General features: G+C 70.2%; 42 protein-coding genes, 1 other RNA gene and 2 pseudogenes. 26 read left to right on the forward strand and 19 right to left on the reverse strand.

All coding sequences use genetic code 11. The features are described from left to right. Positions 1-191: 191 nt before the first annotated feature. The 8 genes and pseudogenes from ABZT93_RS36505 to ABZT93_RS36540 all read left to right on the forward strand — a co-directional run bounded on the left by ABZT93_RS36505 (position 192) and on the right by ABZT93_RS36540 (position 9,407). Complete coding sequence (locus ABZT93_RS36505) at positions 192-425, forward strand: hypothetical protein (RefSeq protein WP_356112776.1); 234 nt, start codon at positions 192-194, stop codon at positions 423-425. A 247-nt stretch (positions 426-672) separates the two neighbouring features. After that, positions 673-1,362: a two-component system response regulator MtrA gene (gene mtrA, locus ABZT93_RS36510; protein ID WP_187281934.1), complete on the forward strand. Its 690-nt coding sequence runs from the start codon at positions 673-675 to the stop codon at positions 1,360-1,362. A 1-nt stretch (position 1,363) separates the two neighbouring features. Next, complete coding sequence (gene mtrB, locus ABZT93_RS36515) at positions 1,364-3,433, forward strand: MtrAB system histidine kinase MtrB (RefSeq protein WP_356112778.1); 2,070 nt, start codon at positions 1,364-1,366, stop codon at positions 3,431-3,433. Continuing rightward, a complete protein-coding gene (locus ABZT93_RS36520; protein ID WP_356112780.1) occupies positions 3,423-5,267 on the forward strand; it encodes an LpqB family beta-propeller domain-containing protein in 1,845 nt (614 codons plus the stop codon). Before mtrB ends, ABZT93_RS36520 begins: the two co-directional genes overlap by 11 nt. A 305-nt stretch (positions 5,268-5,572) precedes the next feature. Continuing rightward, a pseudogene (locus ABZT93_RS36525) lies at positions 5,573-5,863 on the forward strand (ComF family protein); the annotation flags it as partial. Between the two features lie 741 nt (positions 5,864-6,604). Further along, a pseudogene (locus tag ABZT93_RS36530) lies at positions 6,605-6,931 on the forward strand (ComF family protein); the annotation flags it as partial. 834 nt (positions 6,932-7,765) lie between these two features. Then, positions 7,766-8,458, forward strand: a complete 693-nt coding sequence (gene raiA, locus ABZT93_RS36535; RefSeq protein WP_356112782.1) for a ribosome-associated translation inhibitor RaiA — start codon at positions 7,766-7,768, stop codon at positions 8,456-8,458. Between the two features lie 202 nt (positions 8,459-8,660). After that, entirely contained in the window at positions 8,661-9,407 is a 747-nt protein-coding gene (locus ABZT93_RS36540; RefSeq protein WP_356112784.1) for a response regulator transcription factor, read from the forward strand. Between the two features lie 12 nt (positions 9,408-9,419). On the opposite strand, the gene ABZT93_RS36545 is transcribed toward ABZT93_RS36540, so the two are convergent. Together ABZT93_RS36545 and ABZT93_RS36550 are read right to left on the reverse strand one after the other, a co-directional pair. Next, positions 9,420-10,604: a crosslink repair DNA glycosylase YcaQ family protein gene (locus ABZT93_RS36545; RefSeq protein WP_356112786.1), complete on the reverse strand. Its 1,185-nt coding sequence runs from the start codon at positions 10,602-10,604 to the stop codon at positions 9,420-9,422. Positions 10,605-10,654: 50 nt separating this feature from the next. Next, positions 10,655-11,227 (reverse strand): GNAT family N-acetyltransferase, encoded by a 573-nt coding sequence (locus ABZT93_RS36550; RefSeq protein ID WP_356112788.1) that lies wholly within the window; start codon positions 11,225-11,227, stop codon positions 10,655-10,657. 271 nt (positions 11,228-11,498) lie between these two features. On the opposite strand from ABZT93_RS36550, the gene secA reads away from it, so the two are divergent. Beyond that, positions 11,499-14,339: a preprotein translocase subunit SecA gene (gene secA, locus ABZT93_RS36555; protein WP_356112790.1), complete on the forward strand. Its 2,841-nt coding sequence runs from the start codon at positions 11,499-11,501 to the stop codon at positions 14,337-14,339. Between the two features lie 146 nt (positions 14,340-14,485). On the opposite strand, the gene ABZT93_RS36560 is transcribed toward secA, so the two are convergent. After that, positions 14,486-15,331, reverse strand: a complete 846-nt coding sequence (locus ABZT93_RS36560; protein ID WP_356112792.1) for an Rv3235 family protein — start codon at positions 15,329-15,331, stop codon at positions 14,486-14,488. Between the two features lie 318 nt (positions 15,332-15,649). On the opposite strand from ABZT93_RS36560, the gene ABZT93_RS36565 reads away from it, so the two are divergent. Continuing rightward, the gene (locus ABZT93_RS36565) at positions 15,650-16,165 is read left to right on the forward strand and encodes a hypothetical protein (RefSeq protein ID WP_356112794.1); all 516 of its coding nucleotides are present in this window, start codon (positions 15,650-15,652) and stop codon (positions 16,163-16,165) included. A gap of 88 nt (positions 16,166-16,253) precedes the next feature. Further along, positions 16,254-16,919 carry an HAD hydrolase-like protein gene (locus tag ABZT93_RS36570; protein WP_356021712.1) on the forward strand — a complete coding sequence of 222 codons (666 nt, stop codon included), beginning with the start codon at positions 16,254-16,256 and terminating at the stop codon, positions 16,917-16,919. A 52-nt stretch (positions 16,920-16,971) separates the two neighbouring features. Here ABZT93_RS36570 and ABZT93_RS36575 read toward each other — a convergent pair whose 3' ends face one another. Continuing rightward, a complete protein-coding gene (locus ABZT93_RS36575) occupies positions 16,972-17,538 on the reverse strand; it encodes a DJ-1/PfpI family protein (protein WP_356112796.1) in 567 nt (188 codons plus the stop codon). A gap of 513 nt (positions 17,539-18,051) precedes the next feature. Between ABZT93_RS36575 and ABZT93_RS36580 the strand changes: the two genes are divergently transcribed. Continuing rightward, positions 18,052-23,004, forward strand: coding sequence for an NAD-glutamate dehydrogenase (locus ABZT93_RS36580; protein ID WP_356112798.1), 4,953 nt, complete (start codon positions 18,052-18,054; stop codon positions 23,002-23,004). 80 nt (positions 23,005-23,084) lie between these two features. Here the strand turns inward: ABZT93_RS36580 and ABZT93_RS36585 are convergent, their stop codons facing one another. Both ABZT93_RS36585 and ABZT93_RS36590 read right to left on the reverse strand, forming a co-directional pair. Next, entirely contained in the window at positions 23,085-23,906 is an 822-nt protein-coding gene (locus ABZT93_RS36585; RefSeq protein ID WP_356112800.1) for an ABC transporter ATP-binding protein, read from the reverse strand. After that, entirely contained in the window at positions 23,899-24,816 is a 918-nt protein-coding gene (locus ABZT93_RS36590; RefSeq protein WP_356112801.1) for an ABC transporter permease, read from the reverse strand. Before ABZT93_RS36590 ends, ABZT93_RS36585 begins: the two co-directional genes overlap by 8 nt. A 313-nt stretch (positions 24,817-25,129) precedes the next feature. Here ABZT93_RS36590 and ABZT93_RS36595 point away from each other — a divergent pair, with 313 nt between their 5' ends. Both ABZT93_RS36595 and ABZT93_RS36600 read left to right on the forward strand, forming a co-directional pair. Beyond that, positions 25,130-25,768: a TetR/AcrR family transcriptional regulator gene (locus ABZT93_RS36595; protein WP_356112803.1), complete on the forward strand. Its 639-nt coding sequence runs from the start codon at positions 25,130-25,132 to the stop codon at positions 25,766-25,768. A gap of 94 nt (positions 25,769-25,862) precedes the next feature. Further along, entirely contained in the window at positions 25,863-26,045 is a 183-nt protein-coding gene (locus ABZT93_RS36600; RefSeq protein ID WP_356112805.1) for a hypothetical protein, read from the forward strand. Positions 26,046-26,140: 95 nt separating this feature from the next. Here the strand turns inward: ABZT93_RS36600 and ABZT93_RS36605 are convergent, their stop codons facing one another. Then, positions 26,141-27,073, reverse strand: coding sequence for an ADP-ribosylglycohydrolase family protein (locus tag ABZT93_RS36605; RefSeq protein WP_356112807.1), 933 nt, complete (start codon positions 27,071-27,073; stop codon positions 26,141-26,143). A 70-nt stretch (positions 27,074-27,143) separates the two neighbouring features. Further along, positions 27,144-27,557: an organic hydroperoxide resistance protein gene (locus tag ABZT93_RS36610; RefSeq protein WP_356112809.1), complete on the reverse strand. Its 414-nt coding sequence runs from the start codon at positions 27,555-27,557 to the stop codon at positions 27,144-27,146. Between the two features lie 120 nt (positions 27,558-27,677). Between ABZT93_RS36610 and ABZT93_RS36615 the strand changes: the two genes are divergently transcribed. Both ABZT93_RS36615 and galE read left to right on the forward strand, forming a co-directional pair. After that, positions 27,678-28,178, forward strand: a complete 501-nt coding sequence (locus ABZT93_RS36615) for a MarR family transcriptional regulator (protein ID WP_356112810.1) — start codon at positions 27,678-27,680, stop codon at positions 28,176-28,178. A 140-nt stretch (positions 28,179-28,318) separates the two neighbouring features. After that, positions 28,319-29,299, forward strand: coding sequence for a UDP-glucose 4-epimerase GalE (gene galE, locus ABZT93_RS36620; RefSeq protein ID WP_356112812.1), 981 nt, complete (start codon positions 28,319-28,321; stop codon positions 29,297-29,299). A 208-nt stretch (positions 29,300-29,507) separates the two neighbouring features. Here the strand turns inward: galE and ABZT93_RS36625 are convergent, their stop codons facing one another. The 5 genes from ABZT93_RS36625 to ABZT93_RS36645 all read right to left on the reverse strand — a co-directional run bounded on the left by ABZT93_RS36625 (position 29,508) and on the right by ABZT93_RS36645 (position 39,848). Then, the gene (locus tag ABZT93_RS36625) at positions 29,508-31,772 is read right to left on the reverse strand and encodes a bifunctional glycosyltransferase family 2 protein/CDP-glycerol:glycerophosphate glycerophosphotransferase (RefSeq protein WP_356112814.1); all 2,265 of its coding nucleotides are present in this window, start codon (positions 31,770-31,772) and stop codon (positions 29,508-29,510) included. A 140-nt stretch (positions 31,773-31,912) separates the two neighbouring features. Then, positions 31,913-32,821 (reverse strand): carbohydrate ABC transporter permease, encoded by a 909-nt coding sequence (locus ABZT93_RS36630; RefSeq protein WP_356112816.1) that lies wholly within the window; start codon positions 32,819-32,821, stop codon positions 31,913-31,915. Beyond that, positions 32,818-34,161 carry a sugar ABC transporter permease gene (locus ABZT93_RS36635; RefSeq protein WP_356112818.1) on the reverse strand — a complete coding sequence of 448 codons (1,344 nt, stop codon included), beginning with the start codon at positions 34,159-34,161 and terminating at the stop codon, positions 32,818-32,820. Before ABZT93_RS36635 ends, ABZT93_RS36630 begins: the two co-directional genes overlap by 4 nt. A 4-nt stretch (positions 34,162-34,165) precedes the next feature. Continuing rightward, positions 34,166-35,557 (reverse strand): ABC transporter substrate-binding protein, encoded by a 1,392-nt coding sequence (locus ABZT93_RS36640; protein ID WP_356112820.1) that lies wholly within the window; start codon positions 35,555-35,557, stop codon positions 34,166-34,168. Positions 35,558-35,747: 190 nt separating this feature from the next. Continuing rightward, positions 35,748-39,848, reverse strand: a complete 4,101-nt coding sequence (locus ABZT93_RS36645; RefSeq protein WP_356112822.1) for an FHA domain-containing protein — start codon at positions 39,846-39,848, stop codon at positions 35,748-35,750. A 293-nt stretch (positions 39,849-40,141) separates the two neighbouring features. On the opposite strand from ABZT93_RS36645, the gene ABZT93_RS36650 reads away from it, so the two are divergent. The 4 genes from ABZT93_RS36650 to ABZT93_RS36665 all read left to right on the forward strand — a co-directional run bounded on the left by ABZT93_RS36650 (position 40,142) and on the right by ABZT93_RS36665 (position 45,365). Continuing rightward, positions 40,142-41,863: a serine/threonine-protein kinase gene (locus tag ABZT93_RS36650; RefSeq protein ID WP_356112845.1), complete on the forward strand. Its 1,722-nt coding sequence runs from the start codon at positions 40,142-40,144 to the stop codon at positions 41,861-41,863. Between the two features lie 105 nt (positions 41,864-41,968). Beyond that, complete coding sequence (locus tag ABZT93_RS36655) at positions 41,969-43,225, forward strand: serine/threonine-protein kinase (RefSeq protein WP_356112824.1); 1,257 nt, start codon at positions 41,969-41,971, stop codon at positions 43,223-43,225. Positions 43,226-43,284: 59 nt separating this feature from the next. Continuing rightward, on the forward strand, positions 43,285-44,391 hold the full coding sequence (gene prfB / locus ABZT93_RS36660; RefSeq protein WP_355748469.1) for a peptide chain release factor 2: 1,107 nt from the start codon (positions 43,285-43,287) through the stop codon (positions 44,389-44,391). Positions 44,392-44,684: 293 nt separating this feature from the next. After that, positions 44,685-45,365, forward strand: a complete 681-nt coding sequence (locus ABZT93_RS36665; protein WP_356112826.1) for a hypothetical protein — start codon at positions 44,685-44,687, stop codon at positions 45,363-45,365. Positions 45,366-45,469: 104 nt separating this feature from the next. Here ABZT93_RS36665 and ABZT93_RS36670 read toward each other — a convergent pair whose 3' ends face one another. Beyond that, entirely contained in the window at positions 45,470-45,661 is a 192-nt protein-coding gene (locus ABZT93_RS36670; RefSeq protein WP_356112828.1) for a hypothetical protein, read from the reverse strand. A gap of 237 nt (positions 45,662-45,898) precedes the next feature. Here ABZT93_RS36670 and ftsE point away from each other — a divergent pair, with 237 nt between their 5' ends. The 6 genes from ftsE to ABZT93_RS36700 all read left to right on the forward strand — a co-directional run bounded on the left by ftsE (position 45,899) and on the right by ABZT93_RS36700 (position 50,667). Next, on the forward strand, positions 45,899-46,588 hold the full coding sequence (gene ftsE, locus ABZT93_RS36675) for a cell division ATP-binding protein FtsE (RefSeq protein ID WP_007382424.1): 690 nt from the start codon (positions 45,899-45,901) through the stop codon (positions 46,586-46,588). A 42-nt stretch (positions 46,589-46,630) separates the two neighbouring features. Further along, positions 46,631-47,548: a permease-like cell division protein FtsX gene (ftsX, locus tag ABZT93_RS36680; protein WP_356112830.1), complete on the forward strand. Its 918-nt coding sequence runs from the start codon at positions 46,631-46,633 to the stop codon at positions 47,546-47,548. Between the two features lie 68 nt (positions 47,549-47,616). After that, positions 47,617-48,789, forward strand: a complete 1,173-nt coding sequence (locus tag ABZT93_RS36685) for a S41 family peptidase (protein ID WP_356112832.1) — start codon at positions 47,617-47,619, stop codon at positions 48,787-48,789. A 91-nt stretch (positions 48,790-48,880) separates the two neighbouring features. Continuing rightward, positions 48,881-49,423: an SsrA-binding protein SmpB gene (gene smpB, locus ABZT93_RS36690; protein ID WP_007382420.1), complete on the forward strand. Its 543-nt coding sequence runs from the start codon at positions 48,881-48,883 to the stop codon at positions 49,421-49,423. Positions 49,424-49,521: 98 nt separating this feature from the next. Then, positions 49,522-49,908: a transfer-messenger RNA gene (ssrA, locus tag ABZT93_RS36695) on the forward strand. A gap of 132 nt (positions 49,909-50,040) precedes the next feature. Continuing rightward, positions 50,041-50,667, forward strand: a complete 627-nt coding sequence (locus tag ABZT93_RS36700) for a hypothetical protein (RefSeq protein ID WP_356112834.1) — start codon at positions 50,041-50,043, stop codon at positions 50,665-50,667. Positions 50,668-50,742: 75 nt separating this feature from the next. On the opposite strand, the gene ABZT93_RS36705 is transcribed toward ABZT93_RS36700, so the two are convergent. From ABZT93_RS36705 to ABZT93_RS36725, 5 genes are read right to left on the reverse strand one after another with little or no spacing between them, the layout of a single operon-like run. Further along, positions 50,743-51,747, reverse strand: coding sequence for a LacI family DNA-binding transcriptional regulator (locus ABZT93_RS36705; protein ID WP_356112836.1), 1,005 nt, complete (start codon positions 51,745-51,747; stop codon positions 50,743-50,745). Further along, positions 51,747-53,996, reverse strand: a complete 2,250-nt coding sequence (yicI, locus tag ABZT93_RS36710; protein ID WP_356112838.1) for an alpha-xylosidase — start codon at positions 53,994-53,996, stop codon at positions 51,747-51,749. The genes ABZT93_RS36705 and yicI overlap by 1 nt, the downstream gene beginning before the upstream one ends. Before the next feature lie 13 nt (positions 53,997-54,009). Next, the gene (locus tag ABZT93_RS36715; protein ID WP_356112839.1) at positions 54,010-54,834 is read right to left on the reverse strand and encodes a carbohydrate ABC transporter permease; all 825 of its coding nucleotides are present in this window, start codon (positions 54,832-54,834) and stop codon (positions 54,010-54,012) included. Further along, a complete protein-coding gene (locus ABZT93_RS36720; RefSeq protein WP_356112841.1) occupies positions 54,831-55,775 on the reverse strand; it encodes a sugar ABC transporter permease in 945 nt (314 codons plus the stop codon). The genes ABZT93_RS36715 and ABZT93_RS36720 overlap by 4 nt, the downstream gene beginning before the upstream one ends. Then, positions 55,772-57,064, reverse strand: a complete 1,293-nt coding sequence (locus ABZT93_RS36725) for an extracellular solute-binding protein (protein WP_356112843.1) — start codon at positions 57,062-57,064, stop codon at positions 55,772-55,774. The genes ABZT93_RS36720 and ABZT93_RS36725 overlap by 4 nt, the downstream gene beginning before the upstream one ends. Between the last annotated feature and the right edge of the window lie 76 nt (positions 57,065-57,140).

The following is a 57,140-nucleotide window of genomic DNA, read 5'->3' on the forward strand; positions in this document are numbered from 1 at the left end:
GTCGTGCTTTAACGGGCAGGTCCACAGACTGCCCGACGCGCCGGAAGCTTACGGGGCCATGATCACTCCCCCCAAAGCAGCTCCCGGCCAAAGTCGCTCCGCCGACCGTGCACCCAGGCGCCCCCTTTGTGCTCCTGCACCACGCCGTACAGGAACGGTAGTTCGGGTAAGACGCGCTCGGGAGGTGTCACATGTCAGGTGAGCTGTTTGGGGAGCTTGCGGGCGGCTTCGCGAAGCGTCTCGGGGAAGAGAGCGCATCCGCCCTCTTCGAATGGATCAAGCTTTCGGAGAATCGGGAAAAGGTAAAGAAGGTAGCCGTGATCACAGCGACATGCGCAGCAGTGCTGGCTGGCGGGTTTCTGGTCGTAAGCGCTCTCGCTGTCGCCCCGGTCGAGGTCGTGGGCATCGTGGTGTACGTCATCTAAGAGGGCGGGGTGACAATCGGGGCTCCGGCTACGGCCGGGGCCCTTTGTTACGCGTGTGGATCTTCGGCATCAGTTACCCAAGGTACCAACCTGTCACTGTGCGTCACCCCAAGAGGGTCGGTGAGCTGACATCCATGGCTGACATCAACAGCAGCGGACGCGGGCAGACAGTGACGCTCCAGTACGACTAAGGTCACTGGTCGGTGAGCTGTCTCACCTCTGCCTTCACCAATGTTACGAGAATGGGATGATGTCGTTTATGAAGGGACGAGTCCTTGTCGTCGACGACGACACCGCACTTGCCGAGATGCTGGGCATTGTGCTGCGTGGTGAAGGTTTTGAGCCGTCTTTCGTAGCCGACGGTGACAAGGCGCTGGCGGCGTTCCGGGAGGCCAAGCCGGATCTGGTGCTGCTGGACCTGATGCTGCCCGGGCGGGACGGTATCGAGGTGTGCCGTCTGATCAGGGCGGAGTCCGGGGTGCCGATCGTGATGCTGACGGCCAAGAGCGACACCGTCGACGTCGTCGTGGGCCTGGAGTCCGGCGCCGACGACTACATCGTGAAGCCGTTCAAGCCGAAGGAGCTCGTGGCCCGGATCCGGGCGCGGCTGCGGAGGTCGGAGGAGCCGGCTCCCGAGCAGCTCGCCATCGGTGACCTGGTCATCGACGTGGCCGGCCACTCCGTGAAGCGGGAAGGGCAGTCGATCGCGCTGACGCCTCTCGAGTTCGACCTGCTGGTCGCGCTCGCGCGCAAGCCGTGGCAGGTGTTCACGCGTGAGGTGCTGCTCGAGCAGGTGTGGGGTTACCGTCACGCCGCCGACACCCGGCTCGTCAATGTGCATGTGCAGCGGCTGCGCTCCAAGGTCGAGAAGGACCCGGAGCGCCCCGAGATCGTGGTGACCGTCCGTGGTGTGGGGTACAAGGCAGGACCCAGCTGACATGTCCGGAGACAGCGCCGCTTCGTCACCCGGGCGGACCGGGGCGGATGCGGGGCGGCCTGTCGGGCGGACGAAGGCCCGTTCCCGCTGGGGACGGTTCCTGGAGGGCGGGCTGCTCCAGGGCGGGGTCCAGGGCAGCCCGGTCCTGAGGCTCTTCATGCGCTGGGTGCGCCGGCCGCTGCTGCCCGTGATGCGGCTGTGGCGGCGCAACATCCAGCTCAAGGTCGTCGCCACGACCCTGCTGATGTCGCTCGGCGTGGTCCTCCTGTTGGGCTTCGTCGTCATCGGGCAGGTGCGCAACGGCCTCCTCGACGCCAAGGTGAAGGCCTCCCAGAGCCAGGCCACCGGCGGGTTCGCGGTGGCCAAGCAGAAGGCGGAGGAGGCCGACGCCGGGACCGACGACACGGCTCCGGCCGACGGTCAGTCCGACCAGTTCGTCATCGAGTGGATGAGCAACCTCGTCTACTCGCTCTCCAGTGGCGGTCAGGGCGCCTTCGACGTGGTGACGCTGCCCGTGGGCGGGGACAGCGGGAGCGGGCGCGGGCCGCGTGCCTCGGGCGACGTCGACCCGACGGCCAGCGTCCCGGAGGCTCTGCGCGAGAAGATCGACGAGAATACGACGGCAGCTCAGAGCTACACCCGTATCGTCTACGACCCCTACCAGGAGCCCCAGCCGGCCCTGGTCATCGGTAAGCAGGTCAACGACCCCAACGGCGACCCGTACCAGCTGTACTACCTCTTCCCGCTCACCCAGGAGGAGAAGTCGCTCAGCCTGGTCAAGGGCACCCTGGCGACCGCCGGGCTCTTCGTCGTCGTACTCCTCGGAGCCATCGCCTGGCTGGTGGTGCGGCAGGTCGTCACGCCGGTACGGATGGCGGCCGGGATCGCCGAGCGGCTGTCCGCCGGGCGGCTGCAGGAGCGGATGAAGGTCACCGGTGAGGACGACATCGCGCGACTCGGTGAGGCCTTCAACAAGATGGCGCAGAACCTCCAGTTGAAGATCCAGCAGCTGGAGGACCTGTCACGGATGCAGCGGCGGTTCGTGTCGGACGTGTCGCACGAGCTGCGGACGCCGTTGACGACCGTGCGGATGGCCGCCGACGTCATCCATGACGCGCGCGAGGACTTCGACCCGATGACCGCGCGGTCGGCCGAACTGCTCGCGGATCAGCTGGACCGCTTCGAGACACTGCTCGCGGACCTGCTGGAGATCAGCCGGTTCGATGCGGGTGCGGCGGCGCTGGAGGCCGAGCCGATAGACCTCAGGGAGGTCGTGCGGCGGGTCGTCAGCGGGGCCGAGCCACTGGCCGAGCGCAAGGGCACGACGGTCCGGATCGTGGGCGATCAGCAGCCCGTGGTCGCCGAGGCCGACGCCCGGCGGGTGGAGCGGGTGCTGCGCAATCTCGTCGTCAACGCCGTGGAGCACGGCGAGGGCAGGGATGTCGTGGTCAAGCTGGCGTCGGCGGGCGGGGCGGTCGCGATCGCGGTACGCGACTACGGGGTCGGGCTCAAGCCCGGCGAGGCCACGCGCGTGTTCAGCCGCTTCTGGCGGGCCGACCCGGCACGCGCGCGTACGACCGGCGGGACGGGCCTCGGGCTGTCCATCGCCCTGGAGGACGCGCGGCTGCACGGCGGCTGGCTCCAGGCATGGGGTGAGCCGGGCGGCGGTTCGCAGTTCCGGCTGACCCTGCCCAGGACGGCCGACGAGCCGCTGAGGGGCTCGCCGATACCGCTGGAGCCCAAGGATTCGCGGCGCAACCGTGGGCTCGATGACGCAGGCCTGCCGCGTGGAGGCGGTGACAAGGCGGCCACCGTGCCGGTCCAGCCGAAGGGCGACAAGGCGACCGCGCGGGACCCGATAGCGCCCCGGGAGGGTGCGGTGACCCCTACGGCCGATCCGACGGCGTTGCCCGGCAACGGCGCGCGCGTGGTGCCCCGGCCGACATCGAGTGCGCGACGGCCGGACGGCGCGTCCGGCGGTGACACGTCCGGCGGGGAGACCGCGAGCCGCCCGGACGCCGGGTCGCCGGAGTCGTACGAACAGCAGGGGGAGGCATCCCGTGGTCGCTGACCGCGAGAGGAGCGGCCGGCGCACGCCGGGACGCGCGGCGGCGTACGTCGCCTGTGGTGTCGTACTGCTGGCGGGGTGTGCCTCCATGCCGGACAGCGGGGATCTGCGCGGGGTGGACTCCACACCGCGGCAGGACACGCCGGTGCGGGTCTTCGCGATGCCGCCGCAGGAGGACGCCGAGCCCACGGACATCGTGCAGGGCTTTCTCGAGGCGCTCACCAGCGACGATCCGAACTACGAGACGGCCCGCAAGTACCTGACACCGAGCGCGGCGAAGCAGTGGCAGCCGGGGCTGTCCACCACGGTGCTCGACGACGGGCCCGGTGCCGACGTGGTGCCGCCCGCGGACCGGCAGCAGACCGACGACAGGTCGTTCACGCTGGTCGGCACCAGGGTGGCCGTGGTGGATGAGCAGCAGTCGTATTCGCCGGCCCCGGGGGAGTACCGGGAGACCGTGCACCTCGTGCAGGACAAGAAGACGAAGCAGTGGCGCATCGACAGCCCTCCGCGGGGTGTCGTCATGGGAAAGTCGGACTTCCAGCGGAACTACGTGTCCGTCAACAAGTACTACTTCGCTTCGAACACCAGGGCGGTGACGGCTCCGCAGACCGTCGCGGTCGCCGACCCCGTGTATGTGCGTGAGCGCGTGGACCCCATGACGCAGTTGGTGCGGTCCCTGCTCAGCGGGCCGACGAGCTGGCTCGACCCCGTCGTCAGGACGAGTTTTCCCACCGGCACGGCCCTCAGGAGCGGCGTCTCCTCGCTGGCTCCCGACGACCGGAGCACGCTGACGGTGCCACTCAACAACAAGGCCAGGAACGTCGGTTCGGACCAGTGCAAGGCGATGGCGGCCCAGCTGCTGTTCACCGTGCAGAATCTCACCCCCGCCGTGGATGACGTCGAACTGCAGGCGGGCGGCACGCAGCTGTGCACCGCGGCAGAGAGAGACGCCGAAGGGGAGGCCACGCGCGGTTCGGTCACGAGCCCCGAATTCCTGTACTTCGTCAACGGCGAGCACCGTCTGGTACGGGTCTCCGCCGCGGCGGACGGCAGCGGTACCAGGGCCGAGCCGGTACCGGTGCCCGGAGCGCTGGGCGACGGCGACAAGGAACTGCGGTCGGTGGCCGTCTCGCGGGACGAGCACACGGCGGCCGGTGTCGGCATCGACCGCAAGGCGCTGTACGTCGGGTCGCTGGTGTCGGGCGGGTCGCTCGGGGAGCCGGTGCTGGTCAGCAGCGGCAAGACGGCCGAGGACCGGCTGACCACGCCGAGCTGGGACACCGAGGGCGACCTTTGGGTGGCCGACCGGAACCCCGCCGATCCACGGCTGCTGCTGTTCAAGGAAGGTGCGGGCAAGCCGCTGGAGGTGGAGACTCCCGGCCTGGACGGGCGTATCAAGGACCTGCGGGTGGGCGCCGACGGTGTGCGGATCGCGCTTGTCGTGGAGAAGGGCGGCAAGCAGTCGCTGTTCATCGGGCGGATCGAGCGGGAGGGCAAGGCCGGGGACCCGCAGAGCGTCTCCGTGCGGGAACTGCGCTCCACGACACCGGATCTGGAGGAGGTCACGACCATGTCGTGGGCCGGCGACAGCAGGCTCGTGGTGGTCGGGCGCGAGCAGGGTGGTGTGCAGCAGACGCGGTACGTCCAGGTCGACGGCTCCACTCCGGAGGGGCCGCCGCCGGCCGCGCTCACCGGCGTGAAGGAGATCGCGGCGTCCGAGGACGACGAGATGCCCTTGGTGGCCTACTCGGAGGACGGGATCGTACGTCTGCCGTCCGGGGCGCAGTGGCAGAAGGTGGACGCGGACGGGACGGCGCCGGTCTATCCGGGATGAGGTGACGGGACGGCGCTGTCGGGAGCGGCCGCTTTTGCCGGGGTGAGGCCCTGGTGGGGGTGGCCGCTTTTGTCGTGGCACGGGTGGGGGATTTGCGGCTGGGCGGACAGGCCGGGATTCGCTGGGTGGGGCGGGTCGGAATCGTCGTACGGGAGCGTATTCGCAGGTTGTGTTCGGCCGACCGGTTAGCTGTATAGGGCCGGCATTTGTGGTGGGAACGGTTGTTCGTGTCAGGGCCGGGGTTTTCCACAGGGGGTTATCCACAGGGGTGGCCGGTCGGCTTCGGCATCGGCACAGTGGTGGGCATGCGGGGGTGGTGGCAGGACCTCACTGATCTGGTGCTGCCGGCCGAGTGCGGAGGCTGCGGGAAGCCTCGCACGGTGCTCTGTCCGGAGTGCCGTGCCGCCCTGGACGGGGCCGCGCCGAGCCGGGTGCGACCGGTGCCGGAGCCGCCCGGACTGCCGGTCGTCTACGCGGCGGCTCGGTACGCGGACGCGGTACGGGCTGTGTTGCTGGCCCACAAGGAGAGAGGGGCGCTGGGCCTCGCGGGGCCGCTCGGGACGGCTTTGGCGGGGGCTGTGTGGGCGGGCGTGCGGGAGATGTGTGAACCGGGGTGTGAGCGGCCGGCGCCGGGTTGGTCTCGGCGGGCCTGGGAGGGGGGTTGTGGAGCTTCGGCCGGGCCCGGTGGGGAGTTGGAGGGGGAGCCCGCTGAGCGGGTGGCGGTCGGCCTTGTCGCGGCACGGGCTGGTGGCGTGGGTGCGCCTGTTCGGTGGGCCGGTTCGCCTGTCAGCGGGGCCGGTGGGGTGGGGACGTCGGTGGGCCGGGTCGGTGAGGCGGCGACGTCTGCGGCCTGTGCCGGTGGGGTCGGGCGGTCGTGGGCGGCCAGCGGGACAGGCGGATCGGCTTTGGCTGGAGGCGGGGGCGCGGCTGGTGTAGAGGCCTTGCGAGGGGGCGGAGAGGTGCCGGGTGCGGAGGTCTGGGCCAGAGGGAGTGGCGGGCCAGGTGCGGAGGTCCTGGGCGGGGGTGGCTCCGCGCCAGGTGCAGATGGTTCGGGCCGGAGTGGCCAGGCGGCAGGTGTGGGTGGCTCGGGCGGGGGTGGCTCCGCGGCCGGTCCAAATGGCTTGGGCGGGGGTGGCCAGACGGCAGGTGTAGGCGCCTTGGGCAGCGACGGCGCCAGCGATGTGTGGTCTGCAGAGGGTCTGGCAGCGGGTTGCGTACCGGGTGGTGCGGCCTTGGCCGGAGCTGGGGTGTCAGGTGGTGAGGCGCCTGCCGTGGTCGGTGGGTCGCAGTCGGGTGCGCTCGGCGGTGGCAGATGGACCGGGGAGGGGATCGGTGTGCCGGTGTTGCTCGTTCCCGTGCCTTCCGCGCGGCGGGCGGTTCGGGCTCGGGGGCATGATCCGGCGCGGCGGATCGCGCTCGCGGCGGCGGGGGAGCTGCGGCGGGCGGGGATGCGGGCGCGGGTGGTGGCCGTACTGCGACAGGGGCGGGGGGTGGCCGACCAGGCGGGGCTCAACTCCCGGCAGCGGCTGGACAATCTCGCGGGCGCGCTGACCGTGGTTCCCGGTGGCGGTCGGCTCCTGGCCGAAGGGCTGGTCGTGCTCGTCGACGACCTGATGACGACGGGCGCGTCCCTGACCGAGGCGGCGCGGGCTGTGCGAGAGGCGAGGGCTCGGGAGAGCCGGGAGGGGTCGGCTCGGGAGAACCGGGCAGCGAGCGCTCGGGAGAACCTCGCGCACCGCGGTGAACGGATGCCCACCCGACCCCGTGATCAACGGCAACAGCGCGGAGGAGAGCGCAGTGGGCGGCGGCCTATGGAGACGGGTACCGGGGCTGATGATCGACGGTCCGAAGCGGGTACACGGCAGGGGCATCGGCGGCCGGGGGCACTGGGACAGCCTGTTCGAGGGCAGCGGGGAACGGAGGGGCGTCATGGCGAACGGTGGCAGGACAGCGGTGGGAGCCGTGGTGGACGAATGGTGGCCGGATGCGGCGATGAACGGGCGGGCCTCGTGTACACCGCTGCAACTCGGGAAGGCATGGGGGAACGGATGATCGCAGTGACGGAGGAGGACACGGGCCCCGAGCACTGCCTGGCGACAACGCCGGGCGCAGGTCGCGTTCGTGACGTGATCTGCGCGGCAGTGGTCGCGGCGTCGCCGGATTCTTTCGAAATAAACCGGAACTGACTGTGTAGTTGCATCGTTGCAGGTTACGAGAGGGTCAATTCACCTGAACGGAGGTACGCCGCAGTAGAGGGTGACGACATCCGTCCAGGCGAGATATGTTCGGTTGTGAGAGAAAGGCGCAGGCCACACCTCGCAAATCCGAATGCCGTGCCCGCGGGATTTCCACCATCACCCGCGACGGTGGAATGGGGATCTTGCCCGCGGGGGAGGAGGTGGACGTCACCGAGTCCGCGGTTCCGGGGCTGACCGGAGCCTGGTGCAAAAGGGAGATGCTCCGCATCGACGCGGAGCGATCCGGGAACGGAGTTCTGCGTGGACATCGTCGTCAAGGGCCGCAAGACCGAGGTGCCCGAGCGGTTCCGCAAGCACGTGGCCGAGAAGCTGAAGCTGGAGAAGATCCAGAAGCTCGATGGCAAGGTGATCAGCCTCGACGTCGAGGTGTCCAAGGAGCCGAACCCCCGACAGGCCGACCGCTGTGACCGAGTGGAGATCACGCTCCGCTCCCGCGGTCCGGTGATCCGGGCGGAAGCGGCAGCCAGCGACCCGTACGCGGCACTCGACCTGGCGGCGGAGAAGCTGGACGCCCGGCTGCGCAAGGAACACGACAAGCGCCACACACGCAGGGGCGCAGGGCGGCTCACGGCTGCTGAGGTGGCCGACCACGTTCCGGACGCGGCGACGCTCAACGGCAACGGCCACCCCGTCCACGAGGAAGAGTCGGACGGCGTGCCCACCAAGAAGATCGGCTCGCTGGAGATCAAGGGTGAAGGCCCCCTCGTCGTCCGTGAGAAGACCCACGTCGCCTCTCCGATGACCCTCGACCAGGCGCTCTACGAGATGGAGCTGGTCGGGCACGACTTCTATCTGTTCGTCGACTCCGAGACCAAGGAACCGAGTGTCGTCTACCGGCGGCACGCCTACGACTACGGCGTCATCCACCTGAGCACGGACCCGATGGTCGCCCGGGCGCACTCTCCCGCGGCCGGCGACACGACGGGCAGCTGACCCTCCCGGATGACAGCTGAGCGGGTGCCCCTGGAGCGCGTGTGCGCCCCCAGGGGCACCCGCGTGCAACCACTTCGCGCCCCGCTCTGTCACCTCACTGTCGTCCGGGCATGGAATCATGGGCCCACCGGCCCAACCGGTGGGTCGTTGCCTTGGGTTGGCGATGGCACAGGACCAGCCACAGCCTTCAGGGGGAGGAACGATGGCGGACAGCTTCGGACCGCTGCACGGCGATGACGCCGGTGATGGCGTTGTCGGCATGGGCGCGGACGCGGGCTCTCCACGCAAGGAGCCGATCCGGGTTCTCGTCGTGGACGACCACGCACTCTTCCGGCGCGGCCTGGAGATCGTGCTCGCCGCCGAGGAGGACATCCAGGTCGTGGGGGAGGCGGGTGACGGCGCCGAGGCCGTAGACAAGGCCGCCGACCTGCTGCCGGACATCGTTCTGATGGACGTGCGAATGCCCAAGCGGGGCGGGATCGAGGCCTGCACCTCCATCAAGGAAGTGGCACCCAGCGCCAAGATCATCATGTTGACGATCAGCGATGAGGAAGCCGACCTCTACGACGCGATCAAGGCGGGCGCGACCGGATATCTCCTCAAGGAAATCTCCACGGACGAGGTGGCCACCGCCATTCGCGCGGTGGCCGACGGGCAGTCGCAGATCAGTCCTTCCATGGCGTCGAAACTGCTCACCGAGTTCAAGTCGATGATCCAGCGGACGGACGAGCGCCGTCTCGTGCCCGCCCCGCGGCTGACCGACCGTGAGCTGGAAGTCCTCAAGCTCGTCGCCACCGGGATGAACAACCGCGATATCGCGAAGGAGTTGTTCATCTCCGAGAACACCGTGAAGAACCATGTGCGCAACATCCTGGAGAAGCTCCAGCTGCACTCCAGGATGGAGGCCGTGGTCTACGCGATGCGGGAGAAGATCCTCGAGATCCGCTGATCCGGCTCCCGGTCAGCGCAGGGCCGCCGACAGAGCCCGGATCACCTCCTTGGCAAGCGGCTCGCGCAGATCCGGCGCGTCCACCCGCTCCACCCGTATGTCCGTGCAGTCCACCCAGCTCGCCGCTTCGACCAGGGCCTGGGCCACCGCCGGGACCGCCTTCGGGCCGTCCAGAGTGACCTGCCGGGCCACCAGCGTGCCCCCTTCCCGGGCCGGGTCCACGCGGCCGACGAGACGGCCACCGGCCAGCACCGGCATCGCGAAGTAGCCGTAGACCCGTTTGGGCTTGGGGACGTACGCCTCCAGGCGGTGGGTGAAGCCGAAGATCCGCTCCGTGCGCGCGCGTTCCCAGATCAGGGAGTCGAACGGGGACAGCAAAGTGGTGCGGTGGCGGCCGCGCGGAGGCGTCTCCAGGGCCGTGGGGTCGGCCCAGGCAGGCTTGCCCCAGCCCTCGACCGTCACCGGCACCAGGCCCGAGTCGGCGATCACCGCGTCCACCTGGTCACCCTTGAGACGGTGATAGTCGGCGATGTCCGCGCGGGTGCCGACGCCCAGCGACTGGCCGGCGAGACGGACCAGGCGGCGCAGGCACTCGGCGTCGTCCAACTCGTCGTGGAGCAGATCGGCGGGGACGGCGCGCTCGGCGAGGTCGTACACACGCTTCCAGCCGCGGCGCTCCACGCAGACCACCTCGCCGTACATCAGGGCGCGCTCGACGGCGACCTTGGTGCCGGACCAGTCCCACCACTCGCTGGTCTTCTTCGCGCCGCCCAACTCCGTGGCGGTGAGGGGTCCTTCGGTGCGGAGCTGCTTGATGACCTGGTCATAGGTGCCGTCCGGGAGCTGGTGGTTCCAGTGCGGGCGGCTGCGGTAGGCGCGGCGGCGGAAGGCGAAGTGGGGCCATTCCTCGATGGGGAGGATGCACGCCGCGTGCGACCAGTACTCAAAAGCATGTGTGTCGGTCCAGTAGGCGCGCTCCACCTTCTTGCGGCCCACCGCGCCGAGCCTGGCGTACGGGATCAGCTCGTGGGAGCGGGCGAGGACCGAGATGGTGTCGAGCTGAACCGCGCCGAGGTGACGGAGGACGCCGCGGACTCCGGCCCGGCGGTCGGGGGTGCCGAGGAAGCCCTGGGCGCGCAGCACGATGCGGCGGGCCTCGTCGGCCGAGAGGTCGGTGGTGGGAGGCGCAGTCGTCATGGGTCCGAACGATAGAGGCCGGTACTGACAATGCGAGATGACCTGCGGATCTACGGGGCTGCGGGGAGGTACTGCAACGTCGACGGCAGGCCCAGGTCCGAGGGCAGCAGCGCACCCACCCAGCAGTCCCGGCGTACACCCTGGTGGGCGATGCCGGAGCGCAGGACGCCCTCGATGACGAAACCGGCCCGCTCCGCCACCGCGCGGGAGGGCCGGTTGCCCACTTCCGCGCGCCACTCCACGCGGTCGACGGACAGCTCGGTGAACGCCCAGCGGGAGGCGGCGAGTACGGCCTCGGTGACGTAACCGTGGCCGCGGTGTTCCTTGGTGGCCCAGTAGCCGATCTCGGCCGTGCCCGGCGAGCGCATGGTCAGCCCCAGCATGCCCAGCAGGTCCTCCCCTTCGGGGAGGAAGAGGCCCCAGGTGAACATCGTGCCGTTCGCCCAGCCTGCCGGGGCCAGCTGCTCCGTGAAGCTCTGGGCGTGCTCCACCAGGTAGGGCGAGGGGATCGTGGTCCAGCGCAGGATGTCGGGGTCCTGCACGGCCGCGAGGACGGTCTGGGTGTCCTGTTGGGCGGGGGCGCGCAGCAGGAGACGGTCCGTGGTCAGCGTGACGGGTTCCATCGGCCGATTCTGCTCAGGTGTTCGGTGAGGACGCCATCATTTTTGCTGTGAGTGAGCGAGCGATCACAATTAGCGCAATTCGTGAGCGGGGCGCGGCACCATCGGCGTTCCCCGCCCGTTGTCCCCTTTGAAGCAGATTTGAAGGAGCTGACAGTCGGCGTACCCGGCAGGCCTCCCGACGTGGCGGGGTCCTCGCATACGATGGCCGTTGCTCAGTAAGTCAAATGGAAACCGACCGTCCCAGGCCCGACCGGCAAGGAGACCAACCCCCGTGTCCGTCCTCTCGAAGATCATGCGTGCAGGCGAAGGCAAGATCCTGCGCAAGCTGCACCGCATCGCGGACCAGGTCAACTCCATCGAAGAGGACTTCATCGACCTCTCCGACGCCGAGCTGCGGGCCCTCACCGAGGAGTACAAGCAGCGGTACGCCGACGGTGAGAGCCTGGACGACCTGATGCCCGAGGCGTTCGCCACCGTGCGCGAGGCCGCCAAGCGCGCGCTGGGCCAGCGCCACTACGACGTGCAGATCATGGGCGGCGCCGCCCTCCACCTCGGCTATGTCGCCGAGATGAAGACCGGTGAGGGCAAGACGCTCGTCGGCACGCTGCCCGCGTACCTGAACGCGCTGTCCGGCAAGGGCGTCCACCTCATCACGGTCAACGACTACCTGGCCGAGCGCGACTCCGAGATGATGGGCCGCGTCCACAAGTTCCTGGGCCTCGAGGTCGGTTGCATCCTCGCCAACATGACGCCGGCCCAGCGCCGCGCGCAGTACGCGTGTGACATCACGTACGGCACGAACAACGAATTCGGGTTCGACTACCTGCGCGACAACATGGCGTGGTCCCAGGACGAACTGGTCCAGCGCGGCCACAACTTCGCCATCGTCGACGAGGTCGACTCCATCCTGGTCGACGAGGCCCGTACGCCGCTGATCATCTCCGGTCCGGCCGACCAGGCCACCAAGTGGTACGGCGACTTCGCCAAGCTGGTCACCCGCCTGAAGAAGGGCGAGGCCGGCAACCCGCTCAAGGGCATCGAGGAGACCGGCGACTACGAGGTCGACGAGAAGAAGCGCACGGTCGCCATCCACGAGTCCGGTGTCAGCAAGGTCGAGGACTGGCTGGGCATCGACAACCTCTACGAGTCGGTGAACACCCCTCTGGTGGGCTACCTGAACAACGCCATCAAGGCGAAGGAGCTCTTCAAGAAGGACAAGGACTACGTCGTCATGGACGGCGAAGTCATGATCGTCGACGAGCACACCGGCCGTATCCTCGCCGGCCGCCGCTACAACGAGGGCATGCACCAGGCGATCGAGGCGAAGGAAGGGGTGGACATCAAGGACGAGAACCAGACCCTCGCCACGATCACCCTCCAGAACTTCTTCCGCCTCTACAAGCGCCACGACCACAACGGCAAGGAACAGCCGGGCCTCTGCGGCATGACCGGTACGGCGATGACCGAGGCCGCCGAGTTCCACCAGATCTACAAGCTCGGCGTCGTCCCGATCCCGACCAACCGGCCCATGGTCCGCAAGGACCAGTCGGACCTGATCTACCGCACCGAGGTCGCGAAGTTCGAGGCGGTCGTCGACGACATCGTCGAGAAGCACGAGAAGGGCCAGCCGATCCTGGTCGGCACGACGTCGGTCGAGAAGTCCGAGTACCTCTCGCAGCAGCTGAGCAAGCGCGGTGTCCAGCACGAGGTGCTGAACGCCAAGCAGCACGACCGAGAGGCGATCATCGTCGCCCAGGCCGGCCGCAAGGGTGCCGTCACCGTCGCCACGAACATGGCCGGCCGCGGTACCGACATCAAGCTCGGCGGCAACCCCGAGGACCTCGCCGAGGCGGAGCTGCGTCAGCGCGGCCTCGACCCCGAGGAGCACATCGAGGAGTGGGCCGCGGCTCTGCCGGCCGCCCTGGAGAAGGCCGAGCGGGCGGTCAAGGCGGAGTTCGAGGAGGTCAAGGAGCTCGGCGGCCTCTACGTCCTCGGTACCGAGCGGCACGAGTCGCGCCGTATCGACAACCAGCTGCGTGGTCGTTCCGGCCGTCAGGGCGACCCCGGCGAGTCCCGCTTCTACCTCTCCCTGGGCGACGACCTGATGCGGCTGTTCAAGGCCCAGATGGTCGAGCGCGTGATGTCGATGGCGAACGTCCCGGACGACGTCCCGATCGAGAACAAGATGGTCACGCGCGCGATCGCGTCCGCGCAGTCGCAGGTCGAGCAGCAGAACTTCGAGACTCGTAAGAACGTCCTGAAGTACGACGAGGTCCTCAACCGCCAGCGCGAGGTCATCTACGGCGAGCGTCGCCGCGTCCTGGAGGGCGAGGACCTGCAGGAGCAGGTCGTGCACTTCATGGACGACACGATCGACGCGTACATCGCGGCGGAGACCGCCGAGGGCTTCGCGGAGGACTGGGACCTCGACCGGCTGTGGGGCGCGTTCAAGCAGCTCTACCCGGTGAAGATCACCGTCGAGGAGCTGGAGGAGGCGGCGGGCGACCGCGCGGGCCTGACCGCCGAGTACATCTCCGAGTCGATCAAGGACGACATCCACGAGCAGTACGAGGCGCGTGAGGCGCAGCTCGGCTCCGAGATCATGCGTGAGCTGGAGCGCCGGGTCGTGCTGTCGGTCCTGGACCGCAAGTGGCGCGAGCACCTCTACGAGATGGACTACCTCCAGGAGGGCATCGGCCTGCGGGCGATGGCCCAGAAGGACCCGCTGGTCGAGTACCAGCGAGAGGGCTTCGACATGTTCACCGCCATGATGGAGGGCATCAAGGAGGAGTCCGTCGGCTACCTGTTCAACCTGGAGGTCCAGGTCGAGCAGCAGGTCGAGGAGGTCCCGGTCGAGGACGAGAAGCCGTCCCTCGCCAAGCAGGACTCCGTTCCGGCGCAGGCCGGCTCGCGTCCCGAGATCCGCGCGAAGGGGCTCGACGCCCCGCAGCGCCGGGATCTGCACTTCTCCGCGCCGACGGTGGACGGCGAGGGCGGTGTCATCGAGGGCGAGTTCGCCGACGACGACGAGCCCGTGCGCTCCGAGGCGGACGGCCTCACGCGCGCGGAGCGGCGCAAGCAGTCCCGTGCTCGGGGGCGGCGCAAGAAGTAGCGCCCACGGCGCGTTGGTCGCCGTAGCGGTGGGTTGTGACGGTGCCTGGGGCGCCGTGGCACAGGAAGGGCCGGTCACCTTGGGGTGGCCGGCCCTTCGGCATGCGGGGGATTCGCGGGTTCTGCCCGTGGGCTTCTCCGGGCCTGTCAGTCGTCGTCCGGACGCGGAGCCCGGGGGCCGCCCAGTTCGACCGCCGTACAGCGCCAGCGCAGATCCTGGCCCTGTTCCAGGCGGAAGGCCATGGCGCGCAGCTGGTCGCCGGCGCCGATGCGCGCGAAGGCCTCCAGGGCGCCCTGGCGGGGAACGTAGTAGCCGATGTCCCGGACGACGGGGCGGGTGCCGCGGGTGCGCAGCGGGCCGCGCTCGGCGAGCCGGGCCAGCTCGTCGTAGGCGCGGCCCGCGGTGTGCCGGAGCATCGAGTGGACGGGGCGTTGGCCGCTCAGCACGGCGAGGAGAAGGTCGGCGAAGAGGTCGGTGGGGCGGGGCTGGGGGGCCAGGGGGCGGCGCGGGGTCTGGGCCGGGACGGCCGCCGGGGTGGTTGCGGGGGAGGCTGTGCCGCGGGCTGCGGGGCCTGAGACGGGGGTGTACGGCCTGGCCGTGGCCCCATCGGAAGGTGCTGCTGCGGAAAGTGCTGCTGCCGCGTGGGTGAGGACGGCGGTGCGCGTCGCGGTGGAGGCGCCGCGTGTGCCGGTGGGGGCGCCATGTGTGCCGGTGGGGGTGCCGCCCGCGCTGGTCGTCGTGGCGCCGGGCCCGGTGCTGCGGTGCGCGGCTCCGGTGGTCGTCTCCTTCGGACCTGGGATGTTCTGCGGGCGGCTGTCCGAGGGGCCCGTACCGGCGCGGGGGCCGGTACCGGGGGATCCCGGTGGGCGGCCGTCGCCCGGTGCCGTGCGGGTGGTGCTGCCGCCGGGAGTGCGGGGCGGTGTGCCGCCCGGGCGGCGGGAGTCGCGGCGGGCCGGCGGGCGGGCGCCGGGGTGGTGCTGGGTCCTGGTCATGACCTTGTTCATGGGATCCCCGTTCTGCGAGCCCGGAAGTACCGGGCAGTAACTTCTGCTTGGGGATCTTGTACGGGGCCATGGACCCCGGCGGCAAGGAAGGCGCGGGCCGGATCGGGCTGCCGGAATGTTCACCTATCAGGGTGATCGGAGGGGGCGGAGACCTGCGGATCCGGGGGCGGAGCGGGTGAATTCCGGGCCCGGGGTGGACGCCGTACGAGGCCTGGGCAAGGACTCGAAAGGGGACGCCCGCACGTATCCTGAAGGCCTTCGCGGAGCCCCTCCGATGATGTTCTCCGACCACGAAAGCGGCCAGTCATGCGCGTCTACGTCCCCCTGACCCTCTCCGGTCTCGCCGAGGCGTACAAGACGGGTGAGCTGGGGGCCGGACCGCTCCTCGCCTACGCCGTCACGCCCGCCCTGCGCGAGTGGTACCTCTCCGACGACATCGAGGAGCTGGAGTACGCCGCGCTGAACCGGGCCGCGCTGGCCTCGCTGCGGTTGCTCGCCGCGGACGCCGGGGCCGTGCGGCGCCGTGTCGTGGTCGCCGTCGACGTGGCCGACGGGGCGGCGGTCGCCGACCCGGACCGGGCGCTGGATCCGGCGGCGCTCGGTGAGGTGCGGGTCGCCGGGACGGTGAAGCTGGCCAAGGCGGCCGCGGTGCACGTCGACTCCGACGACGCGGAGGAGGACGTCACCGCCGCCGTGGACGCGCTGGCGGCGGCGGACGCGGGGGACGACGACGCGCAGTTCGTCGTGGACGGGGCCGAGGACCACGAGCTGATGTGGTACGCGACGCAGGAGATCCCCAACCTGGTGGGGCTGGGCGGCTGAGCCCGGTTTCCGTGGTGCCGGGGCGTGGTCTTGCCGGCTGTGACCTGCCGGTCTCTTGATTGTCAGTGGGGGCGGGTACGTTTTTGGCATGGGGAAGCTGACAGGGGCGCACATCGTCTGGGACTGGAACGGCACGCTGTTCCACGACAACGACGCGATCATCGGGGCGACGAACGCGGCGTTCGGCGAGCTGGGGCTCGCGCCGATCACGATGGAGCAGTACCGGGCGCTGTACTGCGTGCCGGTGCCGAAGTTCTACGAGCGACTGCTCGGCCGACTGCCCACCGACGCCGAGTGGGAGGTCATGGACGAGACCTTCCACCGGTACTACGCCGAGCACCGGGTGGGGTGCGGGCTCACCGAGGGAGCGGTGGAGCTGCTCATGGGGTGGCGGTCCGCCGGCCGCAGCCAGTCGATCCTCAGCATGTATGTGCATGACGAGCTGGTGCCGTTGGTGCGGGGATTCGGGATCGAGGCGCACTTCCTGCGGGTGGACGGGCGCACGGGACCGTCCGGCGGGAGCAAGGCGGAGCACATGGAGCGGCATCTCGCCGCGCTGGTGGGGGTGGAGGCGGCCCGGACCGTGGTGATCGGGGACGCCGCGGACGACGCGGTGGCCGCGATGCGGGTGGGGGCACGGGCCGTGCTGTACACCGGCGGGTCGCACAGCCGGGCCAGCCTCGAGGGGGTCGGGGTGCCCGTGGTGGACACCTTGGCGGAGGCGGTCGCGGAGGCTGAGCGAATAGCCGCGTGACGGTTCGCGTCAGCTCCGCGACCCCGGAAGGGCGTCAGGCGCGCCCCCTCGGCTAGGTCACCGGTGCCTTCGCCCTCAGCACCGTCAAGAACTCCCGCATCCAGCCCGGGTGGTCCGGCCAGGCGCGGGAGGAGACCAGAGTGCCGTCGACCACCACCTCGGTGTCCTGGAAGGCCGCGCCGGCGGTCTGCATGTCGGGTTCCAGGGCTGGATAGGCCGTGACCCGGCGGCCGCGGAGGCTGTCGATCGCGGCGGTGAGCAAGGGGCCGTGGCAGATCTGGGCGACCGGCTTGTCCGCGTCGAAGAACGACTTGAGGATCTTGCGGAGCTCGGGGTCGTTGCGCAGGTACTCGGGGGCGCGGCCGCCGGGGATGACGAGAGCGGCGTACTGACCGGCGTCGACCTCGGCGAAGGCCAGGTCGGCGGGCCAGGTGTAGCCGGGTTTCTCGGTGTAGGTGTCGAAGCCGGGTTCGAAGTCGTGGACGACGAACCGGAGCTGTTTGCGGGTGGGGGCCGCGATATGGACGTCGTAGCCCTCCTCGCGGAGGCGCTGGTAGGGGTACAGGACCTCCAGTGATTCTGCTGCGTCACCGGTGACGATGAGGATTTTTGCGGTCATATCGGCAAAGTGCACCGCAGAAGCGTCCTTGCCAAGGGGGCGCGCGAGGGGAGGGAAGAAGGTCATGGCCTGGATGCGGCGCAGGCACTGTGCAGAGTGTCAAATTTCCACCCCTGGTTTTGTACACATACGGCTCATGACGGCCCCCCTGTGAGGAGCGATAGCCTTGTGGCGTGATCAGCGCGATAGTTCGCGGGGGCGCTGTGGCCCCCGCCCCGCGTCCGGTGCGCACGGAACATCTCCGTGGCCGGGCGGCGGCCGCTGGTCCTCGCGGGCGGGACGGGGCCGTAAGGGCTCCCATGACGCCGAGTACACCCTCGTCACCGGCGCGGCAGAGAGCAGCGTCACACCTGGCGGGCGTGTCGAGAATGGCTGATATACCCCCGCTCTTCTCACCTTGCGGCATAGCGTCGGAGCACACCGGAGACCCCGGGCCGTGGCGTCGAGCCGCAGGGGAAGAGGCCGTACTTCCTTCTACGTCACGCAACGGCGCGCGACAGGAGTCAGAGGACAATGCAGACCAAGCTGGACGAAGCCAAGGCCGAGCTGCTCGAGAGGGCTGCACGGGTAGCTGAGAACAGCCCGGTCGGGGGGCACCTACCGACTGGGACGACGGACGACGACACCTCCCGCACCCCGGACACCCCGGACAGCGAGACCGTGCTCGCGTTCCTCCAGCGCTACTACCTGCACACGGCCCCGGAAGACCTCGCCGGCCGCGACCCGGTCGACGTCTACGGCGCCGCTCTCTCCCACTTCCGGCTGGGCGAGACGCGCCCGCAGGGCACGGCCAACGTGCGGGTGCACACGCCCACCGTGGAGGAGAACGGCTGGACGTGCACCCACTCGGTCGTCGAGGTCGTCACCGACGACATGCCCTTCCTCGTCGACTCCGTCACCAACGAGCTGACCCGGCAGGGGCGCGGCATCCATGTCGTCATCCACCCCCAGGTCGTCGTCCGTCGCGACCTGACCGGCAGGCTGATCGAGGTCCTCACCGCCCCGCCCTACGCCGCTGACCTCCCGCACGACGCGCACACCGAGTCCTGGATCCACGTCGAGATCGACCGCGAGACCGACCGCGGCGATCTGAAGCAGATCACCGCCGACCTGCTGCGTGTCCTGTCCGACGTCCGGGAGGCCGTCGAGGACTGGGAGAAGATGCGGGACGCGGCGCTGCGGATGGCCGACGAACTGCCCGCCGAGCCCGTCGCCACCGACCTGCGCGACACGGAGATCGACGAGGCCCGCGAGCTGCTGCGCTGGCTGGCCGCCGACCACTTCACCTTCCTCGGCTACCGGGAGTACCAGCTCAGGCCGGACGACTCCCTCGCGGCCGTGCCCGGCACCGGCCTCGGCATCCTGCGCTCGGACCCGCATCACGCCGGCGAGGAAGGCCACCCGGTCAGCCCGTCCTTCGAGCGGCTGCCCGCCGACGCCCGCGCGAAGGCACGTGAGCACAATCTGCTCGTGCTGACCAAGGCCAACAGCCGGGCGACGGTGCACAGGCCCTCGTACCTCGACTACATCGGGGTCAAGAAGTTCGACGCGGACGGCAATGTCGTCGGCGAGCGGCGTTTCCTCGGACTGTTCTCCTCCGCCGCCTACACCGAGTCGGTGCGCCGGGTTCCGGTCATTCGGCGCAAGGTGGACGAGGTGCTCGAAAGGGCCGGATTCTCGCCCAACAGCCACGACGGCCGCGACCTGCTCCAGATCCTGGAGACCTACCCGCGCGACGAGCTCTTCCAGACCCCGGCCGACGAGCTGGAGTCCATCGCGACCTCCGTCCTGTACCTCCAGGAGCGGCGGCGGCTGCGCCTCTACCTGCGTCAGGACGAGTACGGCCGCTACTACTCGGCCCTCGTCTACCTGCCCCGCGACCGCTACACCACCGGCGTCCGCCTCCGGATCATCGACATCCTGAAGGAGGAACTCGGCGGCATCAGCGTCGACTTCACCGCCTGGAACACCGAGTCGATCCTGTCCCGGCTGCACTTCGTGGTCCGCGTCCCGCAGGGCACCGAGCTGCCGCAGCTCAGCGACAGCGACAAGGAGCGCATCGAGGCCCGCCTGGTCGAGGCCGCCCGCTCCTGGGCCGACGGCTGGACCGAGGCGCTCAACGCCGAGCTCGGCGAGGAGCGCGCCGCCGAGCTGTCGCGCCGCTACGGCAGCGCCTTCCCCGAGGGCTACAAGGCCGACCACAGCCCGCGCGCCGCGGTCGCCGACCTCGTCCATCTGGAGCGGCTCGGCGAGGAGAACGACTTCGCGCTCAGCCTCTACGAGCCGGTGGGCGCCGCCCCCGAGGAGCGCCGCTTCAAGATCTACCGCAAGGGCGACGCGATCTCTCTGTCCGCCGTCCTGCCGGTCCTCAACCGCCTCGGCGTCGAGGTCATGGACGAGCGGCCCTACGAACTGCGCTGCTCGGACCGCAGCATCGCCTGGATCTACGACTTCGGCCTGCGCATGCCCAAGTCGCAGAACGGCACCGGCGACTACCTCGGCGACGACGGCCGCGAGCGCTTCCAGGAGGCCTTCGCCGCCACCTGGACCGGCAAGGCGGAGAACGACGGCTTCAACGCGCTGGTGCTGAGCGCCGGACTGAACTGGCGCCAGGCGATGGTGCTGCGGGCGTACGCCAAGTACCTGCGCCAGGCGGGCTCGACGTTCAGCCAGGACTACATGGAGGACACCCTCCGCAACAACGTCCACACCACCCGGCTGCTCGTCTCCCTGTTCGAGGCGCGGATGTCGCCGGACCGCCAGCGCGCAGGGCACGAACTCGTCGACGCCCTCCTGGAGGAGCTCGACGCGGCGCTCGACCAGGTGGCCTCGCTGGACGAGGACCGGATCCTGCGCTCCTTCCTGACCGTCATCAAGGCGACCCTGCGCACCAACTTCTTCCAGGAGGCCGCGGGCGGCAGGCCGCACGACTACGTCTCCATGAAGTTCGACCCGCAGGCCATCCCCGACCTCCCGGCCCCGCGCCCGGCGTTCGAGATCTGGGTCTACTCACCGCGCGTCGAAGGCGTGCACCTGCGCTTCGGCAAGGTCGCGCGCGGCGGTCTGCGCTGGTCCGACCGGCGTGAGGACTTCCGCACCGAGATCCTCGGCCTGGTCAAGGCGCAGATGGTGAAGAACACCGTCATCGTGCCGGTCGGTGCCAAGGGCGGCTTCGTCGCCAAGCAGCTGCCCGACCCGTCCGTCGACCGGGACGCGTGGCTGGCCGAAGGCATCGCCAGCTACAAGATGTTCATCTCGGCGCTGCTCGACATCACCGACAACATGGTGGCCGGCGAGGTCGTGCCCCCGGCGGACGTCGTCCGGCACGACGAGGACGACACCTACCTGGTCGTCGCCGCCGACAAGGGCACCGCGACCTTCTCGGACATCGCCAACGGGGTCGCGGAGTCGTACAACTTCTGGCTCGGTGACGCCTTCGCCTCCGGCGGCTCGGCCGGCTACGACCACAAGGGCATGGGCATCACGGCCCGCGGTGCCTGGGAGTCGGTCAAGCGGCACTTCCGCGAACTGGACCTCGACACCCAGTCCGAGGACTTCACTGTCGTCGGCATCGGTGACATGTCCGGCGACGTGTTCGGCAACGGCATGCTGCTGAGCGAGCACATCCGGCTGGTCGCCGCCTTCGACCACCGGCACATCTTCATCGACCCGAAGCCCGACGCGGCCACCTCCTACGCCGAGCGCCGGCGCATCTTCGACCTCCCGCGCTCCAGCTGGGCCGACTACAGCACCGAGCTGATCTCCGCGGGCGGCGGGATCTTCCCCCGTACCGCCAAGTCCATCCCGGTCAACGCCCACGTCCGCGAGGCCCTCGGCATCGAGGACAAGGTCACCAAGATGACCCCGGCCGACCTGATGAAGGCGATCCTCAAGGCGCCGGTGGACCTGCTGTGGAACGGCGGCATCGGCACGTACGTGAAGGCCTCCACGGAGACCCACGCGGACGTCGGCGACAAGGCCAACGACCCCATCCGCGTCGACGGCGCCGACCTGCGCGTGCGGGTCGTCGGCGAGGGCGGCAACCTGGGCCTGACCCAGCTCGGCCGGATCGAGTTCGCGCTGCACGGCGGGAAGATCAACACCGACGCCATCGACAACAGCGCCGGCGTGGACACCTCCGACCACGAGGTGAACATCAAGATCCTGCTCAACGGCCTGGTCACCGAGGGCGACATGACGGTCAAGCAGCGCAACAAGCTGCTCGCCGAGATGACCGACGAGGTCGGCCACCTGGTCCTGCGCAACAACTACGCGCAGAACACCGCGATCGCCAACGCGCTCGCCCAGTCCAAGGACATGCTCCACGCCCAGCAGCGCTTCATGCGCCACCTGGTGCGCGAGGGCCACCTCGACCGGGCCCTGGAGTTCCTGCCCACCGACCGCCAGATCCGCGAACGCCTCGGCGCGGCACAGGGTCTGACCAGCCCGGAGACGGCCGTCCTGCTGGCGTACACGAAGATCACGGTCGCCGAGGAACTGCTGCACACCTCGCTCCCGGACGACCCCTACCTGCACGCCCTGTTGCACACGTACTTCCCGGCCGCGCTGCGCGAGAAGTTCCCCGAGCACATCGACAACCACCCGCTGCACCGCGAGATCACCACGACCGTCCTGGTCAACGACACGGTCAACACGGGCGGTACGACCTATCTGCACCGCCTCCGCGAGGAGACCGGCGCCTCGCTCGAGGAGATCGTCCGGGCGCAGACCGTGGCCCGCGCCATCTTCCGTTCCGGCGTGGTGTGGGACGGGGTGGAGGCGCTCGACAACCAGGTCGAGGCCGCCGTACTGACCCGCATCCGCCTGCACTCGCGCCGCCTCGTCGAGCGCGGCACACGCTGGCTGCTCAACAACCGGCCGCAGCCGCTCCAGCTCGCCGAGACCGTCGAGTTCTTCGGCGACCGCGTCGAACAGGTGTGGTCGCAGCTGCCGAAGCTGCTGCGGGGCGCCGACCTGGAGTGGTACCAGAAGATCTACGACGAGCTCAGCGGCGCCGGAGTCCCCGACGAACTCGCCACACGTGTGGCCGGGTTCTCCTCGGCCTTCCCGACGCTGGACATCGTCTCGGTGGCCGACCGCATGGGCCGCGACCCGATGGACGTCGCCGAGGTGTACTACGACCTCGCCGACCGTCTCCACATCACCCAGCTCATGGACCGCATCATCGAGCTGCCCCGCGCCGACCGCTGGCAGTCCATGGCCCGCGCCTCCATCCGCGAGGACCTGTACGCGGCCCACTCGGCGCTCACGGCCGACGTACTGGCGGTGGGCGACGGCACGTTCACTCCCGAGCAGCGCTTCAAGGCCTGGGAGGAGAAGAACGCCCCGATCCTCGGCCGGGCGCGCACCACCCTGGAGGAGATCCAGAGCTCGGACGCGTTCGACCTGGCCAACCTGTCGGTGGCGATGCGCACCATGAGGACGCTGCTGCGGCAGCATTCGTAAGCGATACGACGACGAGGGCGCCCCGGGCCATGCGGCTCGGGGCGCCCTCGGTCATCCGGGTGTCTGTCCTGTACGGATTCTCAGGCAGCGACCTTCGGCTTCGGCTTCGCCTTGTCCGGGCCGCCCGTGAACTCCTCGTAGGCCGCGAGGACCTCGTCGGTGGGGCCGTCCATGCGCAGTTCGCCGCGCTCCAGCCACAGCACCCGGTCGCAGGTGTCGCGGATCGACTTGTTGCTGTGGCTCACCAGGAACACCGTGCCCGCGTGCTTGCGCAGTTCACGGATGCGTGCCTCGGAGCGCTTCTGGAAGGAGCGGTCGCCGGTGGCGAGGGCCTCGTCGATGAGGAGGACGTCGTGGTCCTTGGCGGCGGCGATGGAGAAGCGCAGGCGGGCCGCCATGCCGGAGGAATAGGTGCGCATCGGGAGGGTGATGAAGTCGCCCTTCTCGTTGATGCCGGAGAAGTCGACGATCTCCTGGTAGCGGTCCCTGACCTGCTCGCGGGACATGCCCATGGCGAGGCCGCCGAGGTGGACGTTGCGCTCGCCGGTGAGATCGTTCATCAGGGCCGCGTTGACGCCGAGGAGGGAGGGCTGGCCGTCGGTGTAGATACGGCCGTTCTCCACCGGGAGCAGGCCGGCGACCGCCTTGAGCAGGGTCGACTTGCCGGAGCCGTTGGTGCCGATCAGGCCGATCGCCTCGCCCTTGTAGGCGACGAACGACACGTTCTTGACGGCGTGCACCTTGCGTACGCCCGACGCCTTCTCGACCTGCCCGCGGCGCAGCATGCGGTTGAGGGCGGCGGTGGCGGAGCCCTTGCCCGCGCCGGTGCCGTTGACGCGGTAGACGATGTCGACGCCGTCGACGACGACGGTGGGGATCTGCTCGTTCTCGATGTCAGCCACGGCCGTACGTCTCCTCAGCCTTCCAGAAGTAGATGAAGCCGCCGACGCCGGCGACCAACGCCCAGCCCACCGCGAGCGCCCACACGTGGTGCGGCAGCTGGCTGGCGTGGAAGCTGTCGATCAGGGCGTAACGCATCAGGTCGATGTAGATGGCGGCCGGGTTGGCCTGGAGGACGGGCACCACCCAGGACGGCCAGTCGTGGTGGCCCTTGGCCAGCTTGTCGATGCTCCACATCACGCCGGAGACATACATCCAGGTGCGCAGGACGAACGGCATCAGCTGCGCGATGTCCGGCGTCTTGGCGCCCATCCGCGCCATGATCATCGAGACGCCCGCGTTGAACGTGGACTGCAGTACCAGCGCCGGGACCGCCAGCAGCCAGGACGCGGCGACCGGGACACCGAAGCAGAGCAGGATCACGACCAGGGCGGCCATCGAGAAGAGCAGCTGCTGCAGCTGCTGGAGGGCGAACGAGATCGGCAGCGCGGCCCGCGGGAAGTGCAGGGCGCGCACGAGGCCGAGATTGCCGGAGATCGCCCGGGTGCCCGCCATGATCGAGCTCTGGGTGAACGTCCAGATGAACACGCCCGTGACCAGGAACGGGACGTAGTCCGGCACATTCCTCTTGGTGCCCAGCAGCACACCGAAGATGAAGTAGTACACCGCCGCGTTCAGCAGCGGGGTCATCACCTGCCAGACCTGGCCCAGCTTCGCCTGGCTGTACTGCGCGGTGAGCTTGGCGGTCGAGAACGCGGTGATGAAGTGGCGCCGTGCCCACAGCTGACGGACGTAGTCGGGCAGGGAGGGGCGGGCACCGCTGACCGCGAGGCCGTGCCGGGCGGCCAGGGCCGAAAGGTCGTCTTCGGCCGGAGACGCTGTCGGGGGCGGTGTGTCGAGGACCTGGCTCACATCCGCTGCTTTCGCTCGGGGGGTGGGGGTGGTGCGCGTGCGGTCGGCGTGCCCGTCATCCGACGTTTCCTTACGTGACTCTTCACGTTCTCTTACGTCGGGACGGGACCGTATCGTCGCAACGTGAGAGTAGGACGAGTGAGCGTCGGAACGCAACCGTTTCGTCGTGACGAACGACGTTGGAACGTAACCGTTTCGTCGTGACCCGACACGTTGGAACGTGACCGTAGCGTCGTCACGCGCTCCGACGGGACGACACCGCCTTGTCCCGACCACCCCGCGTCGGAACGGGACCGTTTCGTCGCTACGCCCTATGCTGGTCCGCATGACGACCAACGCCGACGCGCCGCAGACCCGTCCGCGCCGCCGTGCCCCGGCAGGAGCCGCCGTCCTCCGTGAGGATGTGACGGACGCCATTCGGGCGGCCGTCTTCGAGGAGCTCGCGGCCGTCGGATACGCACGGATGTCGATCGAGGGCATCGCGCGCCGCGCGGGCGTGGGCAAGACCGCGGTCTACCGCCGTTGGCGTTCCAAGCTGCACCTGGTCCTCGACGTCGTCTCGGAGATCGCGGTGATGGGCCTGCCGGTCCCGGACACCGGTTCGTTGGAGGACGACCTGCGGATGTTGTACGAGGTGACGTCCCGGGCGCTGCGGCACCCGGTGGCCTCGCAGATCATCCCGGACCTCCAGGCCGAGGCGGCCCGTAACCCCGAGATCGCCGAGGCCCTGCAGAACGCGTTGCAGAAGGGCCAGGAGGGCGTGGCCAGCAAGATCATCTCGGCGGCGGAGCAGCGCGGGGAGCTGCGCACCGGCTTCAACGACGAACTGGCCCTCGACCTGATCTCCGGCCCCCTCTATTGGCGCTCGGTGGTGATCCGCAGCCCGAAGCTGCCGAAGGGGTATCTCGCGGCGCTGGCCCGGGCGACGACGGAGGCGCTGAAAGCGCTCTGAGTTTGAGCAGCCGCTGAAGGCGCTCTGAGGCTGAGCAGCCGTCGGGCCGCTGAAGGCGCTCTGAGCCTCAGCGGCCGGGCCCGCGACCGTGCCTGTGCCCGGAGTCCGGTGCCGTACGCAGGGCGAGAGGTTCCGGGGCGTGCACCCGGGCCGTCTTCTGTATGCCGAGGGGAAGCTGTTCGCCACGGGGCCGTGGGCGGACGGCCCGGGGGCGCTGCTGGTGTTCGCGGTGGAGCGGGCGGAGCTGGAGGGGATTCTGGAGGATGATCAGCAATGACTTCCGCCGCAAGGATGGGTTGGCTGCGGAGCTGACCTCGCCCGCGCGGGGAGCCGTATGTCGACACAGGCCCGCGCCCGTAACGAGCGCTACCGTCAGCCGGTGAGGAGACAGGCGAGGGCTGCCAGGTCGGCCGTCCTGAGCACACGGTCGGAGAAGCCCGGCAGCGGCACATGCAGCAGGTTCGTCCAGCGCTCGGGGACGGCCGTGACGCCGTACACCGCTCCGGCCAGTCCGCCGGTCACCGCTGCCACCGTGTCCGTGTCGCCGCCCAGGTCGATCGCGGCGCGTACGGCTGTCTCGTACGAGGTCGTCGTACGCAGCGCCCAGACGGCGGAGCCCAGGCAGGGCCATACGGCACCGTTGAACTCCGTGGCCTGGTCCGGGTGCCAGTCGGGGGCCAGGACGGTGGCGTAGCGCGCGCGGTGGTCTTGGTGGACCGCGTCAAGGGTGGCGTCCACGGCGTCCAGCGGGTCGTCGCCGGCCAGGGCCACCCGTACCAGTTCGTGGAAGACGGCCGTGCCCTCCCAGGCGGCCCGGTCGCCGTGGGTGAGGGCGGCCAGGCGGCGTCCGGCGGCCATGGTGGCCTCGCGGCCGTGGGCGGCGAAGTACACGGCGGACGGGGCCGCCCGCATCAACGCGCCGTTTCCCGCCGCTCGTTGGTTCACCTGGAAGTGGAGAGCGGCGGCGGTGTCCCACGGGTCGCCGCTGCTCAGCACGGCCTCGGTCTGGAGGCCGATGTCCTTGGGCTCCGCCGCCGCCCACCGCTGGAACCGCCGGAAGACGTCCGGGAGTTCGAGCCCGCCGCACTCCACCAGGGACTCGGCGACCAGGACCGCCATCTGCGTGTCGTCGGTCGCCTCACCCGGGTCCCAGCCGCCACCCCCGCACATCTCGCCGCCGTGCGCCGGCTCCGGAAAGCGGTCCGAGAAGGCACCCTCGGGCCCGAACTCGAAAGGAGCACCCAATGCGTCCCCCACAGCGGAACCGACGACGGCGCCCAGGGCGCGCTCTGCGCGAACGACCATCCGCGCAGGCTAGCCCTGGGCTGCTACGGCCTCACGCGCGGGCGCATGCCAACCGCTGTGTCCGTGCCGGCTACTCGATGACGAGGTCGACCTCGATGTTGCCGCGGGTGGCGTTGGAGTAGGGGCAGACCTGGTGGGCCGTCTCGACCAGCTTGCGGCCGGTTTCCGCGTCGACGGTCTCGGGGAGTTCGACGCGGAGGGTGACCTTGAGGCCGAAGCCCTCGCCCTGCTTGCCTATGCCGACCTCGGCGGTGACGGCGGCGTCGCTGACGTCCACCTTGGCCTGGCGGCCGACGAGACCGAGGGCGCTGCCGAAACAGGCGGCGTAGCCGGCGGCGAACAGCTGCTCCGGGTTGGTGCCCTGGCCGTTGCCGCCCAGCTCCACCGGCGGGGCCAGAGCGACGTCGATCTTGCCGTCGTTCGTGTAGGCGCGGCCGTCGCGGCCGTGGGTGGCGGTGGCGACAGCGGTGTAGAGCGCGTCCATGAAAACCGTCCCTCTCGAAGTTCGTTCCGGCGGCCCTTGCGTGGCCGCCTCACGGCCATAAGTAGAGCACACAATTCAATTGTGCACAACTAAATGGCCCGCAAGAGCTATCCTGGACCCATGGACACGTCCCCGACCGCCTCTACGACAGTCGCCTCGGCCACCACCGACTGGCTCCGCCTCGACCAGCAGATCTGCTTCTCCCTGAACGCGGCCTCCCGTGCCTTCGGCAGCGTCTACCGCGTGATCCTCAAGGATCTGGGGATCACCTACCCGCAGTACCTGGTGATGCTGGTGCTCTGGGAGCACGGCGACCTGCCCGTCAAGAAGCTCGGCGAGCACCTGCGGCTCGACTCGGGCACCCTCTCCCCCCTCCTCAAGCGACTGGAGGCGGCCGGCCTCGTCCGGCGTGAGCGCAGCACCCGCGACGAGCGCTCGGTGGAGGTGCGGCTCACCGAGGAGGGTGTCGCCCTGCGCGAGCGCGCGGAACAAGTGCCCCGCCGGATCGTCTCCGCGACCAGCTTCGACGTGGACGAGATCCGAGCCCTGCGGGCCCGCCTCGACCAGCTCACCTCCGCCCTGGACGCGGCGGTGCACGCCGAACTGCCCGACGAGGACTGAGCGGGACTCACGCGCGCCGGGCCTCGACACCGTACGTGTCAATCCAGTCACACGTGGTGACAGCAGTGGCACTCGTCCGATCCCGCCGCCTGGTTCACTGATACGCGGACACGGGTCAACCGAAGAGGGGACGGCCGTACATGACCTGGCTGATCACCGGCGGCGCCGGCTACATCGGAGCGCATGTCGTGAGGGCGATGACCGGGGCGGGCGAGCAGGCGGTCGTGTACGACGACCTGTCCACCGGCGTGGCCGAGCGCGTGCCGGCCGATGTGCCGCTGGTGGTGGGTTCCACGCTGGACGCCGAGCGGGTGGCGCACACCCTGGCGGACCACGAGGTCACCGGTGTGGTCCACCTCGCGGCGAAGAAGCAGGTCGGCGAGTCGGTGGAGCTGCCGCTGCACTACTACCGGGAGAACGTCGAGGGCCTGCGCGTCCTGCTGGAGGCGGTCACGACGGCCGGGGTCCCCGCCTTCGTCTTCTCGTCCTCCGCGGCGGTGTACGGCATGCCGGACGTCCCGCTGGTGACGGAGCGGACCCCGTGCGCGCCTATGTCCCCGTACGGCGAGACCAAGCTGGCCGGGGAGTGGCTGGTGCGCGCCACGGGCCGCGCGACCGGCCTGTCCACCGCCTGCCTCCGCTACTTCAACGTGGCGGGCGCGGCGAGCCCCGAACTGGCCGACACGGGCGTCTTCAACATCGTCCCGATGGTCTTCGAGAAGCTCACCGAGGACGCGGCCCCGCGCATCTTCGGCGACGACTACGACACCCCCGACGGCACCTGCGTCCGCGACTACATCCACGTCGTCGACCTGGCCGAGGCCCATGTGGCCGCCGCCCGCGCCCTGCAGTCCTCCCCGGGACGCGGCCTCACCGTCAACATCGGCCGCGGCGAGGGCGTCTCCGTGCGCGAGATGATCGACCACATCAACGCCGTCACCGGCTACGACCGCCCCCCGACGGTCACTCCCCGCCGCCCCGGGGATCCGGCCCGGGTCGTCGCCTCCGCCGACCTGGCGGCCACCGAGCTCGGCTGGAAGGCCAAGCACGACGTCCAGGACATGATCACGTCGGCGTGGGAGGGATGGGTGCGGCTGCATCCCGAGGCGGCCCGGGGCTAGCCGCGGCCGTCCACCGTCCGCGCGGCCCGGCGGTGGGACCGGCGGTGGGACCGGCGCCCCGGCCGTCCCACCGGGCGCCAGGTGGACGGACGGGTCGGTGTGGGATGGGACGGGCTGGACGGCATGGGCCCTTCCTGGTGGATCTCGGTGACGGGCGTTTCCGTCAGTGGGTCTCGATGACGGGGGATCTCGGTGCCGGCCGCTTGCGTCAGTGGGTCTCGGTGAGGGGCGTTTCCGCCGCGGGGCGGGGCACGGTGGCCAGCGGGGGGCGGTCGAGCGCGGCCGCCGCCGACGGCACCGGGTGGCGCTCCGCGAGCGGGATCACCGGGGGCACCTCGGTCTCGCCCAGAACGACATGGCGTACGACCCGTTCGGCGGCGCGGCCGTCGTCGTACGGGCAGAAGCGCTCGCGGAACGCCGAGCGCAGCTGGGTGGAGCGGGAGCCGCGCCAGTGGCCGGTGGCGAAGATGTCGATCAGTTCGTCCTCGCTGCGCGCGACCGCGCCCGGCGGGAAGGACCGCAGGTCGAAGTAGGTGCCGCGAGCCGCCTCGTACGCCGCCCAGTCGTCGGCGGTGGCGTGGATCACGATCGGGCGGTCCAGGCCCGCGTAGTCGAACATCAGGGACGAGTAGTCGGTGACCAGGGCGTCCGAGGCCAGGCACAGGGACTCGACGCTCGGGTGGTCGGTGACGTCGATGACCCGGGCGGTGGCGGGGGAGACGAGCGGGCCGCCGTGGCGGTGGTGGGCGCGGGCCAGCACCACGAAGCGGGGTCCCAGGCGGCGCACGAGGCGGTCAAGGTCGAGGGTGGTGCGCTGGGTGCGGCAAAAGTCGCGGTGGGTGGGGGCGTACAGGACGGCGACCGAGCCCTCGGGGATGCCGAGGGACGCGCGCAGCCACCGTACGTCCTCCGAAGTCGCCCGCTGGAACACGTCGTTGCGGGGCTGGCCGTAGGGGAGCATGGTGTAGCGGCCGGGGTAGACCCGCTCCCAGGTCAGGGTGGTGTGGCGGTTGGGGGACAGGAGGTAGTCCCACTGGTCGACGCCGCGCAGCATCGCCTCGAAGTCCAAGTCCCCTGCCGCCGCGGGGCGTTCCTGGAGGTCCAGGCCCATGTGCTTGAGGGGCGTGCCGTGTTGGGTCTGGAGGAGGATCTGGCCGGGGCGCTTGACCAGGCGGCGGTCGAAGTCGGTGTTGTCGACGAGGTACTTGGAGCGGGCCAGCGCCGCCCAGTAGGCGGCCGTGCCGGGTCGGATACGGCGGGTCGCGGTCGGGATCGTGTGGTGGTGCTCGGGGCGGGCGATCCACGCGGTGCGGATGTGCGGGGCGAAGGCGCGGAACGCCTCCTCCAGCGCGCCCGGGTTGCAGCTGTGACCGCGGCCCCCGTACGCGGCGAAGACGGCACGGTCCTCGCGCAGGGGGAGGCGGCGCTGGACGCGGTAGTGGAGCCGCAGAGCCGCCGTGTGCAGGGATCCGGCGAGGCGTACGGCCGGGCGGGCGGCCCCTCGGCCGAACCTCCGGGCCAGTTCCGCGAGCCGGTGGGTGCGGTACAGGCCCAGCCGGATCACGGTGTGGCGTGGCCAGGAGCGCGCCGGGACCGGGTGGCCCGGGGTGCGGTGGGCGCGGTGGTGGGCGCGGGCCCGGCGAAGGAACTCGGCGCGGATGCCGCGGGGGAGACGGTCCCGCTCGGCGAACACCGCCCAGAGGTGGTCCAGCGTGCGGTGGAACAACACCGGCCGCCACCGGGCGAGTTCGGGGCACTGCTCGACATACGCGAAGACCCTGTCGTACTGGTCGAACAGGTCGAAGTGGCCGGCCGCGCCGAGGGGTTCGGCACCGCGGTGCCGGCGGTGGTGGACGCAGACCCGGTCCAGGGTGGCGATCGACTCGGCGGCCATCAGGACCGGATAGGTCCAGGGCAGGTCCGGGTAGTGGCCGGCAGGGAAGGACAAGCCCTCGCGCTCGACGAACTCCCTGCGGTACGCCTTGTTCCAGGCCGCCGCGGACACCCGCAGCAGCCCCGGCCGGTCCTCCAGGCGGAACGGCGCCGGGCCCTGCTCGGTGAGCTGAGCCGCGAAGGTGTCGCGGACCCTCTCGCCCGACCGGTCGACGAGTGCGTGGTCGTGGACCAGGACGTCCGGCTCGCCGGTCTCCTTCAGCCGGTCGGCGATCGCCCGCAGCGCGTGCGGGGTGAGGGTGTCGTCGCCGTCGAGGAACAGCAGGTAGTCGCCCGTAGCCTCGGCCGCCCCGGCGTTGCGAGCAGGACCGAGCCCCTTGTTCCGCGCCAGGTGGACCGCCCGGACCCGGGGGTCACGGGCCGCGAACTCGTCGATGATCTCGCCGCACGCGTCCGGCGAGCGGTCGTCGACCGCGATCAGCTCCAGATCCTCGTACGACTGTGACAGCACCGATTCCAGGCAAGCCGTCAGGTACGCCTGAACCTTGTACGCGGGGACGATGACACTGAACCTGGGCACGGCACATCCAAGGGTCGGCGCGGGCGTTCTGCCCGGGAACGCCCCACGGCGGCGCCGAGTTACGGTCCTTACGGCATTCGGGCGAACGTGGAGGGGCGGACCGGTATCGGTCCGCCCCTCCAACTCGGCGCTTGTACGGCCTACTTGACCGCCCCCGCCATCACGCCGGACACGAACTGCCGCTGGAACGCGAAGAACACGATCAGCGGGATCACCATCGAGATGAACGCGCCCGGTGCCAGGACGTCGACGTTGTCCGCGAAGGCACGCATCTGCGTCTGCAGGGCGACCGTGATCGGCTGGCTGTCGGCGTCCGTGAACACCAGGGCGATCAGCATGTCGTTCCACACCCACAGGAACTGGAAGATGCCCAGGCTCGCGATCGCGGGCCCGCCGAGCGGCATCACCACCCTTGTGAACAGGCGTAGTTCACCCGCGCCGTCGAGCCGTGCCGCCTCCAGGAGTTCCCGCGGGATCTCCGCGAAGAAGTTCCGCAGCAGGAACACCGCGAACGGCAGGCCGAAGCCCGTGTGGAAGAGGATCACCCCGAAGATGTTGCCGAACAGGCCGATCTTGCCGAAGAGTTCGGCGATCGGGATCAGCGCCACCTGCACCGGCACCACCAGCAGACCGACCACGGCCATGAACCACCAGTCGCGGCCCGGGAACTCCATCCACGCGAACGCGTACCCCGCGAGCGCGCCGATGACGATCACCAGCAGCGTCGCCGGGACCGTGATCAGGATGGTGTTGACGATCGAGCTGGTGATGTCGCTGTTGTGGAGCAGCTTGTCGTAGCTGTCGAAGGTGAGCTGGGAGGGCTTGGTGAAGACCGTCCACCAGCCGCTCGCGGTGAGGTCCTGCGGGGTGCGCAGCGAGGAGATCAGCAGCCCGATCGTCGGCACCAGCCAGAACAGGCCGACGACGACGAGCAGGACGCTTATCAGGCCGCCGCTGACGCGCTCCACGAGCCGTGAGCCGAGCGACTGCCTCGCCTTCGCACCGTCGGCCACCGCCGTCTCGGGGAGCCTTTCGGCCTGAGTCGTCATCGCCGCACCTCCCGCCTGAGCCGACGAATGTTGAACCACATCACGGGGATCACCAGGAGCAGCAGGAACACCGAGATGGCGCTCGCGATGCCCGGCTGGTCCTCGGCGAAGCCCTTGCGGTACAGCTCCAGGGCGAGGACGTTCGCGTCGTCCTGCGAGGAGCCCGGGGCGATGATGAAGACCAGGTCGAAGATCTTCAGGACGTTGATCATCAGGGTCACGGTGACGACCGCGAGGACGGGCGCGAGCAGGGGGACCGTGACCCTGCGGAAGACCTGCCACTCGCTCGCGCCGTCGACCCGGGCCGCCTCCAGCAGTTCCCGGGGGATGCCCGCGAGCCCGGCCGCGATCAGCACCATCGCGAAACCGGCCCACATCCAGATGTAGGACCCGATGATCGCCGGTGTCACCAGCGACGGGCCGAGCCAGTCCAGCCCGTTGTAGGCCTCCTTGAAGTTGCTCGCCGGAAGCCGCAGTTGCGCCCCGTCGGCCTTCTCGGAGAGGGAGAACGTGCCGTCGTCCCCGGCCTTCGCCGTCTCGACGACCTTGCCGTCCTTGACCGCCTCGATCTTCATGCCGGGGTAGCCGAGTTCGGTCGGGTCGACCCCGCCGAGCTTGCCGACGCCCTTGCCGCGCGTGAAGTCCTGCCAGGTCGTCCCGGTGATCCGGCCCGGGTCGGCCTGCGGCGCCACGGCCTTCTTCGCGTCACCGGGCATCTGGTCCGGAGCGACGCCGACCAGGGGCAGGGTGACCGTGCCGCCGGTGTGGACCGTCGCCTTGGTGATGAAGCCGCCGCCCTGGGCCACCAGCGGCGAGTTCCGGCCCGGGTGGGCCTTCGGGAACGCCGAGGACTGCGCGAACGTGTCGTGCACGCCCACCCACACCGCGTTCGCGAACCCCTTGTCCGGGTCCTGGTCGTAGACGAGCCGGAAGATGATTCCCGCCGCCAGCATCGAGATCGCCATCGGCATGAAGACGACCAGCTTGAACGCCGTTCCCCAGCGCACCCGTTCGGTCAGCACCGCGAAGATCAGACCGAGCGCGGTGGCGATCGTCGGCGCGAACACCACCCAGATCACGTTGTTCTTCAGGGCCGTGCGGATGCCGTCGTCGGTGAACAGGGCCTTGTAGTTGTCGATTCCGGCGAAGCCGTCACCGGACTGGTCGTAGAAGCTGCGGACGAGGGAGTACCCGATCGGGTAGACCACGAGCGCGCCCAGCAGCACGAGGGCGGGCAGCAGGAACATCGCTGCCACGGTCCGCCGTGTGCCGGTCACGCTCTTGCGCGACTTGGGGGAGGCAGGAGTCGGTGGGACCCCTGCCTCGGTGGCCGATGTCATCGCCTCAGTTCCCGTAGGCGGCCGCCGCGTCGGCCTCCAGCTTCGCCTGGGTGCCCGCGATGTTCTTCGGGTTCGTCAGGAAGTCCTGGAGCGCCTTCCACTCGCCCTTGCCAGGAGTGCCGCCGAACGCCTGCGGGGCCTGGTCGGACATGTCGAAGCGGAAGTCGTCACCCGAGTCGATGAGCGCCTTGGCGATCTTCTGCTGCACCGGGTTCGGATACACCGAGATGTCCACGCTCTTGTTGGGTGAGAGATAACCGCCCAGCTTGGCCTGGATCGTCGCCGCGTCCGGGGAGGCCAGGAAGGTCGCAAGCGCCTGCGAGGCCTTGGAGTCCTTCAGGATCACGGCCGCGTCGCCGCCGGAGACCACGGGGGCGGTGTCACCGACCTTCGGGAACGGGAACACCTTCGCGTCCGTGCCGACCTTCGCCTTGGCCGTCTGGATGTTGACCTGCGCGAAGTCGCCCTCGTAGACCATCGCGGCCTTCGGCTGCTCACCGCCGGTGAAGGTCTGCGTCACCGAGGCAGGGAAGTCGGTCTGCAGCGCGCCCTTCGCGCCGCCCGCGACATAGTCCTTCTTGCCCCACACCTGGGCCAACGTGGTCAGCGCGTCCTTCACGGACGGGTCCGTCCACTTGATCTCGTGCTTGGCGAGCTGGTCGTACTTCTCCGGACCCGCCTGGGAGAGGTAGACGTTCTCGAACCAGTCCGTCAGGGTCCAGCCCTCGGCGCCGCCCACGGAGAACGGCGTCACGCCCGAGTCGTAGACCGTCTGGGCGGTGGTGAGCAGCTGGTCCCAGGTCTTCGGCTCGGTGGCGCCCGCGTTCTCGAAGACCTTCGCGTTGTACCAGATCAACGACTTGTTGGCGGCCTTGTAGTAGACGCCGTACTGGGTGCCGCCGACCTTGCCGATGTCCTGCCAGCCCTGCGAGTAGTTCTTGGCGAGCTCCGCCTTGGCCTCCGTGCCGAGGGGCTTGGCCCACTTCTTGTCCACGGCCTGCTTGATCGCTCCGGGCTGCGGAAGCATCGCGACGTCCGGCGGCTGTCCGCCCGCGACCTTCGAGCCCAGGAAGTTCACGATCGGGTCCTGGGCGGGCACGAAGGTCACCTTGGCGCCGGTGCGCTTCTCGAACTCCGCCAACACCTTCTTGAAATTGGCCTGTTCCGCGCCGCTCCAGACGGCGGCGACCTCCAGGCTCTGGCCGTTCAGTTTGGGGAGGGTGACCGTGGTGCCGGTCTCCTTGCCGCCTGTGGCGCCCGTGTCACTGCTCTTGTCGTCGCCTCCGCCGCATGCGGTGAGCGACAGGGCGAGGGCCGCCGCCACGGCGGCGGCCGCCGACTTCGCAGCCCTGTTCGCTGACTTCGGCTTCCGCTGTGTGCTGCTGGTGCTGCGCATTACGACCCCGTTCTTCGTTCCTCGTCGAACGTTCGAGGGCTGTCCCGTGCGATCTGGTCTACGCCGGGGGGCCGAGGTCGGCAAGTGGGCGTTCACTGTCAACCGGGTGATCGTAATGGCGTCGTGACCAGTGCCGGTGCGTCGTGGCATGCGTCGTCCGGGGGCGGTGCCCCCCGGGACCCCTTGACGTCTAGAGCAGTGACGGGACCTCTGCTGCTGCCACTTCCCGCGCTGCCCGTTCCAATGCACTCGCGAGCAGGGCAAGATCCGTCGGGCCGTTGCCCAGTTCCCGGACCGGGCGGCGGGCCGGGGGGTCGCCCATGCGGTCCCATTCCAGCGGGACGACCGTGGGGCGCAGGGTCGCGGTGCGGGGGATGCGGCCGGTGACCCGGCCCGCCTGGAAGGCCGTGACCCGGCCGTCGGACCAGGTCAACCGGCCTCGGCCGGGAGCCGGTTCGTCCGGGCCTGTGGCCGGGGTGTCCAGGGTGACGCGGAGGGTGGCCCGGCGGGCCACCTCCGACTCGGCGGTACGGCCGCCCGGGCCGGTCGCGGCCACCAGGTGGACACCCAGGCGCTCGCCCTCACGGGACACCGCCTCCAGCGCGCGTATGACCGAGCCGGCGGCCGGCCTGCCCGGAGAGCCGAGGGGCGGCGAGACCAGGGCGTCCAGGTCGTCCACGATCACCACCAGACGGGGGAGCGGGGGTGCCGTCTCGGTGCGACGGCGGGCCGCGCCGGGGCGCAGGCGGATCGTGGAGCTGGGCGGCGAGTCGAGGTCACCGGCGGCCTGGTCACCGGAAGTGCCCGCGGTGCCTGCCGTGTTCCGGTGGGACGCCGTGCGCTGCGCGACCATACGGCCCGACAGCTCGCGGCCGGTGTGCCATTCCGCGAAGTCGGAGCGGCCGAGCAGCTCCGCGCGCCGCTTCAGCTCGGCGCTCAGGGACTGGGCGAACTCCCGCATGCGGACCGGGTCGTTGGCGAGGAGGTGGGTGGTCACATGCGGTACGTCCGTGCACACGCGCAGGCCTTCGCCATGGCCGACGGCGCCCACGCTGTCCCGGCCGTCCATCAGGACGATGCTGAGACGGTCGGGGCGCTCGGCCGCGGCCAGCGAGGCGACGACCGCCCGCAGCAGTTCCGTACGGCCGCTGCCCGCGGGACCCTCGATCAGCAGGTGCGGGCCCTCGGCCACGAGGTCGACGCAGACCGGGCCGCGCGGTCCGGCCCCCAGCACCGCCCAGGCCCGGCCGCCGAGCGACTCCGGGTCGTCGGCCGCGTCCGCCCAGCGTGTCATCAGCGACGGCGGGGTGGCCCGGGCCAGCCCCAACTCGTCCAGCAGGCGCGCCGACTGGGGCAACGGCGCGGACACGCGCGCGTGCCCCGAACCTGCGGTCCCGTCCGTCCGCAACGGCGCCAGTGCCCGCGCGAACCGCTCGGCCCAGGCCGCGGAGACGGCGTCCACGGCGGCGACCGTGCCGTGGCCGACGGGGACCGGGGCAGCGGCCGCGGTGGGGCGGACGGTGTCGGCGTCGGTGCGCGGGCCCGGGCCGGTGGGGCGGGACCTGGCACCGGCGCGGGGCGCGTCCGCGTGGCGTGCGTCGGCGGGGGACGGGACGGTACCGGGGCGCGAGGTGTCGGAGCGGCCGGACTCGGGGGTGCGGCGGGAAGCGCCGGTGCCGTCGGCCCTGGTGTCCGCCTCCGTCGGAACCCCGGTCCGCGCCACCCGCATCAGCCTCAGTGCCGTCGCCACGTCCCCGCTGAGCAGGCCGACCGCCCCGCACTCGCGGAACGTCGGGGCCGCCGCGCACGCCGCCTCGTACGTGTCCGTCACCGGAGAGGCGGGCGAGGCCGGGGCGGTCTCGGCCAGGCACACGATGTGGATGCCGGCCCGGGGGCCCTCCGCCGCCAGCCGCGCCACCCGCTTGCGCAGATCGGCGCCGCCGGGGTCGCCGTCGACGACGACCACGGTGTACGGCCCCGGGAAACCGGCGTCGGCCTCGTCCTCCGCGCCGTCCCTCGCCCAGGAGGGCCGTCGGGCGGTGCTCCGGGTGCGGTCCTGCGGGGCGGAGCGGGTCGCCGGTGCGGTCCTGCGGGCCGGTGCGAGCTCCGCGTCGGCCAGGTGGTCGTCGAGGCGGCGCAGCAGTTCGTCGGTGCGGGCCGCGGCCTGCTCGCGGTCGTGGGCGAGGAGGAGGCGGCAGTCCTGGCCGTGTCCGGGTCGGACATGGGGGAGCCAGCCGAGCCAGGACCACTCGGCGGTGCGCTCCTGCACGGGCCGGGAGCGGTCCGTGCTGATCAGGACGATCTCCAGGGTCTCGGGCGCGTGCAGGGCGGCGAGCTGGGCCACCACCGCGCGGGCCAGCCCGGCGAGACGCGCGCGGGGACCTGCCAGGCCCAGTGCACCGGCCTCGCGCAGATCCGCGGTGACCGGAACGGCCGGGAGCAGCCCCGAGCCGTCGGGGGCGGCCCGGTCGGCGGTGCCGAGGCGCACGGTCAGGGCCTCGGGATGCCCGGGTCCGCGCTCCCACAGGCGCGCGCCGGGACCCAGCGCCGTCAGCAGCAGGGCCGCCGGGTCGGGCCAGACCTCGGGCACCTGGGGCGCGGCGGCCGACGGCACCGCGGTGACGGGCGCGGCCGTCTCGTCGTACGCCTCGTCCCGCTCGGAGGTCTCCTGCTCGCCCCGTCCCCCGGTCAGCCGCCGGGCCCACGCGGAGAGCCCGCCGCGCCGCCGCACGCCTGGCGGTACGTCGGTACCGCGCAGGGGGGTGCCCTTGCGGCGCCCGGCCGCGGGGGCGTCCGGGGTGTCGGAGGCGGGAGCGGAGGGCTGGGCCTGGTCCGGTGGAGGAGGTGAGGGCAGGGCGGTGGTACGCGTCACCTCGAAGGAGCCGAGCCCGGACCGGCCGCCGTGGGTGTCCCCGCCGGGAGCCCTGTCCCGTACTTCGTCGGAAAAGAGCGCTCCGGCGGTACCCCCGGGGCCGGATTCGGTGTCGCCCCGGCGCTCGATCCGGGGCGCGCCGCCCTGTTCCGGCACGACGGCCGACGGCTCGGTGGGCCCGTGGCCCTGGGCTCCTGTGGTCTCGGGGCCGCCGCCCGACGCGCCCCAGCTCGCGGAGCCGTAGGCGTGATGGGTCCGGTCGGCGGGCGGCTGAGGTGAGGGGGCGCCGCTGTCACGGCCGGCACGCGCGGGTGCCGAGCCCTCCGCCGACCCTGCGCGCAAGGCGGACGCGGCCTCTGCGGCACGTGCCGAGACCCTGCCGCGCGCGCGGGGCGAGCCCGCGGCTTGTCCGGAGGCCGAGCCGGACGCAGCCCCGCCGTCCTCGCGGGTCCCGGCCGTCCCGCGCCCCTGGACAGCATCCGGCCGGTACCCGGCTGTGCCGGGTTCCGCGGCGCTCTCCGAGGTCCGGCGGTGGGGCGCGATCACGCTCGGTCCATGATCCGCGGTGCCCGGCTCCCGGGACGCCGCCGAGCCGCCGGGCGCAGTGCTCCCGCCCTGCGCACGACCGGCCAGGCCCGTGGGGACGGCGGCGTCCGCGCCCGCGCGCCCCCGCTCGTCGCCCTGCGCGAGCCCGGCCTCGCCGGCGGTCACCCGCACGTGCCCCTCGCCGTCCGGTTCCGTCCCGAGCCGTCGCCCTCCGCTCGGCGACAGCCGCAGCACCGACTCGCCGATCCTCAGGAGCGCCCCCGGGGGGAACCGGACCGGGCGGGTGCCCACGCGGGTGCCGTCCAGCGTCGTGCCGTTGGTGGAGTCGAGGTCGGCCACCGAGACGCGGCCGTCGGGGGCGACCGTGACCGCGCAGTGCAGGCGGGAGACGTCGGGGTCGTCCAGGGGGACGTCGGCGTCGGCGGAGCGGCCGATGTGGATCTGGCCGCCGTGCAGCAGATGGACGCCGCCGGCGTCGGGGCCGGCGACCACATGGAGCTGGGTGGGGGCCTCGTCGAGCTCGGGGTGGGGCTCGGGGGCCGCTGGGGCGCCCAGGGACAGCACCGCACCGTCGATCAGCGGCGGCTCGCCGAGGGTGGCGCGCTGGGCGTCCAGCCGCTCGCCGTCCGCGTACAGCACGACCGGACCGCCGCCGCGCTCGGCCTCGCCCGCGCGGGAGGCGCCTCCGTCCCCGGGGACCGCCGAGGCGAGCGCTGTGGCCACCGCGGCCAGTGCCGTGCCGACGGGAGCGGTGACCAGCACGTCGCAGCTCGCGGCGCGGCCACGGGTCCGGTCGGACGGGCCCAGCGGGTCTACGACGGTCAGCCGGATCTGCATCGCCGTCAGCGGTCCCTTCTGCTCGGACGCGGACATCCCCACCCCGCACGAGCACCATCGGCCAGTACTGCAGGCATCCTCGCACCTGCCACTGACAACGCGCCTGTCGCCCGAGGGCAAGTGATCTTGATTGGTCAGCTCTGCCCCTAAAAGTGCCTGACCAGTGCAGCGCCGACGATCACTTGAGATCGGTCACGTCAACGTCCGGCAACCGGAGGGCCCGGCCGGAGCGTCTTTCCTTCGAACGTGCTTGGCAACGCTTACGTGGTGCCGTGAGGAGCGGCACTACAGTGGGTCGGAACGACAGCAAGCAGCAGGGAGTGCATGACGTGCGGCCGGTAGGCAGCAAGTACTTCCTCGAGGAGCCGCTCGGACGCGGTGCCACGGGGACCGTGTGGCGAGCCCGCCAGCGGGAGACCGCGGGCGCCGAGGCCGCCGTTCCGGGACAGCCCGGCGAGACCGTCGCGATCAAGGTCCTCAAGGAGGAGCTCGCGAGCGACCCGGACATCGTGATGCGGTTCCTGCGCGAGCGCTCCGTCCTGCTGCGGCTGACCCATCCGAACATCGTGCGGGTGCGCGACCTGGTCGTCGAGGGCGATCTGCTCGCCCTGGTCATGGACCTCGTCGAGGGCCCCGACCTGCACCGCTACCTGCGCGAGAACGGGCCCTTCAGCCCCGTCGGCGCCGCCCTGATCACCGCCCAGATCGCCGACGCGCTCGCCGCCAGCCACGCCGACGGCGTGGTCCACCGCGACCTCAAGCCCGCCAACGTGCTGCTGCGGCAGTACGGCGGCCAGATGCACCCCCTGCTGACCGACTTCGGCATCGCGCGCCTCGCGGACTCCCCGGGCCTGACCCGGACCCAGGAATTCGTCGGCACGCCCGCGTACATCGCGCCCGAGTCCGCCGAGGGCCGTCCGCAGACCTCCGCCGTCGACATCTACGGCGCCGGCATCCTGCTGTACGAGCTGGTCACCGGCCGTCCGCCGTTCGCCGGCGGCTCCGCGCTCGAAGTGCTGCACCAGCACCTGAGCGCCGAGCCGCGCCGCCCCTCCACGGTCCCCGACCCGCTGTGGACGGTCATAGAGCGCTGTCTGAGCAAGACCCCGGAGCGGCGCCCCAGCGCCGAGAACCTCGCGCGCGGGCTGCGGGTCGTCGCCGAGGGCATCGGCGTGCACGCGAACTCCGCGCAGATCGCCGCGGCGGACAACGTCGGCGCGCTGCTGCTGCCCGACCCGGACCCGGCCGCCGTGCCGGACACTCCCGGCGCCGCCGATCCGACGCAGGTACTGCCGCACGGCGCGGGCGCCGCCGGTACCTACGACCCGAACGCCGCGACCAGCTTCCTGCCGCACACGGGCGCCGGGAACCCCGTCGGCGCCGCCGACCCCACCGCCGTACTCCCGCACCGTGGCGCGGCCGATCCGACGGCCGTCATGCCACCGGTGCCGCCCGGCCAGCCCGGACAGGGGCAGTACGGGCAGCAGGGACAGCAGCCCGGCGGGCCCGAGGACCCGCACCCCTGGCAGAACCAGCTGCGCGCGGCCCGGGACCGCAACGAACAGACGCAGGTCCAGTACCTCGACCCGAACGAGGACCCGCTGCGCCGCCGCCCCCAGCGGCAGGTCGCCAGGCCGCAGCAACAGCAGCCGCAGCAACAGCAGCCGCCGCAGCGGCAGCAGCGGCCCCAGCAACGCCCGCCGCAGGGCGGTTACGGCCGTCAGCCGCAGCAGCAGCCCCAGCAGTACGCCCCGCAGCAGCAGCCGCAGCGGTACGCGCCCCCGCCGCAGCTCGAGCGCCCCGCGCGCGAGCCCCGGCAGCCGCGGCAGCGCAGCGCCAACCCGATGAAGATCCCGGGTCTGGGCTGCCTCAAGGGCTGCCTGTTCACGATCGTCATCCTGTTCGTCGCGAGCTGGCTGATCTGGGAGCTGAGCCCGCTCAAGGACTGGATCGGCACCGGCAAGAGCTACTGGCAGCAGATCGGGGACATCATCGACACCGTGAGCGGCTGGATCGGGGACCAGGGCGGAAACTCCTCAGGTCAGCAGTAACTCTGGGGATTTGTCGACACTCAGCGGGTGATTTCCGTCTCCGCGGTGAAGGTTGGCTCTTCCGGCGCGTAGTTTTAGCGACAACACGCGTCTGTAGGAGCAGCCTTGGCACGGAAGATCGGCAGCCGGTACACCGCCAACCAGATCCTGGGGCGGGGCAGCGCCGGCACGGTGTGGCTGGGCGAGGGACCCGAGGGGCCCGTCGCCGTGAAGCTGCTGCGCGAGGACCTCGCGTCCGACCAGGAGCTCGTCGGACGCTTCGTCCAGGAGCGCACGGCCCTGCTCGGCCTGGAACACCCCCACGTGGTCTCCGTACGCGACCTCGTGGTCGACGGCAACGACCTCGCACTCGTCATGGACCTGGTCCGGGGGACCGATCTGCGCACCCGGCTCGACCGGGAGAAGCGGCTCGCGCCCGAGGCGGCGGTGGCGATCGTGGCGGACGTCGCGGACGGACTGGCCGCGGCGCACGCCAAGGGGGTCGTGCACCGGGACGTCAAGCCGGAGAACATCCTGCTCGACATGCAGGGGCCGCTGGGCCCCGGAGGTTCGCATCCGGCGCTGCTGACCGACTTCGGTGTGGCCAAGCTCATCGACTCACCGCGGCGGACCAGGGCCACGAAGATCATCGGGACACCCGACTACCTGGCCCCGGAGATCGTCGAGGGGCTGCCGCCGCGGGCGTCCGTGGACATCTACGCCCTCGCGACCGTCCTGTACGAGCTGCTGGCCGGGTTCACGCCGTTCGGGGGCGGGCATCCCGGGGCGGTGCTGCGCCGGCATGTGACGGAGACGGTGGTCCCGCTCCCGGGGATCCCCGACGAGCTGTGGCAGCTGATCGTGCAGTGCCTGGCGAAGGCGCCGGCCTCTCGTCTGCGCGCCTCCGAGCTGGGCGTGCGGCTGCGGGAGCTGCTGCCCCTGCTGGCCGGCATGCCCCCGTTGGACGTGGACGAGCCGGACGCGGAGCAGGAGGAGGAGCCGGACGGGGAAGCGCCGACGGCGGCCTCCGACGGGGAGGCGGTCTCCTCCGGGCGGCCGGTGCGCCGAGGGGCCGTGCCGCTGGTGCCGGGGGCGAAGCCCGCCGACTCCAACCGGGACACGCACACCTCGATGAGGGTGCCGGCGCCCGACGAGCTGGCCGGGGGCGCGCGGGGGACCGCCCGGGTGCCCCGGCCCGCGGGTGCGCCCCGTCCGGGTTCGGCCCGGCACCGGGCGGCCACGCGGCGGCGGAGGCTGGTCGTGGGGGTCGCGGGGCTGGTGCTGGTCGCCGCGGCGGGCGCGGGGATCTGGGCGGCCACCTCGGGCGACGACGCGGGAGCGGCACCGCAGGACACGAAGAACTCGGCGCCCGCCTCCCCCTGAGAGGGCGGCGCTCCGGGGGACGACCGAGGTCGGTTGCCACAGCCGTTAGGCTGGAGGGCGTGGCAGTCGTCGATGTATCCGAAGAGCTCAAGTCCCTCTCCTCGACCATGGAGTCGATCGAGGCCGTTCTGGACCTCGACAAGCTGAGGGCAGACATCGCCGTGCTCGAGGAGCAGGCGGCCGCGCCGTCCCTGTGGGACAACCCGGACGAGGCGCAGAAGATCACCAGCAAGCTGTCCCACCTCCAGGCGGAGGTCAGGAAGGCGGACGCGCTGCGCGGCCGTATCGACGACCTCTCCGTGCTGTTCGAGATGGCCGAGGAGGAGGACGACCCGGACACCCGCGCCGAGGCCGAGTCCGAGCTCGTCGCCGTCAAGAAGGCGCTCGACGAGATGGAGGTGCGCACCCTCCTCTCCGGCGAGTACGACTCCCGTGAGGCGCTCGTCAACATCCGCGCCGAGGCCGGTGGTGTCGACGCCGCCGACTTCGCCGAGAAGCTGCAGCGGATGTATCTGCGCTGGGCGGAGCAGAAGGGCTACAAGACCGAGGTCTACGAGACCTCGTACGCCGAAGAGGCCGGCATCAAGTCGACCACCTTCGCCGTGCAGGTGCCGTACGCGTACGGCACCCTGTCCGTCGAGCAGGGCACGCACCGGCTCGTGCGCATCTCGCCCTTCGACAACCAGGGGCGCCGGCAGACCTCCTTCGCGGGTGTGGAGATCCTTCCCGTGGTCGAGCAGACCGACCACATCGAGATCGACGAGTCCGAGCTGCGCGTGGACGTGTACCGGTCGTCCGGTCCCGGCGGTCAGGGCGTCAACACCACCGACTCCGCGGTCCGGTTGACCCACCTCCCCACCGGCATCGTCGTCTCCTGCCAGAACGAACGCTCGCAGATCCAGAACAAGGCGAGCGCGATGAACGTCCTTCAGGCCAAGCTGCTGGAGCGGCGCCGCCAGGAGGAGCAGGCCGCGATGGACGCCCTCAAGGGCGACGGCGGCAACTCCTGGGGCAACCAGATGCGTTCGTACGTCCTGCACCCGTACCAGATGGTCAAGGACCTGCGCACCGACTTCGAGGTCGGCAACCCCGAGGCTGTTTTCAACGGCGAGATCGACGGCTTCCTGGAGGCCGGAATTCGCTGGCGCAAGCAGCAGGAGAAGTAAATTTGTCGACTTGACCATCGCTTGCCAACTGCCGCCCACCAGGCGGCAGTTTGCTTTATGTCTGGGTTTTACATCACACTCACAGACCGCTTTCCCCGGCAAAGAGCGCTTACCAGGACATCGGGCCCGCAACGGCCTTGACGTTGCTTTGAAAAATGGGAAGGGTGAAGCGCGGCATGCGTATCTCTGGGGCGCATGTGAACCGGGGGACTTGAAGCACAGCTACCTTCTCCCGTCGATCACGGCCCCGAGCGCCGCCTCATTGACGATGAGCTACTGGGGGTAGCAACCACATGACGAAGAAGACGCGCATCCGGATCGCGCGCATAGCCGCCGGTGCCGTGATCGCGGCCGGTGCCTCGCTGACCGCTGCCGGCGCTGCTTCCGCGCTGGAGATCAACGTGGGCGTGGGCGACAGCGGTGTCGGCGTGAGCGTCGACACCGGTCTCGGCGACGACGACCCGACCGACCCGGTCACGGAGCTTCCGACCGACCCGGTCACCGAACTCCCCACGGACCCCGCCACCGAGGTGCCGACGGACCCGGCGACCACGCCGCCGGTCACCGAGGAGCCCACGGACCCGACCGAGGAGCCCACCGAGCCCACCGAGGACCCGACCGACCCGGGTAACGGGAACGGCAACGGAAACGGGAACGGCAACGGGAACGGCAACGGAAACGGGAACGGCAACGGCAACGGCAACGGCAACGCCGGGGGTGGTGGCAACAGCCACACCAACCCCGACGGCGGTTCCAACGCCTCCACCCAGGAAGAGGGCTCCTCGGCCCTCACCGAGACCGGCACGGACACCACGTCCAACACGTCGGCCCAGGGCAACGGCAAGCAGCTCGCCGAGACCGGTGCCGGTCAGACGGCCTTCCTGGTCATCGGTGCCGCCACGATGATCGCCGGCGGTGTCGGCTTCCGCCTCCTGCCGCGCCTCGCGGGCGGCCGCGGTGGTGCCGCCGCCTGACGGTGACGTCCGGTAGTCGCGTGCCCGCTTAGCGTGCGCATGCTGTACGACGAAGGGCCCGGAGCGGACACGCTCCGGGCCCTTCGGTTGTCCTCGGCCGCCGGCTAAGCGGTCTGGTGCGCCAGCAGGGCCACCGCTGCGATCAGGACCGCGAGCAGGGCGATCAGGGCCGTCGGGTTCAGGCCCGCGAAGAGGCTCTCCTGCTGCAACCGCTCGCGGTTCGCGCGGCACACGGGGCACCGGCCCTCGCTCACGGGCGCCGCGCAGTTTGCGCACACCAGGCGGTCGTACGTCATGCGCGTCACCCTTCTTGCGAATACGTTCTACGGGGAAGAACGCTCCCGGGTCGGAGAACGTTCCCCTCTCTACTGTGCCAGGTTCCGCTGGGGGTCGCCTGTGCGCTGCCGAAGCGTGGGTTTACAGGTCGGTACAAAACCGCCCATCCGATACGCAACCCGAACCGGCGCCTGCGCTCGCGCACCCGGTTCGCGTATGGTCACGCTCATCTACCCCCGGCCTACCGTGGTGCATCCGTGATCCGATTCGACAACGTATCCAAGGTCTACCCCAAGCAGACCCGCCCCGCACTCAGGGATGTCTCCCTGGAAGTGGAGAAGGGCGAGTTCGTGTTCCTCGTCGGGTCCTCCGGCTCCGGAAAGTCCACCTTCCTGCGGCTGGTGCTCCGCGAGGAGCGCACCAGCCAGGGCCAGGTGCACGTCCTGGGCAAGGACCTCGCGCGCCTCTCCAACTGGAAGGTGCCGCAGATGCGGCGCCAGTTGGGGACGGTGTTCCAGGACTTCCGGCTCCTGCCCAACAAGACGGTCGCCGAGAACGTGGCCTTCGCGCAGGAGGTCATCGGCAAGTCGCGCGGCGAGATCCGCAAGTCCGTTCCGCAGGTGCTCGACCTCGTCGGGCTCGGCGGCAAGGAGGACCGGATGCCGGGTGAGCTCTCCGGTGGTGAGCAGCAGCGCGTGGCCATCGCGCGGGCCTTCGTGAACCGGCCCAAGCTGCTGATCGCCGACGAGCCGACCGGCAACCTCGACCCGCAGACCTCCGTCGGCATCATGAAGCTGCTCGACCGGATCAACCGGACGGGCACCACCGTGCTGATGGCGACGCACGACCAGAACATCGTGGACCAGATGCGCAAGCGCGTCATCGAGCTGGAGAAGGGCCGCCTCGTCCGCGACCAGGCACGCGGCGTCTACGGCTACCAGCACTGACCGCCGTTCGTAGAGTCCCCGGAAAGGCCTGAAGAAGACGCCATGCGCGCCCAGTTCGTACTCTCCGAGATCGGTGTCGGTCTCCGTCGCAACCTGACGATGACGTTCGCGGTCATCGTCTCCGTCGCCCTGTCGCTCGCCCTGTTCGGCGGGTCGCTCCTGATGAGCGACCAGGTCGGTGCCATGAAGGGCTACTGGTACGACAAGGTCAACGTCTCGATCTTCCTCTGCAACAAGAGCGACGCCGAGTCGGACCCCAACTGCGCCAAGGGCGCGGTGACCGATGACCAGAAGAAGGACGTCCTCTCCGACCTGAAGAAGATGTCGGTCGTCGAGACGGTCATCCACGAGTCGCAGGACGAGGCGTACAAGCACTACAAGGAGCAGTTCGGCGACTCCCCGCTGGCCGCGTCCCTCACCCCGGACCAGATGCAGGAGTCGTACCGGATCAAGCTGAAGGACCCGGAGAAGTACCAGGTCATCGCGACCGCGTTCAACGGCCGTGACGGCGTGCAGTCCGTGCAGGACCAGAAGGGCATCCTGGACAACCTCTTCACGATGCTGAACCTGATGAACAGGGCCGCGCTCGGCGTCATGGCGCTCATGCTGGTCGTCGCCCTGCTGCTGATCGTCAACACGGTGCGTGTCTCGGCGTTCAGCCGTCGGCGGGAGACCGGGATCATGCGGCTGGTGGGAGCGTCCGGCTTCTACATCCAGGCGCCCTTCATCATGGAGGCCGCAGTCGCCGGCGCGATCGGCGGCGGGCTCGCCTGTGTCTTCCTGGTCGTGGGCCGGTACTTCACCGTCGATCACGGCATGGCCCTGGCCTCCAAGCTCAACCTGATCAACTTCGTCGGCTGGGACGCCGTTCTGACGAAGCTGCCGCTCATCCTGGCCGCGAGCGTGCTGATGCCCGCGTTGGCCGCGTTCTTCGCGCTGCGCAAGTACCTGAAGGTGTGACGCATGCCAAGAGGGCCGTACGGTCAACCGGCCGTGCGGCCCTCTTGCGTTGTCCTAGACTCACCGGCATGTCGGGCCGAGATCTGTTCTGTCAGCCCCGCCGCATCGGCCGCGGGGCGGCCCTGACATTGGTGTTCGCGAGCGTGCTGGTGGCCGGCGCGGCGACCGGATCCTTTCCCGAGGCGGACGGCGGCGGCCGGAAGTCCTCGTCGGACACGGCCCGTTCGGCTGCCCCCGTGGGTCACCACGAGGACGTGGCCGAGGCGGCCGAGGAGGCCCTGGCCGACGGCAAGTCCCCCATGGAGGCCGCCGAGCGCGCCGTCAGCCGCAGCGGGGACCGCTGGGGGGCCGTCTACTCCCGCGGTGAGTACGAGGAGTTCGAGGAGGCCCTCGACGGCCAGTACACCGGCGTAGGCCTGTGGGCGCGGCGCGAGCGGGACGGCCGTATCGAGGTGACCAGGGTGAGCTCGGACTCGCCCGCGGCGGCCGCCGGGATCCGCGAGGGCGACCGGCTGCGCAGTGTCGACGGGGAGCGGGTGGACGGGCATCCGGTCACCGAGGTGGTCTCCTTACTGCGCGGCGACGCCACGGACGCGGCCGCCGGCACGGCGGTCCGGCTGGGCCTGGAGCGCGGCACGCACGCGTGGACGGAAACCGTCCGGCGAGCCCGGCTGTCCACGGACTCGGTCGCCGTCCGGGAACTCCCCGGCGGGATCACCGTCATCAGGATCGACTCGTTCACCAAGGGTGTGGGGGACGAGGTCCGTGAGGCCGTCCGGGACGCTCCGGCCGGGGGCGGGATCATCCTCGACCTGCGCGGGAACTCCGGCGGGCTGGTCGCCGAGGCCGTCACCACGGCGTCCGCCTTCCTCGACGGGGGACTGGTGGCCACCTACGACGTCGACGGGTCGCAGCAGGCGCTGCACGCCGAGCCGGGCGGGGACACCAGCAGGGCGCTGGTCGCGCTGGTCGACGGCGGCACGATGAGCGCGGCCGAGCTGCTCACCGGGGCCCTTCAGGACCGGGGGCGGGCGGTGGTCGTGGGGTCGCGGACGTTCGGCAAGGGCTCGGTGCAGATGCCCAGCCCGCTGCCGGGCGGATCGGTGGCCGAGCTGACCGTGGGGCACTACCGGACTCCGTCGGGGCGAGGTGTCGACGGGCGGGGGATCACCCCTGATCTGGAGGCGGACGACCAGGCCCTCCAGCAGGCGGAGACGGTGATCGGAGGGCTGGGCGACTAGACGGTCGTCCCGTGCCTGACCGTCCGCCGGATAAGCACTGGTCTCCGCACCCCTCTCTAGTGCGAAAATGGGCAGCACTATGAGCAAGGGAATGTACGTACCGAAGGAGTCCCAGCCGAAGCAGGGTGGCGGGGGCGGCAAGGCCCGGGACGGCGAGAAGGGCGGCAAGCGGAAGCTGGTCGCCCAGAACAAGAAGGCCCGGCACGACTACGCGATCATCGACACCTACGAGGCCGGGATCGTGCTCACCGGTACCGAGGTGAAGTCGCTGCGTCAGGGGCGCACCTCGCTGGCCGACGGGTTCGTCCAGATCGACGGCGGTGAGGCGTGGCTGCACAACGCCCACATCCCCGAGTACAGCCAGGGCAGCTGGACCAACCACTCCGCGCGACGGAAGCGCAAGCTGCTGCTGCATCGCGAGGAGATCGACAAGCTGGAGACGAAGGCACAGGAGACGGGTCACACGATCGTGCCGCTGGCCCTGTACTTCACCAATGGCCGGGCCAAGGCCGAGATCGCCCTCGCGCGAGGCAAGAAGGAGTACGACAAGCGGCAGACACTGCGGGAGAAGCAGGACCGCCGGGAGTCGGACCGCGCGATCGCGGCGGTGAAGCGCAAGGAGCGGGGCCAGTAGGCCGGGCCACCGGGAATACGGTGGCATCGGCGTGCGTTGGTCACGTACGATGGAGTCAACACCGGCCGCGGTCGGTGGGCGCATTGAAAACAAAACATGGGGATGATCGGTTTCGACAGCGGCTGTTGAGGCAGGGGAAGCGTGTCGAGGAAGCGGCAATGATCTCGTAAACCATATGTCGCAACCAATAATCGCCAATTCCAAGAGCGATTCCCGCGCCTTCGCCCTCGCTGCCTAATAAGCAGTGAGAGAAGGCCCTAACGGGTGTCAGCCCGGGAGTGTTCCCGACCCGGATCCTGGCATAATCTAGGGGACTAAACCATCGAGCCCGGTCACGGGGTTCGATGGGAAACCAAACAGTGACTGGGCCCGTCGGCGACTTGTTCGCGTGATCGCCGGGGCCGAGAAAATCGCAGCGAACTGCACACGGAGAAGCCCTGGTTCTGCACCGTTGGACGCGGGTTCGATTCCCGCCATCTCCACTCGCCTCTTCCGAGAGGCAACCCCATGTGGGCGAAGGTCCCGCTGCTTCACGGCAGCGGGGCCTTCGTCATGTCCTGGCCCGGACTGCCCTGGGCGTCACATGATCCAGCGTGCGCCGAGGGAGGTGACGGACAGTGCGAAGCATCGATGAGTCCGACTTCGGTGTGACCTGGCTGATGAGCATGTTCCACCCGGACTGGACCCATCACGGACCTACTGCGGTCGAGGCGGTCGAGTACCACCTCTGGGACGAGTTGGACTCGGAGGCCGTCGTCGCGGTCCGGCGGGACGCGGCGCTGTTGCTGCGTCTTCCCGCGGCGATGATCGAGGTGCTGTGGCTGGCCGGTACCGGGACCGGGCCGTCCTTCTTCTCCGGAGGGCGGACCGGTGTCACCTCGGGAACGCGGTGGATGGAGACGCTCACCGGCCTGTGCGACACCTGGCTCTCCAGACACGCTGGGGCCGATGACACAGGCGCCCTCCCCGCGCAGTGGGATGGCACGGACCTGGCGGACACGGTCATCGCCGAGATCGCAACGGCGGACTTCCTACCGGACGAGGTCGGTCGCGCGCTGACCGAGTGCGTCCGCCGCTGCACCCCGGACATCGCGTTCCGCATGCTGCTGCGGGCTGTGGGAGAGATCGGTACCGCGTCCGGCGCAGGGCTCTCGCCGGAGCACTACGCACGGCTGGCCGCACTCGCCTCGGCGCTGCAGTACGGCGAGTTCGTGGTGTCGGAGTTACAGCACCTGGTGGCATGACGGGGGATCCGGAACAGCGCGAGGGCCCGTACTCGACCGAGTGCGGGCCTTCCGCGTACGCCCTTCGCCGACCGGTCAGGAAACCGTCCGCCGCCCCGTGCTGGCGCGCTCCGTCATCCTCGGCGGCAGCAGGGTCGACTCCGGTACGGCCGTCCCGTCCAGCTTCCTCATCAGGAGCTCCACGGCCCGCTCACCCACCTCCGCCGACGGCAGCGCCACCGAGGTGATCGGGACGCGGACCGACTCGGCCAGCTCGTCGGGGCAGATCGCGGTGACCGAGAGGTCGGCCGGCACCCGTAGGCCCAGTTGCTCGAAGGCGTCGACCAGGGGCCCGAGGAGGGCCTCGTTGTGGACGACCACTCCCGTCAACGCGGGCTGTTCGCGCAGCAGTCGCTCAGCGACCTCGCGGGCCGCGCCGGGCTCGCAGGGATGCACGGCGGACGACATCCCGCTGCGGTCGGCGGCCGCCGTGAAGCCCTGGACCACCCGCTGGGCGAAGGCCGTCCGGCGCACGTACACCTCCGGCGGGGAGCCGACCAGGGCCACCGACCGGTGACCGAGCCGGGCCAGATGCTCCACGCATGCCTCGCCCGCCGCCCTGAAGTCGAGGTCGACGCAGGTCAGGCCCTCCGGGGAGGCGGGGAAGCCGATCAGCACGGACGGCAGGTCCAGGGACCGCAGCAACGGCAGCCGGGGGTCGTCCAGTTGGATGTCCATCACGATCAGCGCGTCGACCAGCGCCGTGTCCGCGACCCGTGTCAGCCCGTCCTCACCCTCCTCCTGGGTCAGCAGCAGCACGTCGTGGTCGTGGCGGCGGGCGGTGGTCACCACGGACACCGCGAACCGCATCACGGTCGGGACGTGGATCCCGGCTCGTAAGGGCACGACCAGCGCCAGCACGTTCGACCGTCTGCCGGCCAGGGCGCGGGCACCCGCGTGCGGGCGGTAGCCCAGCTCGCGGATGGCTTCCTCGACCCGCTGCCGGGTCTCCTCGGAGATCGGGCGCTTGCCGCTGAGGGCGTAGGAGACGGTGCTGGGGGAGACCCCGGCCCGCCGCGCCACATCGGTGATCTTCACCATCAGCCCAGCTCCAGGGAGAGGAACCCGGTCCCGGCCCGCGCCCGCGCCTCCCGGTCGCCCGCGGCCAGCTTCCAGGGCGCCGAGGGTTCGGAGCAGGACGCCCGCAGCGTGTCCCCCTCGCGTACGACGGTGAAGGCGACCTCGCCGACCCGTACCGTGACCTGCTCGCCCCGCCCGAGACCGTACGCCCGCAGGGTCACCCCGTCGGCGTGGTCGTAGTCGGGCCGGTCGTCCACCGCGCCGACCGGGACCACGGCACCCGGCCTGACCAGCAGCGGAACGCTGGTGAAGGCGTGCTTCTCGCGCACCCAGCGCGGGCCGGTCACCGTCTCGCCGGTCACGAAATGGGTCCAGGTGCCCTCGGGGACGTAGTACGAGACCTCCCCGGAGTCGTTGAACACGGGCGCCACCAGGAGATCCGGGCCGAGCATGTACTGCCGCTCCAGATGGGCGCACCCGGGATCGTCCGGGAACTCCAGGACCATCGCCCGCATCACCGGCACCCCCTCGGTGTGGGCGGTGCGCGCGGCCTCGTAGAGGTAGGGCATGAGCCGCAGTTTGAGGTGGGTGAAGTGCCGCAGTACGTCCACGGATTCCTCGTCGAACAGCCACGGCACGCGGTAGGAGGAGCTGCCGTGCAGGCGGCTGTGGGAGGACAACAGGCCGAAGGCCAGCCAGCGTTTGAACAGAGAAGGGGTCGGGGTGCCCTCGAAGCCGCCGATGTCGTGGCTCCAGAAGCCGAAGCCGGAGAGGCCGAGGGACAGGCCGCCGCGCAGGGACTCGGCCATCGACTCGTACGTCGCCTCGCAGTCGCCGCCCCAGTGCACCGGGAACTGCTGGCTGCCCGCGGTCGCCGAGCGGGCGAAGACGACCGCCTCCTCCTCGCCGCGGTGCTTGCGCAGCACATCGAAGACGGTCCGGTTGTAGAGGTAGGTGTAGTAGTTGTGCATCCGCTCGGGGTCGGAGCCGTCGGACCACTCCACGTCCAGCGGCACCCGCTCGCCGAAGTCGGTCTTGAAGCAGTCCACGCCCTGTGCGAGCAGCGCCTCCAGCTTGGACGCGTACCACTCGCGGGCGGCCGGGCTGGTGAAGTCGACCAGGGCCATGCCGGGCTGCCACAGGTCCCACTGCCAGACGCTGCCGTCGGGGCGCTTCAGGAGGTGGCCGAGCGCCTTGCCTTCCGCGAACAGTGGCGAGCGCTGGGCGATGTACGGGTTGATCCACGCGGAGACCCTGAGGCCCCGCGCGTGCAGCCGCGCGAGCATGCCCTCCGGGTCGGGGAAGACCCGAGGGTCCCACTGGAAGTCGCACCAGTTGAACTCGCGCATCCAGAAGCAGTCGAAGTGGAAGACGGACAGCGGCAGTTCGCGGTCCTTCATGCCGTCGATGAACGAGGTCACGGTCTCCTCGTCGTACGACGTCGTGAAGGACGTCGACAGCCACAAGCCGAAGGACCAGGCGGGTGGGAGGGCCGGGCGGCCGGTGAGGGCCGTGTACTTGCGGATGATCTCCTTCGGGGAGGGCCCGTAGATGACGTAGTACGTCAACTCCTGGGTCTCCGCGCTGAACTGGACGCGTGACACGGCCTCCGAGCCGACCTCGAAGGAGACCTTGCCCGGGTGGTCGACGAAGACACCGTAGCCCGCGTCCGTGAGGTAGAACGGGACGTTCTTGTACGCCTGTTCGGTGGCCGTGCCGCCGTCCGCGTTCCAGATGTCGACGACCTGGCCGTTCTTGACCAGCGGCCCGAAGCGTTCGCCGAGTCCGTACACCGAGGTGCCCACGCCGAGACCGAGCTGCTCGCGCAGGTAGTGGGCGCCCGAGGCGTCCCGCATGATGCCCATGCCCTTGGGGCCGCTGCCGGTCAGCAGCCGGCCGTCCGCGAGGAAGTCGACCTGCCAGGTGTCCGTGCGGGCCACCCTGACCGACAGGGCGCCGGAGGTGAGGGTGGCGTGCTCCTCGTCGTACTCCGTGTGGGCGGTGAAGTCCTCTTTCCTGACCTCGAACCGGGGGCCCTGCGGCTGCTCGCCCTCGAAGTGGGTGAAGGTGACGCCGATGACGTCGGGTATCGGGGCATGGGCGCTGATCGTCACGACCGGTCCCTTCAACAGGTCGCCGCGGCGGCGGATGGGCTGGGTCGGCGCGAGGATGTCCAACCGGCCGTCCGCCGCGGCGACCTCGTGGACCTGGGCCGGATGCGCCGCGGAGACACCCTCGCGCAACAACCAGTACCCGTCGGTGAACTTCATCTGTGGGGGGTCCTTACTTCACGGCACCCACGGCGATACCGCGGGTGAGGGTTCGCTGGAAGACGAGGAAGAACACGATCGCGGGGAGCACGCCGAGCAGGGCGGCCGCGTTGGTCATCGTGGCGTCCATCAGGCGCTGGCCCTGGAGGACGCCGAGCGCCACCGACACCGTCTGGTTGTCGTTGGAGATCAGCATGACCAGGGGGAGCAGGAACTCGTTCCAGGTCCAGATGAAGAAGAAGACCAGCAGCACACCGAGGGTGGGACGGCTGACGGGGACGACGATCCGCCACAGCACCTGCCACTTGTTCGCGCCGTCGATCCGGGCCGCCTCCAGGATCTCGCGGGGGAACTGGCCGAGTACCGCGGAGAGCAGATACGTGCCGAAGGCCGCCTGGATCACCGTGAACACGATGATCACGCTCAACCTGGTGTCGTAGAGGCCGACTTCCTTGCTCAGGTAGTAGACCGGGTAGACCAGCGCCTCCTGCGGCAGCATGTTCGCCAGCACGAAGAAGGCGAGGACCCAGGTGCGGCCCTTGATGCGGCCGATGCCGATCGCGTAGGCGTTGAGGACGGACAGGACCACGGCCAGTACCGCCACCGAGCCGCTGATCAGCACCGAGTTGAGGAGCTTCCGTCCGAAGTCGACGCGCTCCCAGAAGTCCTTGACGCCGTCCGTGTAGAAGCCGTCGGGGAGGCTCAGGGGGCCGTGCTGGGCGTACTCCGTGGGGGACTTGAAGGCGTTGACCGTGACGATGAGGAACGGCACGACCATGAACAGGGCCGCGATGCACAGGGCGATCAGCACCGGGTAGCGGCGCAGGGCGGTGGTCACGGGTCCGTCCTCTCCTGGAGCCTCAGACCGATCAGGGAGAGCGCGAGGATGATCACCGTCAGCACGGTGGAGATCGCGGCGCCGTAGCCGACCTGCGTCTTCTCGAAGAACGTGGTGAAGGAGAAGTAGGAGGGCACGTCGGTGGCGCCGCCGGGACCGCCCTTGGTCAGGACGTACACCGCGCCGAACACCTTGAGCGCGGCGATCGAGCACCAGGTCAGGACGACGTAGATCTCCGGGCGGATCTGCGGCAGCGTGATGTGCCAGAAGCGGCGCCACCAGCCGGCGCCGTCCAGCTCGGCCGCCTCGTACAGCTGCGGGTCGACGCGTTGCAGCCCCGCCATGAAGACGACCAGCGGGAAGCCCAGTTGGACCCAGACCATGACGCCCATGACGCTGTAGAGCGCGAGGTCCGGATCGCCCAGCCAGTCCTGCTGCCAGCTGCCGAGGCCGATCGCCTTGAGGAGTGCGTTGAGGGAGCCGTTGTCGGGGGCGAGGATCCAGCTCCAGACGATGCCGGCGACCGCGATCGGCAGCACCTGGGGGAGGTAGAAGCAGGCGCGCAGGACGGCGGCGATCCGGGTGCCGAAGTGCTTGCCGACGTGGTCGAACAGGGCGGCGGCGAGGACCAGTCCGAGGACCGTGGGGATCGCCGCCATCGCCACGACCATGAACAGGCTGTGCCGGAAGGACGCCCAGAACTCGGAATCGTCCATCAGCTCCCGGTAGTTGGCGAGCCCCGACCACTCGGGGGAGCCCACGCCCTGCCAGTCCGTGAAGCTCACGTACGTGTTCATCACGAACGGCAGGACGATGATCGCTAGGAAGGCGAGGGCGCCCGGGAGGAGGAAGAGAGTGTAGGAGTCGCGGGGGCGGCGCGGGGGCCGGGGGGCGCTGCCCTTGCCGACCGCCCGCGCGGTGCGTTCGACGGTCGCCGTCATTGTTTCGGCGCGCCCTTGTCGTAGGCCTCCTGGAGATCGCTGAGGTAGCCGTCGGGCTTCTCGCTGCCGGTGATCAGCTTCTGGGTCTCGGAGACGAGGACGTCGTAGAAGCCGGGGACCGGCCAGTCGGGGTAGAAGGCCAGGCCGTCGTTCTTCGAGAGGGTGTTGAAGTCGTCGATCAGGGTCTTCGACTGCGGGTCCGTGATGGCGGAGGCGTCGGCCGCGACCGGGACGCCGCCGGAGTTGCCGAGCAGGTTCTGGATCTTCTTCGACATGGTGATGTCGATGAAGTCGTAGGCGAGGTCCTTGTTCTTCGAACCCTTCGGTACGACCCAGAGGTTGCCGCCGGAGCCGAGGGTGAGCTTGGTGTCGGGCCAGCGGAAGGTGCCCCAGTCGAACTTGTTGTCCGTCTTGAAGCGGCCGTACCACCAGCTGCCGGAGAACAGGATCGGCGCCTTGCCGGAGGTGAAGGAGACACCGGCGGCCTCCTCGTTCTGGCCGCTGGAGGACTTGCTGAAGTAGCCCTTCTTCACCCAGTCGGCGAAGGTCTGGGCGCCGTAGGTCCAGGCCGCGTCGTGGAAGTCGGTCCTGCCCTTGTAGAGCTGGTAGGCGTCGACCCACGAGCGGTCGGCCTTCGACAGCGCGAGTTGGTAGAGGTACTGCTGGGCGGGGTAGGCGGCGCCGCCGTTGGCGAGCGGGGTGACTCCCTTGGCCACGAACGTGTCCATGGCGGCGGTCAGTTCGGCGAGCGTCTTGGGCTCGGCGACGCCGTACTTCTTGAACAGGTCCTTGTTGTAGTAGACGAGCGTGTACTCGGCGTAGTTGGGGACGCCGAACCACTTTCCGGAGCCCATCACGCCGTTGGTGTCGTAGAGGCTGGTGGTGCGCACGCTCGGGCTGAGCAACTTGTCCCAGCCGCGCTTGGTGGCCTCCTGCGTGAGGTCGGTCAGCAGACCCTGCTTGGAGAGCAGGCCCGCGGTCGCGTTGCCCTTGTTGTACTCCATGAGGTCGGGCGCGTCCGAGGAGTTGAGGACCATCGGGGCGGTCTTCTGGATCTGGTCGAAGCTCTTCTCCTCGAACTTCACCTTCACACCAGGGTGTGTGGCCTCGAACTCCTTGATCGCCTCCTTCCAGGCGATGCCCATCGCGCTGGTCGGGCCCTCGTAGTGCCACAGCCGCAGCGTCTTCCCGTCGGAGGAACCGCTGTCGGAGTTCCCGCAGGCGGTCATCAGCAGCGATCCGGTCAGGACCACCGCCGTCGCCACCACACGCCTTCGTGCCGTCAACATCCCGTACCTCCGGGGAGTCGGATGGTTGCTTCGGGCCGGGCGCCGCGCAGGGGTCGTCGAATCGACTCGATTCGAC

Source organism: Streptomyces sp. NPDC005303 (genome assembly GCF_040607335.1).
Lineage (GTDB): Bacteria > Actinomycetota > Actinomycetes > Streptomycetales > Streptomycetaceae > Streptomyces.

Bases quoted from the DNA above. Each gene is read 5' to 3' on its own strand.
- ABZT93_RS36505 (WP_356112776.1), top strand. From the start codon at position 192: ATGTCAGGTGAGCTGTTTGGGGAGCTTGCGGGCGGCTTCGCGAAGCGT.
- mtrA (WP_187281934.1), top strand. From the start codon at position 673: ATGATGTCGTTTATGAAGGGACGAGTCCTTGTCGTCGACGACGACACC.
- mtrB (WP_356112778.1), top strand. From the start codon at position 1,364: ATGTCCGGAGACAGCGCCGCTTCGTCACCCGGGCGGACCGGGGCGGAT.
- ABZT93_RS36540 (WP_356112784.1), top strand. From the start codon at position 8,661: ATGGCGGACAGCTTCGGACCGCTGCACGGCGATGACGCCGGTGATGGC.
- ABZT93_RS36545 (WP_356112786.1), bottom strand. From the start codon at position 10,604: ATGACGACTGCGCCTCCCACCACCGACCTCTCGGCCGACGAGGCCCGC.
- ABZT93_RS36550 (WP_356112788.1), bottom strand. From the start codon at position 11,227: ATGGAACCCGTCACGCTGACCACGGACCGTCTCCTGCTGCGCGCCCCC.
- ABZT93_RS36560 (WP_356112792.1), bottom strand. From the start codon at position 15,331: ATGACCAGGACCCAGCACCACCCCGGCGCCCGCCCGCCGGCCCGCCGC.
- ABZT93_RS36565 (WP_356112794.1), top strand. From the start codon at position 15,650: ATGCGCGTCTACGTCCCCCTGACCCTCTCCGGTCTCGCCGAGGCGTAC.
- ABZT93_RS36570 (WP_356021712.1), top strand. From the start codon at position 16,254: ATGGGGAAGCTGACAGGGGCGCACATCGTCTGGGACTGGAACGGCACG.
- ABZT93_RS36575 (WP_356112796.1), bottom strand. From the start codon at position 17,538: ATGACCGCAAAAATCCTCATCGTCACCGGTGACGCAGCAGAATCACTG.
- ABZT93_RS36580 (WP_356112798.1), top strand. From the start codon at position 18,052: ATGCAGACCAAGCTGGACGAAGCCAAGGCCGAGCTGCTCGAGAGGGCT.
- ABZT93_RS36595 (WP_356112803.1), top strand. From the start codon at position 25,130: ATGCTGGTCCGCATGACGACCAACGCCGACGCGCCGCAGACCCGTCCG.
- ABZT93_RS36605 (WP_356112807.1), bottom strand. From the start codon at position 27,073: ATGGTCGTTCGCGCAGAGCGCGCCCTGGGCGCCGTCGTCGGTTCCGCT.
- ABZT93_RS36610 (WP_356112809.1), bottom strand. From the start codon at position 27,557: ATGGACGCGCTCTACACCGCTGTCGCCACCGCCACCCACGGCCGCGAC.
- ABZT93_RS36615 (WP_356112810.1), top strand. From the start codon at position 27,678: ATGGACACGTCCCCGACCGCCTCTACGACAGTCGCCTCGGCCACCACC.
- galE (WP_356112812.1), top strand. From the start codon at position 28,319: ATGACCTGGCTGATCACCGGCGGCGCCGGCTACATCGGAGCGCATGTC.
- ABZT93_RS36630 (WP_356112816.1), bottom strand. From the start codon at position 32,821: ATGACGACTCAGGCCGAAAGGCTCCCCGAGACGGCGGTGGCCGACGGT.
- ABZT93_RS36635 (WP_356112818.1), bottom strand. From the start codon at position 34,161: ATGACATCGGCCACCGAGGCAGGGGTCCCACCGACTCCTGCCTCCCCC.
- ABZT93_RS36640 (WP_356112820.1), bottom strand. From the start codon at position 35,557: ATGCGCAGCACCAGCAGCACACAGCGGAAGCCGAAGTCAGCGAACAGG.
- ABZT93_RS36645 (WP_356112822.1), bottom strand. From the start codon at position 39,848: ATGTCCGCGTCCGAGCAGAAGGGACCGCTGACGGCGATGCAGATCCGG.
- ABZT93_RS36665 (WP_356112826.1), top strand. From the start codon at position 44,685: ATGACGAAGAAGACGCGCATCCGGATCGCGCGCATAGCCGCCGGTGCC.
- ABZT93_RS36670 (WP_356112828.1), bottom strand. From the start codon at position 45,661: ATGACGTACGACCGCCTGGTGTGCGCAAACTGCGCGGCGCCCGTGAGC.
- ftsX (WP_356112830.1), top strand. From the start codon at position 46,631: ATGCGCGCCCAGTTCGTACTCTCCGAGATCGGTGTCGGTCTCCGTCGC.
- ABZT93_RS36685 (WP_356112832.1), top strand. From the start codon at position 47,617: ATGTCGGGCCGAGATCTGTTCTGTCAGCCCCGCCGCATCGGCCGCGGG.
- smpB (WP_007382420.1), top strand. From the start codon at position 48,881: ATGTACGTACCGAAGGAGTCCCAGCCGAAGCAGGGTGGCGGGGGCGGC.
- ABZT93_RS36705 (WP_356112836.1), bottom strand. From the start codon at position 51,747: ATGGTGAAGATCACCGATGTGGCGCGGCGGGCCGGGGTCTCCCCCAGC.
- yicI (WP_356112838.1), bottom strand. From the start codon at position 53,996: ATGAAGTTCACCGACGGGTACTGGTTGTTGCGCGAGGGTGTCTCCGCG.
- ABZT93_RS36720 (WP_356112841.1), bottom strand. From the start codon at position 55,775: ATGACGGCGACCGTCGAACGCACCGCGCGGGCGGTCGGCAAGGGCAGC.
- ABZT93_RS36725 (WP_356112843.1), bottom strand. From the start codon at position 57,064: ATGTTGACGGCACGAAGGCGTGTGGTGGCGACGGCGGTGGTCCTGACC.